This is a genomic window from Enterobacter cancerogenus (assembly GCF_019047785.1).
Classification (GTDB): domain Bacteria; phylum Pseudomonadota; class Gammaproteobacteria; order Enterobacterales; family Enterobacteriaceae; genus Enterobacter; species Enterobacter cancerogenus.
The window spans coordinates 3,430,475-3,488,145 of the sequence record NZ_CP077290.1 but is presented as its reverse complement, the minus strand read 5'-3'; the positions used below and the strand labels follow the sequence as shown (position 1 = coordinate 3,488,145).

Below are 57,671 nucleotides of genomic sequence, written 5' to 3'. Positions count from 1 at the left end.
AGCCCGTGGGGCAGCGATATGTCGGTGCTGCGTGAACTGGTGCGCAGTTTCATCGGTTTTGAATATGCCTGGGATGTGCAACTGGTGCTGGCTGCCGATCAGGTGCCGCAGGCCCGGCTTGATGGCTCCCACCAGCTGGGTTACGCCTGCTGGCTGGAACGTCATTCTTGTGATGACCCGGTTTTCGGCATGAGCTTCGAACCGGAAATGTATCACCGCTAGTTAACGCTTCTACCCACAGCCAAAAAGATACATGCGATGAATCAAACATACCATCTGACCTGTTCCGATTATTACCAGCCCCTGATGTCACCCATCGCGGGCAGCGACGCCTGCGGCGAGACGCTTGATTACGATCCCGCGTTCATCCTGTTGCAGTCCCGGCTCCAGCCCAAGCTGGACGTGGAATACGGCAACTTTTTTGAAGCGGCGGAGCCGATTAACTGGGCCGAAACCGAGCGCGAATGTCAGACCTTGCTGCAAAAAAGCAAAGATGTCCGGCTGATTATTATTCTGATGCGCTGTCGGCTACGTAAAGTCGGCCTCGCCGCCCTGGCGGAAGGGCTGGAAGCGCTGCACGCCTTACTGTGCGCCTGGCCGGACGACCTGCATCCGCAGCTACTTGATGAAGGGGAGTTCGCGCCGATGCTACGCGCTAACGCCTTCGCCGAGCTGGAGGATGCCAACGGCCTGCTCGCTGACCTCCGTAATCAGCCGCTGCCGAAAGCCTCCGGCCTGCAAATCACCATCAAAGAGTTTGAAAAAGCGCATCAGGTTCCCCGTGAAGAGGGTGCGCTGTCGGATACGGCCATGGCCGCCATTATTCATGAATGGCAGCTTAACGCCCGTGACAGCCTCTTCCCGCTTACCCAGGCGTACGGTTTCCTGATGGAGATAAAAAGCATGCTTGCCGACACGCTCGGGCACGATGCGCCTGAATTTGCCGTACTCGGTAATCTGCTGGTCTTTTTCGCTAACGATTTCAGCGGGGTAACACCTGCCCCGGCTGTTTCGCCCCCCATCGTGGAGGATGAAACGCCGCAGGTACAGGAGATCGCGGAGCGTCCCGTCGGCGTGGCGCCCGCGGCGGTAGACCTTCCCCTCGCCGCGCCGCCTGCCGTCGCGGAGGCGCGCCGGGGTATCGACAGCCGCGCCGATGCGCTGCACCGCTTACAGGAAGTCCGCAGCTGGTTTGCGATGACCGAACCCAGTAGCCCGCTTGTTCAGGTGTTGAAGTACGCAGAAGAGAGCATCGGCAAAAGCTTTGCCGACCTCTTAAAAATGTATCCCCCTGAGATAGTCGCCATGCTGAATCACGAGAAGGAATAAACGATGTTAAGGATCGCCATTACGCTTTGTGCTCTTGCTTTGACGCCCGCCGCTTCCGCCGTTTGTACGCTGGCGCGCGGCGCACCGACTGCGGTTTCCATTCCTTCGCAAGTCATTCGGATTAACGCGAATGCGCCTGCGGACACCTCTACCCCTATCGCCCAGTTCGACAGCAATCTGGCAGGCCAGGATATTGGCTATGACAACTGCAATGTCGGTACCGAGTACGGGAAGCGGGTGCTCAACCTGACGGGACAGGACTCATCAACCCGCATCTATCCGACCAATATACCGGGCATTGGCATTAAGCTGCTGTGGAGTAACGGCAGCGCATTCGGCAACTTCCCGTCAACCAGTCAGTTGACCTTTCCCGGGGGCGCGCAGGTCGGCACGTTTGATTACGTAGCCGCCTCGTTTTACCGCATCCAGTTTTTTAAAACCGCGAACAATTTGCGCCTGAGCGATCCGAACGGCGATACCGTTCTGCCCGCCGGAGATATTGCCTATAACTACCTGATGACGGCCAATCCGGCTTCGTATGTCATGAAGCTCGCCATTGGCGATATCAAAGTTATCAGTACCCCCACCTGCGATGTCGACAGCGCAAAAACGATTGATTTCAACGAAGTGACCCCGTCTTTGCTCAGCGCCGGCGTGACCCGCAAGCTGGATTTCAACATTACCTGCAAAAGCGACTACGGCACCTATTCCGCTATCGCCTCAATGATGACCGACACCCCCTCCTCGGACGGCTCGTACATCCGCGTTAAGGACGCGGGCGGCAACCTGGATCGGCTGGGCATAAAAATCACCGATGGCGCAGGCAAGGCGATGAAGCTGGACGGCAGTACGTCAGAACAAAAAACCAGTATTACCAGCCAGGGCCCCGCCGAATTCGCCTGGAACGCCACGCTGTTCGCCAGCAGTAAAACCGCCCCCGCAGGCGGGACCTTTAACGCCCAGGCGGAAGTCATTTTTGATATTCAGTAATCAGCTTTTAAATGGATTGGGAAAAATGGACACCCCAGCGACAATTTTTATCAGCATCGCCAGCTATCGCGACCCGGAACTCATTCCAACGCTACAGGATATGCTGCGCCATGCCGCTCACCCGGAGAATCTGCATCTCTCTGTTTGCTGGCAGGACGACGAAAACCTGTCGCTGTTTGAACAACAGGGCATGACCCCGGAAGGCCGCCGCATCGTTGCGGGTCAGGAGGTATTTGCCTTCCGTTACCGTCAGGCCAGGATTGATATTATCAGCGTGCATTATTTTGCCAGCCAGGGTGCCTGCTGGGCGCGTAGCATGGCGGAAACGCTGTTTGAACAGGAAGCCTATTTCCTGCAAATCGATTCCCACTGCCGCTTTATTCCCGGCTGGGATGACGAAATGATCGCCATGCTGCGCCAGGTAGAGCAGAAAAGCGCGCGCCCCATTCTCTCCTCCTATCCGCCGCCCTATAGCCCCGGCGAAGATGAAGAGGCCAGCAAAAAGCGCTATGTCAGCCGCCTGATATTTCGCGAGTTTAATCCGCAGGGTATTCCTATGCTTAGCTCCACCCCTTTTACGGCAACCGAACCGGTGCGGGGGAGCTATCTCGCAGGGGGATTTATCTTCACCCGTGGTGATTTCGTCAGCACCGTGCCTAACGATCCGCAGATATTTTTCGCTGGCGAAGAGATCGCTATGGCGGTGCGCGCCTTCACCCACGGTTATGATATTTATCATCCGCATAAGCCGCTGCTCTGGCATTACTATCAGCGTAAAGAGCACAACAAAGTCTGGGGCGATCACTCAAACGAGGCCAAAGCGCAGGGCGCGGTGGATAAAGCCTGGTGGGAAAGAGACAACGTCTCGAAAAAACGCGTCCGGACTGTGCTGGGGCTGGAGTCAGAAGACGCCGCAAGCCTGGCGCCTTACACCACAGGATCGGCACGTTCTCTGCGCGCGTTTGAATATCAGACCGGGATCTGCCTGCAAAGGGGCACCGTGCTGCCGGAAGTCATGAGCGCGGAGAAGATCAACTTTTTCCCGACACCGCCCGATGATCACGCGCAGTGGCTTGCCCGCCAGTACGTCTGGTACAAAAAAAACCTCACGCTGGAGCCCGCCGTCTGGCGCGCTGACGACAAAGAGGCGGAAACCCTGCACCTTGGCGTTTATAACCCGCAAAACATGCTGCTCTATAAACGCACGCTCGACGCCCGGGAACTGCAGGCGCTGCATACCGCCTCCCCGGATGACAACCTCACACTCTCGCTCGAATTTAAAACCGCCAACGCCGCGCAGCCTTCTGTCGTGCGGATATGTCCGTGGTCAATAACCTCTGGCTGGGGCACCGTTACGGAGAAAACATGGTGAAAAGTGAACATTTTTTCTGCCGCCTGATCGGCATTGATACCCTGATATCCTTCGACGGCATCATTCCTTCAGCGGCGGATTTTCAGCTCAGGCTGATTTCACTCATTGAGCAGTTCAATAAAGCGTTGCAGGAAGAGAACCAGGCTGCCGAAGAGAGCGAGGCGCTGTGCCAGTTGTTATGCGGCTATTTCGACAAACGTCTGATGATAAATCAGAAAGATAACGCGCTCGCCTGGGAGCGTTACTCGTTGATGCATTACTTCTATGGCTACACCCAAAGCCAGGCCGATGACGATATGACGTCGCTGCTCGCTGCCCTGCTTCGTTCCGACAGCAACCTGATGTTCCGCTATGCCCGAAAGCTGCTTACCCTGGTGGAACAGGTCGAAGGGCAAACCGACGCGTTGACATCGCTGCGCGCCACCTGCGCGCCCCGCACCTGGCTGATGCGCGCGGAAGCGGCCCCAGAGCCGGAAACAGGCTACGCAGATACGCCAGCGGCTTCTCCCCGGCTGATGGTGCTGATTACCGGCCCCTTCGCCCGAAAATGGTTTCACCATGCCAATCTGTCGACCAGCGACAACGGACACATTGTCTGGATGGTCGCTGAACATTCAACCACGCTCGCCAGTCGGCTCGCGCATGCGCAAGAGACGCACCCGCCCATGGCGACAGTGGCGCTGTTTCCCGTGCTCGTCGATGGCGTGGAAAACAGCGCCCTGCTGACAGAGCAGCTGATGTCCTGGCAGTACGTCTTTACCTCGATACGGCTTAACAGTCGGTTGCCCTGTATCCCGGCGTTTTATACCCGTCTGAGTCAGCAACGCCATTCGCACGACCCTGACCGGGCGATCTGGACCAGCTCACTGACGCCACCGCCGCACGGTGAGTTGACCCTGGAGTCGTGTTTCCACGACCTGGTGGAGAAGCTTAACGCCCGCGATGACGGCCAGGATCTTTACGCCATACAGCGTTATACGCTCGGCAGAACCTTTATCGCCTGGCTTGCGGAAAGCCGGCTGATGAACGTTATGCAGACCTTGTTTAAAAATACCCCGCTCGATCTGGCTGGCGTTATGCTGGCTGATTATGGTCAGGGGTTTACCCGTCACGGCGCCTGGTCGCAATGGCTGGAGGAACGATACGGCATCCTGCCTGCACTTTCCGCCACCATCGCCATGCCGCCCTTACCGCCGTTGCCTTTGCCGCCGCTACCGGAACCCAAGACCGTCTGGCCTGCGCCTGCGCCTCTCGTTGCGCCCGCGCGGCGCCGTCGCGCTTTGCTGCCCGTCATTATCGTGCTGCTGTTACTGTTCGCCTGTCTGGCTGGCGGCATTTACTACTATGCCCGGCATAACATCGGCGAAATACGCGAGCAGATAAGGCAATTTTCTCCGTTCCCGGAAAACCTTGCCGCAGACAACGACGCCTCGCTCTTCTCCCTGGCAGACACCGTGCCGCTGTTTGCAAACGGCAGTAGCACTCTCATGCCCGACAGCGAAAAAAACCTGCTTGCTGTCGTGCCGGCAATTCGCCGCTCGCCAGAAAAAATGTTCCTGATTGTTGGCCATTCCGACAGTACCGGCTCTGCCGCGACCAACCTTGCGCTCTCCGCCGAACGTGCGCAGGTCATAAAAGAGTGGCTGGTCGCGCACACAGGACTGCCTGCCGAACAGTTCATTACCGAAGGCGCTGGCGACACCCGACCGGTCGCCAATAACGACACCAAAGACGGACGGGCGCAAAACCGCCGCGTTGAGATTATTCCCTTATCCCGACAAACCATTAAGGATGAAAAGGACTTACATGAATAAAACACCCATGACTTATCCTATTAATGAAGGCACTTTCATGACGCTCACGCCGCAGGAAGATCAGTCCATTAATATTCTGCGGTATATGGATGAGGACAATAACCAGTACAACATACTGATAAATCGCACCACGCTGGAAAAAGATCAAACGGTGGACGATTTCTGTGAGAAGCAGTGGGAAAAAATGAAGCTTTATGTGCCTGGATTTGAGGTGGAAGGCAAAAACCTGCGCCATGAAATTGGCCCAGCCAAACTGCAGGTGCTGCAAACGGCCAATAAATTCCTGGAGGATGGCGCCTGGGTCCGGCAGGTCTCGTCTATTGTGACGCTGCCCCATCATCCGAAACACAATCCCGAGTCGCGCAAACTGCTGGTCTTTACGCTGGCTGCTTATAACGACTTTACCGAAGCACAGCGTAAGCATTACGTCCGTATTATCAACAGCTTTATTCCAGCGGAAACCGCAATGAACGTGGAGTAACCCGCACTCCCCTCTGCCTCCGCCCGGGGCGCAGAGGGGAACGCTGTACCGCAACAGTATGGAACACATGTGCAGGAATCATCGATTTCGGGTCCCCCTCTTTAAAGAACCCTCACCCACCGCCATCCCAGCAGTATCGTCCCCAGAATAATCGTTATCCCCGCAGCCACATGCAGCAGAAAATCCAGGGGACGAACTTCAACAGGATGGCAGAGCGACAGCAGCGTTAACGCCATGCAGGCCACGCCAGCCCCCGCCGCCGCCAGCGTGCGCAGCGGATACAGCGCCCCTGTACGCCGCAAATAGCCAATAACAATGACCACCATGGGCGCGCTGACCGCCATCATGTAGACGTAGCAGTTCACCTCATCAGCATGGTGCGCCTGCGCGGGCGCGAGCCGCAAACTCATCATTACCCCGCCCAGCCACAGCGCGGCCAGCGGAATAAACCATTTCCAGTTCAGCGGGGAACGACCAGGGATGCTGAGCAAAAACGCGTTACGAATGGCGAGCGTCCCCATCACAAACGCCACCGCCAGCTGAAAAGCCGCAATCAGCGCGCCCGGATGGCTCCAGTCCGTGCCGTCTCGCGGAAACGCCAGGCTGCTCAACCAGCCGCACGGCAGCGCCATCAGCAGCCAGCCGACAACGCGCCAGGAGTTCGCCAGCGTGCGGCGTATCGGCCCGGCATCCTGACTCAGCTGTTTTATGAAAACATCATGATCGACCATGTTTCGCTCCCATACGGCGAAGGTTGGTAAGGGCTCTGTGTAATAACGATTTCACTGCCGCAATGCTCAAATTGTTCTGTGTCGCCGCTTCGGCAAGGCTCATCTCCTGAAGATGGACATGCTCGACAATCTGCCGCTGGCGCAGCGGGAGTTGGTCGAGTATCCGCGCCAGGCGTTCCTCTTTATCTGTGTACTCGGGCAGATCCTCACCCGGACTTTCCTGTGCATCCTCTTCGCGCGTTTCACGCTGCCAGTGGCGACCCCGCTTGCGTAACGCGTCAACGGCGCGCGCCTGCGTTATCGCCATCAGCCACGGCAGAAAGGGGTAGGCAGGATCGTAGGTATGGCGCACCCGATGTACGGTCAGGAGGACATCCTGGATAACATCGTCGACCAGCACATCATCGAAAATGTGCTTGCGAACGCGCGTGCGGATGACGGGCACAATCGCCCGCAACAGCTGGGTATACGCGTGACGATCGCCCGCCTGCGCGCGGGCCATCAGGGCGGGCCATGCGTCTCGCGGTGCAAAGCCGTTATCCATATTGCGCCATCATTATGACCTCACGCTTTTTTCCCAGCGGCCTGATCCAGGGCCTTAACCACAATCGACGGTGTCAGGACCTGGGGAAGCACCTCAGGCGCGCTGCCGTCTGCGGGATAAACCACATACAGCGGCAGACCGCCCTGGCCGAACGCGCTCATTGCATCGTCAATATCCGCATTAAACTTCGTTGAGTCCGCCACCATATAAACGGTGCCGGTGCGTGAAAGCGCCTGTTTAACCGCCTCCGTCGACAGCGACGTGCGATCGTTAACCTGGCAGGTGATGCACCACGATGCCGTAAAATTGACAAAGATCGCTTTGCCCTGCCCGCGCAGTTGCGCCACCGTCTGCGGCGACCACTTCACCGGCTCGGTGTGAGTAACGCTTTGCACGTCGGGCTGCGAAGGCTGCGTATGGATTACGCCGGGCAGCGGGCCGATCGCGGAGATGAACAACACCACCGTCACCGCCAGCAGCGCTTTATACGACTGGCCGATATAGCGTCTGCGCTGGGCCATGCCGTACAGCCACGCTGCAAAACTCACCACCACCGCACTGGCGAGCATGGCGGCCAGGGCGGTGGTTCCTGCCTGCTGCGTCAGCACCCAGACCAGCCAGGCGAAGGCGCCCAGCATCGGGAATGCCAGCCCGCGCTTGAGCAGATCCATCCACGCGCCGGGCCGCGGCAGGCGTCTGGCAATCGACGGGAACAGTGAAATCAAGGTAAAGGGGGCGGCAAAGCCTATCGCCAGCGCCAGAAAAATAGCCAGCGATACCGCCGGAGGTTGTACCAGGGCATAGCCTACCGCGCCTGCCATAAACGGCGCAGAACACGGGGTGGCGACCACGATAGCCAGCGCACCGGTTAGCGCCGAACGCGTAAACGCCCCGCGGCCCACGGAAATTTCCCCCGCGCGCTGCAGCGATAGTCCCACCTCAAACACGCCCAGCAGGTTCAGGGCAGCCCCCAAAATCACCAGCGATAATACGGCGATAACCAGCGGAGACTGAAGCTGAAATCCCCAGCCAACGGCGATGCCGCCGGCGCGCAGTGCCAGTAATACCCCCGCCAGCGCCAGCATAGTGAGTACGACCCCAAGCAAAAATCCCAGCCCCTCGGTGCGGGCGCTTTTGATGTCGCCCTGATGGCGCAACATGCCCAGCGCCTTCAGCGAAATCACGGGGAATACGCAGGGCATAAAATTGAGGATAATGCCGCCCAACAGGGCGGCCAGAATGGCAGTCAACATAGCGGACCCCGTTATTCAGGTTACGAGTGCGACTTCGCGTATTTCTTCACGGCATCCATCGTTTTTTGAATGTGCTCGTCTGGGCTGCGGTCGGTATAGCTCAGCAGAATTTTGCCGTCCGGAGCGATAACAAACGAGGTGCGGTCAGAAACCGTTTTGCCGTTCATCTGCATCAGGGTCTGGTACTCAGCCGCCACTTTCGCGCCGGGGTCAGCCGCGACGGCAAATTTATCCCGACACTCCAGCTTCGAGAACTCATCCACCTGGTCAACGTTACCGGCGGTGACACCCACCACGGTCGCCCCCAGTTTTTTGAAGTCATCGGTGGCTTCGGCAAAGGCGTGCGCTTCAAGCGTACAGCCCTTGGTGAAGGCCGCCGGGAAGAAGTAGAGCACCACCGGGCCTTTCTTCAGCGCCTGCTGAAGGGAGAAGGTCAAGGGTTTACCGCCCAGCGCACCCTGAAGGCTGAAGTCCGGCGCGTTGGCACCTGCCTCAAGGGCGGCATGGGCGTTTACTGCGAAGAGGGAAAGGCTCAGTACAGCAGCGGCAGACAAGGTTTTCAAACGATTCATGGTCGACTCCATCAGGGAAAAAGGGGGCTTTATGAATAATAGTTCGCACGCTAACCCCTGAAGGTTTCGCTCAATGATAAAAAAAGTCCGCAGGGGTCGCCTGCGGACTTTTTATGGCCTTCGGGGAGGATTATTTATCCTTCTCGACCATCAGCGGTTCAATATCGCTCTCTTTTTTCACCACCAGCGTTTCATCCCCGCGCAGGCAGGTTCCGCCGTAGTTTCCCCCCACGGTAAAGGTGCACACCTGAATATATTTTCCGTCTACTTTTGGCAGGCACCACAGCTGCTGGTAAATGTTTTTACGGTCAACAAACTTGCCGCTGGATTTATCCAGCAGTTCGTCCTGCGCGCTAATCAGATCGATATTGCTGCCGCAGCGCCCGGCGATTGGCTTCACGGCGTAGCCGGTCGTTTTCAGCAGGTCGTTAACCTCAAAATCGGTATCCAGCAGGTAGCGGTGGTTCGGGAACAGCTGCCACAGCACCGGCAAAATCGCCTTGTTGCCGGGGATCACCGTCCAGAGCGGTTCGAAGACCAGCACTTCCGGGCGCAGCAGCACGTCGATCAGACGCACTTCCCCTGCAGGGTGCCCGGTCCGAATCGGTACAGCGGCATACTCGGTTTCACTCACCTCGCGGATCTGCTCGATCGCCGTTTCCCACGCCCAGGTTTTCCAGACGCAGTTGACGGGGCGGCCTTCATCGTCAATCAGTTGTCCGGCGGGATCCCAGCTCAGCGCGCCAAGGCCGTGGAGGATTTTGGTATCAAACCCCGCCTGCATCAGCGAACGCTGAATAAAGAGCGCGTGATAGTCTTCCTCGACGTCGTTGTCCTGCATGATGTGCACAAACGGACGCGCATGGCTGTGCTTCCACGCGCCGGTCAGTTCTTCCAGCAGCCCTTCAGCCGGGTTGTGGCCGGTTCCGCGATAGCCGTTTTTCACCCACTCCTCGAGGATTAATCCCCCTTCCGTGTGGCAGGAGGCGGAGTCCGCGTTGTACTCGTACACCTTGATACCGCGCTCATCCATGCAGAAATCCATACGGCCAGTGATCATATGGTGACGTCGCCACTGCCAGGAGAGGCGCAGGCGCGGCCAGAGGATTTTAGGGATGTCGAAAAGCGCCAGTAAATTATCGTCTTTCAGCACTTTGTCGGTCGCGTGGAGGTACATCAGGTGCAGTTCGTTGGTGGCTTTGATCAGCTCCTGCTCGGCGCTTTCGGTAATGGTGAAATAGTGGCAGGGATCGTTGTTGATGACGTGACCGTTAGCGCGAACATACGCCTGCTGCAGAGCGTCGTTTTCGTTGAGCCATTTGCCGTCGAACTGACGCTGATTTTTGAGCCGCGCACCGCGGATTTTCAGCAGCTCGCCGTCGATTTCCGGCTGCGGGATACTGTGCTCCGTATCGCTGGTCTGGATCATCCAGCCCAAAATTTCCGTGTCGGTGAAGGTATCGTGCAGCGTGTAGCAGCCGTTCTCGACGGTCATGCGCAGCTCGCGCGTCCACTGCTGCCCCAGCGGGAGCGGAGCGTGAATGACGTTCTGCTCCGCAATGCGGACCTTATCGCCGCAGAGCTGAGTGATGACGGCAACGTGCCCGGTTTCATGGAACTCGCCGCCCTTTTGCCAGATCAGCAGCGCCCCGGCGCGCGGCGCACGCTGCGATCCGTTGGCAAAGGCCTGCAGCGGCAAAATGTTGTCGTTCACCACCTCACGCAGGAAGCGCAGGGAGAAGATCTCCCACGCCATGCCGACGTCAGTAAAGACAACACCGTAATTGAGAAAAAGAAAACGACGCGCAAACTCAACACACTGCCACTTGTGGCCCATGTATTCGTTGCCGATATAGCTTCGGAATTCCGCGTCTTCCGGGTAGCAGCGCGGGTCGAGGCTGTCGTAATTGGATGAGTATATCGCCACACCACCTGGCGCATAGCCTAATAACGTCCCGAAGGGTGCATCACTGCTTAACGTTCCTTTACGCATGTATCCAACCTAAAGCTGGCAGGCGGCAATTTTAGTAAGGTTGTCGTCGTCTGCACGTTGAGATTAACCTGACAGAGATGGATTTATCATACACCTGCGATCGCAGAAATATAGCGCCACGTTGGATAACGCCTCTCATCGTTAAACCGTTTTGTCATCTCCTGCTACACTGCCTCAACACATCACTCAAAAGGCAGGCCAACATGTCAGACAACAACACCTATCAGCCACCGAAAGTGTGGGAATGGAAGCAGAATGCCAACGGCGGCGCGTTCGCCAACATCAACCGTCCGGTGTCGGGCGCGACGCATGAGAAGGAACTGCCGGTCGGCTCGCACCCGCTGCAGCTCTACTCCCTGGGCACGCCTAACGGCCAGAAGGTTACCATCATGCTCGAAGAGCTGCTGGCGCTGGGCGTGACGGCGGCAGAGTACGACGCGTGGCTTATCCGCATCGGCGAAGGCGATCAGTTCTCCAGCGGTTTTGTTGAGGTGAACCCGAACTCGAAGATCCCGGCGCTGCGTGACCACTCCACCACCCCGCCGACGCGCGTGTTTGAATCTGGCAGCATCCTGCTTTATCTGGCGGAAAAATTTGGTCACTTCCTGCCAAAAGATCCGGCGGGCCGTACCGAAACCCTGAACTGGCTGTTCTGGCTACAGGGCGCGGCCCCGTTCCTCGGCGGCGGTTTTGGCCACTTCTACAACTATGCGCCGGTAAAAATTGAGTACGCGATTGACCGCTTCACCATGGAAGCCAAGCGTCTGTTTGACGTGCTGGATAAACAGCTGGCGCGCGGGCGTTACGTGGCGGGAGAAGAGTATACCATCGCCGATATGGCGATCTGGCCGTGGTTTGGCTGCGTGGCGCAGGGCAGCGTCTATAACGCCGCCGAGTTCCTCGATGCCGGGAAATACACCAACGTCCAGCGTTGGGCAAAAGACGTGGGTAACCGTCCGGCGGTCAAACGCGGGCGTATCGTCAACCGTACCAACGGTGAACTGAACGAGCAGCTGCACGAACGCCATGCGGCGAGCGACTTCGATACCCAGACCGAAGATAAACGTCAGGGCTAAAATGTGCGCCCGGTGGCGCTACGCGACCGGGCTGAAGACGGTTTTGGGCAGGCTGGTTCACCAAATCCAGCCTGCCTGAGTCGTCCTTTTGCCCCATCAGACTGTAAAAAATCCGCCAGACGCTGGGCGCGCGGCGTGATAACCGCACAGGCATAATCCGCGCGCGGGTTATAGGGCGCAGGGATATCCATCACCGTCAGCCCGGCAATCTGCCGAAGCGCGGCGGCATAGCTCGCGTAGCCGATAAACACCTCCGCCTGCCCGCTGAAAATAATCCACTGCGCGGCCAGCATCTCTGCCGGAATCGGTGAAGAATCGCGCCCGCCCACCAGGGCTATCGCCCGCGTCCTCAACGCCTCGCCCGCCTCTCCCATCCGGCTAAACAGCACCTGGGTGTAATCGCCGGACGGATCGGCTCCTGCCGTGGAAGTGGCAACCCGTAAGTCGCCGCGCATCAGCACCGACCGCCAGTCGTCCTGTGCGCGCAGCACATCGCTGCGCACCGTCAGGCAGAGCCTGTTGCTGGCGAACGGCGTCACGGACGCTGCCCGCCCGGCGCGCTGCAGCGCCAGAGGATGCTCGAGACTGGCGGAGGCAAACAGGTCGCACCGCTCACCGGCTTCGATACGTTCCCGTAGCAGCCCGGCGGGGCCAAACTGCGTGTCGACATGTTCCGGGAATTGCGCCATCAACGGCTGCCAGACGCTACGCAGGCTGCCCGCCGCCAGCACGTGCATCAGTCGATCCCCTGGTAGTGAGTGCGGTAGAAGCGCTGATACCAGTCGTCTGCCACCTTGCGCATGTCTACATCCGTAAACTTCTGCGGGTAGAGCTTTTTCGCCATCCACAGTTCGCCAATGCCCATTGCTTCCGGCATTGGGTAACCCCAGGCTTTGGCGTAGTCGGGCATCAGATAGACGCGGTGGTGTTTGACCGCATCAATCACCTGCCACTGCGGGCTTGTCATGATCTCATTGACGACGGACGGGTAGCGGTCCTGCACGAAGATCACCTGCGGGTTCCAGGCGATGACCTGCTCCATCGCCACGGTTTTGAAGCCCTGAATGGTCGATGCGGCAACGTTAACCGCGCCCGCGTGCGCCATCATCAGCCCGGTGTATTTCCCCGAGCCGTAGGTGGTGAGTTCCGGGTTAGCCATATAAGCGCGGACGCGTTTTTCGGCGGGGATAGCCTTCAGGCGGTCGCTCACCTTTTTGCGGCCCTGGTCGGTCGCCTCAATTAACGCCTTCGCTTCCGGCTGCTTATTGACGATCTCGCCAATCAGCGCGATCCCTTCGCGCAGCCCCTGATCGTAGGCTTTTTCCTCGTCGGCCATGGTCGGGTTCAGTTTGGCTTTTTCACCGGCTGCGTCGTGGCGCAGGGAGATCGCCACGACCGGGATGCCGAGGCTGGCGATTTTGTCGATCATCTCCTGCGGCGCATAGTTCGTGACAAACACCACCTGCGGTCTGAGCGCTACCAGTTTTTCCGAATCGACGTGCGTGAGATCGCCCAGCGTCGCTTTCTGGTTCAGCTCTGGCGCGAGACGCGCATAGCCCTCGCCCAGCTGCTGCTTCCAGTTCGCCATCACGCCGACGATTTTGTCAGTGGCATGCATTTGCACCAGCAGGTTAAGGGTTTGATGCTGAAGCACAACCACCCGATCGACGTCGTCGGGAATCGTCACCGTGCGGCCAATCTGGTCGGTTATCTGGCGAGACGCCTGAGAAGAAAGCGGAAGTAAAATCAGGGCGCAAAACGCCACTGCCTGCCAAAAGCGCTGTTTCATAATTTCCTCACATATCGTTATGCAATTGATTATATAACGATTGGATAAGGAAGTCGTGGTGTGCTTTGGGGGTAGCGCCGTCGGTACGGTGAAGCGACTATGGCCCTGATAAGGGGACGCTCGCCGATCCGTGCCGCAAATCCTCCTCTTTTTTCAACATCATATTTACAAGCCCGGATAATCTGGCAAGAATCGATTTATCTTCCCAGGAACAGACGCATGAAACAGGACAGACAGCAGAATATTATTGCCTTGCTGAGCCGCTGCGACTGGCTGACGACCGAGGCGCTGGCAGAACAGCTTGCCGTCAGCAAAGAGACGATCCGCCGCGATTTGAACGGGCTTCAGCAGCAGGGGCGGATCCTGCGCCAGCACGGACGGGCGCGGCTGCTCCATCCGGCCAGTCGCGACGGCGGCGAGCCGTTTGGCGCGCGCCTGAAAAGCCATTACGCCGACAAAGCCGATATTGCACGCCACGCGCTGGCGTGGATCGGCGAAGGGATGACCCTCGCCCTTGATGCCAGTTCGACCTGCTTTCACCTGGCGCGCCAGCTCCCCGACTGGGATCTCACCGTATTTACCAACAGCCTGCCGATCTGCCACGAAATCGCCAGGCGCGAGCGGATCACGCTGATCTGTTCCGGCGGCACGCTGGAGCGTAAGTACCGCTGTTACGTTAACCCTGCCCTGGCGACGCAGCTTAAAACCCTGGAAATTGATCTGTTTATCTTCTCCTGCGAGGGCGTCGACGAGGAGGGTAACCTGTGGGATCCAACCGAGCATAACGCCGCGTTTAAGGCCCACCTGCTCCGTCGCGCCAGTCAATCGCTGCTGCTGATTGATAAGAGCAAATTCCAGCGCTCAAGTGAGGTGAAAATCGGCCAGCTTTCGCAGGTGACCGAGGTGATCACCGACGCTCACCCTTCGAGACGGTAGCCCGCCATAAAGTAGCGCAACGCCACGCTTGAGTGCGTGTCTCTGAAGAAGTCCATCACCATGTCGCGATCCAGCCCGTAGCGACGCGTTAAAATTCCTGCCTCCCACGCGCTCAGCTGGCGATCCCCGGTCTTCTCAAACATTCGATGCGAAAAGCCCAGCACGAAGCCGCGCTTATAGTCAGAGCAGAAGTGTGCCACGTTCTTTGCCGTATCGGCCTGTGCCGCGCGCATGCCCGCCATCAGCCCTTTTCCAAAATGGTTATCCATCGCTACGCCCTCATCGTTGTATATAAAATTATATAGCGATATTTTAAGCGATAGCCAGTGAAAATGAAGGCCGCACGTGGCGGCCTTGAGGTGATTACGCTGAGAGGCGGAATTTCTGGACGGAGCGCTGCAGATCTTCCGTCTGGCGCTCCAGGGCGGAGGCCGCGGCGGAGACCTGCTCCACCAGCGAGGCGTTCTGCTGGGTCACGCCGTCCATCTGGGTAATGGCGATACCAACCTGCGAGATGCCCTTGCTCTGCTCTTCCGAGGCAGAGGCAATCTGCTTCATGATGGTGGTCACTTCGGTGATATCGCGTAGGATCGCTTCCATGGTGGTGCCGGTGTCATTAACCAGCTGCGCCCCCTGCGCCACGCGGGCAACCGAATCGGCAATCAGCCCTTCGATCTCTTTGGCCGCATTGGCGCTGCGGCTTGCCAGATTGCGCACCTCACCGGCGACGACGGCGAAACCGCGCCCCTGTTCACCCGCACGCGCCGCTTCCACCGCCGCATTGAGCGCCAGGATGTTGGTCTGGAACGCGATGCTGTTAATGACGGTAGTGATTTCCGCAATTTTCTTCGAGCTGCCTGAAATACCGCTCATGGTCGTCACCACCTCTTCCACCAGCGAGCCGCCCCGGCTGGCGGTGGTTGACGCCACATCCGCCAGCGCGCTGGCCTGACGCGCGCTTTCGGCGTTCAGTTTTACCGTCGCGGTGAGCTGCTCCATGCTGGCGGCGGTCTCCTCCAGCGCAGCGGCCTGCTCCTCGGTGCGTGAGGAAAGGTCGTTGTTGCCACTGGAGATCTCGGTTGCGCCGCGCCAGATATTTTCACTGCCGGAGCGGATGTTGCTGACCGCTTCACGCAGGCTGTCCTGCATTGCACTGAGCAGCGGCACCAGCTGCCCGACGCAGTTGCGGCCAATGGGTTCAATCGGCTGGCTGAGATCGCCCTGGGCAATCTGGCGGAACTGATGACGAATGCGATCCAGCGGTTTCACCAGCAGTGCCACCAGGTAGCGGTCGGTAAACAGCAGGATCAGCAGACCGATAATCGTGGCAACGACGATCACCGTGCGGGTCATGCTGGTCAGCCCATCCACCACCACGCGCGTGGTATCGAGCCTGTCGCCTGCGGCCTGGTTAAAGCGTTCGGCTGCGGCACCAAAGGCGCGGCTCAGCGGCGGGGTGACGTTGTTCGCCTGCTGGCGATAGCCCTCCAGCGAACCTTGCTGCGCCTGCTGCATCTGCGGCGTTACGCCCTGATCGAGCAACGCCTGCCAGGTGCCGATCACCTGGGCGGAGATCTGCTCATCCATTGGGCCTGGCGAAATGGCCTTCATCTGTTCCAGTTTTTTGGCCATGTTATCCAGCGCCTGCTTCGCTGAGGCTAAATCAGGCGTGCCGCCTGCGGCTTTGGCCTCCATTGCGCGGCCAAGACGGGTGACAAAGCGAAAGTACTGATCGTTACCCTGGCTCAGCACCGTCATCTGCTGCACCAGCTGGCGGTCAACATCGTTACCCTCGGAGACGCGGGAGAGTGACCAGGTGCTGTACAGGCCGACCCCCGCCCACATTAAACAAAAGATCCCGAGTATCGTCAGCATAACGAAGCGGATCGTGAAATTACGAAGCATCTGCATTGAGTTTTCCTTGCCGTGAGGGGAGATTCGCCCAGAGGCGAGACTTAATCTCGTTATCGGCAGGAAATGGCGAAGGTATACTGTTTCGCGACTCTTTTTCTCACATTTTTTATTTTCCCTTTCCCAGTCAGAAAACGATAATCGCGGAGCGGCAATACCCCCTCAAAATATATGTTTTTACATTTCAGCAGATGATGAAATGTAAACTTGCCGCACATTCAATTTTTTCTCCCCACAGGATACGCTTTTTTGTTCATCTGAATTTTCAATCAATCACGCCAGCATTGATCGTTATCGATAAAATTAGCCTGCTAACCATCCAAACATATTGATACCGCAAATACATTCGCATTTGTTTATTTGCTTAATTTATTTAAATTAACTTAATTTTGCTTTAAGTTTTATTACATCCAAAATGGCCAGGATGTTTCTTACTTTTACTTTTTTCATTTAAAAAGGAGATCTGTTCAATCAATCCCATTCAGAGAAAAACAAATGCGAAATTCTATGAAACGTACGCTGATCTCCCAGTGTATTTTACTGGCCTTAACCTCTTTTGGCGTCAGTGCAAAAACAACGCCAGTGTATCCAGACGTTCCGGCAAAATCATGCGAGAGCGGAAATAACAGCCAGACGTGCGGGTTAACAAAATATACCGACGGTAATTACTATCAGGATCCCGGTGCGACCAATGCCGTTATGGCTGACGCCACCTCTACCAATATTTATATGGACGGCCACCGCAAGAGCGGCGATACCCAGTCGTTAACCGTATCGGGTACGAATATGTCCGGCCATTATATTCAGGGCAGTAACGGCGGAACGGTCAATATTACCCTCAACAACGGCGCAACCGTCGATATGATTGAGGCAGGCAATATTGGCGCCACCACAAATACCACCGTTAACGTCGACCATTCGACGCTGAACGGTGAGAGCAGCACGGGTAAGTACGATAATCATAATAAGGATTATATGATGGGGTCCGCGATTTTCCTCGATCCCATGGATAAAGGCTATCACACCGTCAATATTACCAACGGCAGTGCGCTGCACGGGAGTATTGTGAGCGCGGGTGAAGGCGCACAGGCTATTTCCATGAGCAACAGCGCCATGGATAAAGGGGGTATTTATGCCGGCAGCCTTACATCAGATACCACTGTTTCTCTGACCAGTGCGACCGTCGATGCTTCGCAAAGTCTGATTGCAAAAAATATCGACTCGCTGGCCGAGGCGCTGTTTAAAAAAACTGGCATCAAAATTAATAACCCTGACGAATTCAACGATCTTGCCGTGGCGCTGTACGGCACCACCAACACTACGCTTGCGATGAATAACAGCACCGTAACCGGCGACGTGGCGATACTGAATGACAAAGGCACCACGACGGTAACGATGACCAATAAAAGCGTGGTGAACGGTGACGTAACGGTAGACGGCAGTACCGCCACTACGCTGCTGGTCGATAACAGTACGGTTAACGGCGACGTGGATACCAGCCACAACAGCGGCAATGCCACCGTAACCCTGCAAAATAACGCGACCGTAAACGGCGATGTCAAAACCGGCTCGGGCGATGACACGCTGGTATTAACCAACAATTCTCACGTCAACGGCAACGTGGACGGCGGAGCCGGCAGCGATACGCTCTCGATGGACGCAGGCAGCTCCATCACCGGCCAGATCAGCCAGTTTGAAACGGTGAATACCACCAGCGATAACAGCATCACCATCGATAAGATCAACGATGCCACCACCTGGAGCCTGCAGGATGGCTCAACCCTCGTGGCGAGCACCACCGGCAGCAACGCCCGGGTGAGCATGAGCACCGACAGCTTCGTCAACTTCGGTACCATTACCGGTGCAAATAACGCCATCATGGTCACCAGCATTACGCCAACGGCGCAAAACAAGAGCAACGTCATTCTCGGCACGTTCAGCACCGCCAGCAGCACCGCGCCGCAGAACTATGCAGCCGCGACCTTCACCAACGGCGAGAACAGCGTTGAGAACCGCAGCGGTGCGTACAACTATGACAACAGCCTCGACATTGTGCCAGCTGATGCGGCCCCGCAAACGATGCTGGCCGCTGATAACAGCTATAACTGGAACGTGGTGTTCAACAGCGCGCAAGGCTCGCTGGCAAGCGACGTTCAGGGGCTGATTGCCGGGCTGGACGCTGCCGAGCAGGCCGGTCACCAGGTTGCGGACGACATCAGCAACCACATGAACCAGGTGCACCTGGCGAATCTGCTGGGTCTGCAGCAGGACGGCGCGCAGGTCTGGGGCGACTTCCTCTATCAGAACGGAAACTTCAGCAACGACGTCGACTATAAAAGCATTACCCAGGGCGCGCAGGGCGGTGTCGACTGGACGGCGCACATGGACAACGGCGACAGCGTGACCGGCGGTATTGCCCTGGCCTGGACCCGCAGCCGCGTGCAGGACACCAGCGACGGGGTCGATAGCTTTAAGGACAGCGTTTACGGCAACTACTACAGCGTCTATGGCGGCTGGCAGCAGGCGCTGAACGGTAAATCCTGGGGCATGTTCGCCGACGGCAGCTTCAGCTATGGCGACATGCGCTATACCCTCTCAGCCAATAACGTGACGGGCAATACCAGCGGGATGACCGAGGCGCTGAACGGCTCCACCGACGGCAACCTGTACATTGCCCAGGCGCGTACCGGTGTGAACGTCCTGCTGCCAGGCGAAACCCTGCTGCAGCCGTACGCGACGCTTGGCTGGGAGCAGACCAAAGCCAACGGCTTCTCCGACAGCGAAGTAACCTTTGCCGACAGCCAGGTCTCTTCCTGGAACGGCGGCGCGGGGGTGCGTTTGACCACCACCCTGACCGATCTGAACAAGAACGTGCAGGTGATGCCGTGGGTTGACGCGCGCTTCCAGAAAGAGTTTAGCGACGATACCGACATCAAGGCCGCGGATTACCACAACACCTCCGGGCACAACAACGCGATGGGTATCTTTGGGGCAGGCATCAACGCCACCATCGCGCATAACTTCTCGCTGAATACCGGCGTGTATGTGGGAACGGGTGACGTGGATAACGATGCCAGCGTTCAGGCGGGGATGAGCTACAGCTTCTGATCCCCTTCACTTCCCGGCAGCGCGACGCTGCCGGGGCAAGCCTGTTTTGCAAGCCGGGCGTGCCCGGCTTGTTTGCGTTCAGCGCAAATACTTCTCGAACCATCCCAGCGTGCGCGTCCAGGCCAACTCTGCCGCAGCCTCGTCGTAACGGGGTGTGGAATCATTGTGAAAACCGTGGTTTACGCCGGGGTAGATATAAGCCTCGTAAACCGTGTTACTGGCTTTCAGCGCCGCCTCATAAGCGGGCCAGCCTTCGTTAATGTTCTTATCCAGTTCGGCGTAATGCAACAGCAGCGGCGCTTTGATTTTAGGGACATCCGCCGCCGCAGGCTGGCGACCGTAGAACGGCACCGCGCAGTTCAGCTCGGGATAGGCCACCGCCGCCGCGTTCGACACGCCGCCGCCATAGCAAAAACCCGTGATGCCGACCTTGCCGGTCGCCTCTGGGTGCGTTCGCATAAACTCGACGGCGGCAAAGAAGTCGTTCATCAGCTTTGTCGGGTCGACCTTCTGCTGGAGCACTTTGCCCTCTTCATCATTGCCCGGATAGCCGCCGACCGAGCTTAAGCCGTCCGGTGCCAGCGCGATGTACCCGGCTTTGGCGACGCGTCTCGCCACATCTTCGATATAGGGGTTCAGGCCGCGATTCTCATGCACTACCACTACCGCGGGCACGTTGCCGCTGGCTTTAGCCGGTTTGACCAGATAGCCGCGCACCTCGCCGTGCCCATTGGGCGACGGATAGTGAATGTATTCAGGAAGAATATCGGGGTCGGTGAATTTAACCTGCTCGGCCAGCGCATAGTTGGGCTTTAGCATGTTAAACAGCGCCAGCGCCGTTACGCCGCCCACCGTATAGCGTGCTGCAAGATTCAGAAACTCGCGTTTGGAGATTTTACCGTGTGCGTAATAGTCGTAGTAATCGAGCAATTCCTGCGGAAAATCTTTGGCGGTCAGGCGCGTCATCGCATCTCTCCGGGATTTGTGATTTGATAAGCATAGAATGAAAACGTTGTTTCGAAAATTCATCGACAAGAAAGGAGACATCATGTCCTGGCATCCCTACCCTGGCCGCTACGAAAATATGCAGTACCGCTTCTGCGGGCAAAGCGGCCTGCGCCTGCCCGCGCTGTCGCTCGGCCTGTGGCACAGCTTTGGCCACGTTCAGGCGCTGGAGTCCCAGCGCGCGCTGCTGCGTAAAGCGTTCGATCTCGGCATTACCCATTTTGACCTCGCCAACAACTATGGCCCACCGCCGGGCAGCGCCGAAGAGAACTTTGGTCGGCTGCTGCGCGACGATTTTGCCGGGTATCGCGACGAGCTGATTATTTCCACCAAGGCGGGCTACGACATGTGGCCGGGGCCTTACGGCTCGGGCGGTTCGCGTAAGTATCTCCTCGCCAGCCTCGACCAGAGCCTGAAGCGCATGGGCGTGGAATATGTCGATATTTTCTACTCCCACCGCGTCGATGAAAACACGCCCATGGAGGAGACGGCTGCGGCCCTGGCGCACGCCGTGCAGAGCGGCAAAGCGCTGTATGTGGGGATCTCCTCTTACTCGACGGAGCGAACCCGGATCATGGCCGGGCTGTTGAGCGAGTGGAAGATCCCGCTGCTGATCCATCAGCCGTCCTATAACCTGCTGAACCGCTGGGTCGATAAAACCGGGCTGCTGGATGCGCTGGACGCTAACGGCACCGGCTGTATCGCCTTTACGCCGCTGGCGCAGGGGTTGTTAACCGGAAAATACCTGAACGGCATTCCGGACGGATCGCGCATGCAGCGTGAAGGCAAGAAAGTGCGCGGACTGACGGAAAACATGCTGACCGAGGCCAACCTGAACAGCCTGCGCCTGCTTAACGAAATGGCGCACGCCCGCGGGCAGACGATGGCGCAGATGGCGCTGAGCTGGCTGCTGAAAGACGAGCGCGTCACGTCGGTGCTGATCGGTGCGAGTCGCCCTGAGCAGCTTGAGGAGAACGTTCAGGCGCTGGAAAACCTGCGCTTTACGGACGATGAACTGGCGCGAATTGACCAGCACGTTGCGGATGGTGAGTTGAATCTGTGGCAGGCGTCGTCAGATAAGTAAAGTGAACGGAAATACCCCCACAGCCGTATATTCCCCTCACCCTAACCCTCTCCCCTAAGGGGCGAGGGTTAGGTTCGATGCGCGCATAAATTTGTGCATGAGGGAAATTACTTCTTACTGATCTTATCCAGATACCCCATCACGAACGCCGACAGGACAAACGTCAGGTGGATAATGACATACCACATCAGCTTGTTGTCCGGTACGTTCTTCGCATCCATAAACACGCGTAAAAGATGGATGGAGGAGATCGCCACAATGGAGGCGGCCACTTTGTTTTTCAGCGAGGTGGCGTCCATTTTGCCGAGCCAGCTCAGCTTTTCTTTGCGCGCGTCGATGTCCAGCTGAGAGACAAAGTTCTCATAGCCGGAGAACATCACCATCACCAGCAGCCCGCCGACCAGTGTCATGTCCACCAGCGACAGCAGCACCAGAATCAAATCCGCTTCCGCAATGGAGAAGATGTTGGGCAAGACGTGAATAATTTCCTGGAAGAACTTGATCGTCAGAGCGATAAGCGCCAGGGAGAGGCCAAAGTAGACCGGCGCCAGGATCCAGCGAGAGGCGTACATTGCGTTTTCAAAAAAGCGTTCCATAGAGTCCTGTCTGCAAACGAAACCAGCGCTCAGTATATCTCAGGAGCGCTTACTGTTTGCAACAGCTAACCAACAAAGCACTTACACTTCCTGCGGGTTTACGTCCGGGCGCGCATATTCCGGCCACACCAGCGCCACCAGCTCCGGGTAGGCTTCAAGGCTGAACTCGCGAAAACACTGGCGCAGATTTAATACGTCCAAATCCGAATACGAGACCTTCTCGCCATTCAGACAACGTTTTTTGATATTGTCATAATATTTGTACACCGCCGAATTCAGGTCGCTGCAGCGGCGCTGTGCTTCAAACAACCCGGGCGTATCATTAATTTCAGCCATTTTCATGCGCTTAATAGTCGCATGCAAAAAGTCGATATATTCATGATTGACCCGCCAGTACCAAACCGGTGTTATCGCGTTCATCAATACCGAGAAATGATCTTCCCCTTCCTCTTTTGTCATCGGCTCTGGCTGTGGCGGGACGCTGGCATCCTTCGATACTTTGGTTTTATTGAACTCTTGCATCAATAAAAGAACGCCGGCGGTCAGTAATAGCAATGTAATGACCGTAAAGAAAATACTGTTCATGGGTAGGCTCCATTTTTTTTGATTTTAAAATTGCCTCATGTTATTGTCAACGAATCTCACCCTAATACTAACCCCACCCTGTTGAAATTAAAGGACGTTACAATGCTGCCCGACAATCTCGTCCCGGCTAAGTACCACATCACGCCTGTGGAGCAGCCTGCGAAGGAAGCAGAAAAAGAGACGAATTTCACTCAGGGAAAAAGAAAGCTCTCCGATTATGAGTCCGAAATATTAATTGGTGTCTCACAGTCCGGTAAATCCCGTAATATGTTGCTGGAAGAACACGACCGCCATATTAAGGATCGCTTGTTTCGCGCCGTAAAAATTGAAGCCTTTGTACACCTGCTGGACGATCTGCAAGCCGAGGGCGAAATAGATGCCCAGACCTTAAGTCAAATAATGGCTGAAAAAACCAAAGAAATAAACGAAGCGGGAAATGAAATTTGGCTTAATTTAATTACCCGCGAAAAAAACACCCCCATTTTTTATGACCTCGGGGAAGATTAACGTGAAAGCAGTTAGCGATAATAACGTTTATTTGACTTTAGAAGATAAAAAAAGCGACGAGTTTATCTTAAAGCAGAATCTCGCTGCGTTACGAAACATCAAAAACGCCGAGATGACGCGTATTACCCAGGATCTGGTCTCTATCCCGGCGACGCTGGTGCGCCTGAAATGGCAGAACCGCCGTGAAATTTATGCTTTACAGGTGAAAGAGGAGATTTACGGCGCGGTGATGAATGCCATCATTGAAAAGCAGCCGGAGCTGAAAGAGAAGCTCCTCGGACGCCTTGAAGCCCACTACCAGTACCTGCTGGCGCGCGAAACCGCAACCCTGCGCCTGACCCGCAAACTCGCCGAAGGCGACTACCGCACCTCCAGCATCACCTGCGTCGCGCTTGATGAAGAGGCGCACGCCAGTATTACAGATAATCCTTAATTATCCCTGCTTTTCGATAAAATCTCCTACGCTTAATGGGTAAGTTCACTCAAAAGGAGATCCCTTATGGCACATCACCAGACGAAAATGCAGGACCCCACCACGCAGTATCACACCGGTGAATACCCTAAGCAGAAGCAGCCTGCCCCTGGCGTGCAGTCAAAGATGACGCCTGTGCCGGACTGTGGCGAAGAGAGCTATAAAGGCAGTGGACGACTCCAGGATCGTAAGGCGCTGGTGACAGGGGGCGATTCCGGTATCGGACGCGCTGCCGCCATCGCTTACGCGCGTGAAGGCGCAGACGTAGCGATTAACTACCTCCCGGCGGAGGAAGAGGACGCGCAGCAGGTCAAACAGCTGATTGAAGAGGCGGGACGTAAAGCGGTGCTGATCCCGGGCGACCTGAGCGATGAGCAGTTTGCCCGCTCGCTGGTGCATACCGCGCACGGGGCGCTGGGTGGTCTGGATATCCTGGCGCTGGTTGCCGGTAAGCAGACGGCGGTAGAGAAAATTGCCGATCTCACGACCGAGCAGTTTAAAGAGACCTACGCGGTCAACGTCCTGGCGCTGTTTTACATCACCCAGGAAGCCATCCCGCTGCTTCCGGCCGGGTCCAGCATCATCACCACGTCCTCGATTCAGGCCTACCAGCCAAGTCCACATCTGCTGGATTATGCCTCAACCAAGGCCGCGATCCTGAACTACAGCCGCGGGCTGGCGAAGCAGATCGCCGAAAAAGGGATTCGCGTGAACGTGGTCGCACCGGGTCCAATCTGGACCGCGCTGCAGATTTCCGGCGGCCAGCCGCAGGAGAAAATCCCGCAGTTTGGTCAGCAGACGCCGATGAAGCGTGCGGGGCAACCTGCGGAGCTGGCACCGGTGTATGTCTATCTGGCAAGCCAGGAATCCAGCTACGTCACGGCAGAAGTGCACGGCGTGTGCGGGGGAGAACACCTCGGTTAAAAACCGTTGTGGGGAATAAACAAAGGGGGCCGCGATGGCCCCCTTTTTACATTCACAGTGTGTTACCGACTGGCGTTAACGGTGAAATCACTTCGCCGCCGTTTTCTCTTCACCCACCAGACCAATCTTCAGGTAACCCGCCTGATGCAGCGTGTCCATTACCTTCATCATGGTTTCGTAATCAACGGTTTTATCCGCGCGGAAGAACACGGTGGTGTCTTTCTTGCCGCCGGTGAGCTGGTCCAGCGCCGGAATGACTGACGAATCCGTTACCGGGTCGTTGCCCAGGAACATGGATTTATCGGCCTTAACCGACAGGTAGATTGGCTTTTCCGGACGCGGCTGCGGCTGGCTGGACGAGGCCGGCAGGTTCACCTTCACGTCAACCGTCGCCAGCGGCGCAGCCACCATGAAGATAATCAGCAGCACCAGCATCACGTCGATAAACGGCGTGACGTTGATTTCATGCATTTCGCCGTTATCGTCCAGATTTTCGTTAAGACGCATTGCCATAGTATCAACCTAAGCGCAGTTTGGACGCCGCATGTACCGGTTTAACGGCGCTGGCGTTGAGGTCCAGGTCACGGCTTTGCAGCAGCAGAACCTGCGCCGCAACGTCACCCAGCGTGGCTTTATAGCTGCCAATCATACGCGCGAAGATGTTGTAGATAACGACCGCAGGAATTGCTGCCACCAGGCCGATAGCCGTCGCCAGCAGCGCTTCTGCGATACCCGGCGCAACAACCGCCAGGTTGGTAGTCTGCGTTTGGGCAATACCGATAAAGCTGTTCATGATGCCCCAGACGGTACCGAACAGGCCGACAAACGGAGAGATCGCACCGATTGTCGCCAGATAACCGTTACCGCGGCCCATATGACGGCCCACAGCAGCAACACGACGTTCCAGACGGAAGCCGGTACGCTCTTTGATGCCTTCGTTATCTTCACTGCCTGCGGAGAGTTCCAGCTCGTTCTGCGCTTCATTCACTAAAAGGGAGGTCAGGCTTTTCGCGTGGAAGGATGAGGTCAGGTCGGATGCCTGATCCAGAGAGCGGGCTTCAGCCAACTGCTGCTGTTCGCGCTTAAGACGACGCTTCTGCGAAATAAGCTCAACGCTCTTGCTGAAGAAAATAGCCCAGGTGACAACGGACGCCAGGATCAGGCCGATCATCACAATCTTAACCACGATGTCGGCATGATGATACATGCCCCAAACGGAGAGATCCGTCTGCATCAAATTATTACCCACTCTGTATCTCCAGGACGCAAATCACAAATTCTGAGCATAATAATATCAAAACAACGTCGAATTGATAGTAGTTCTCATTAGTATTTACATAGTGCCGTAAATTTCACTCACTTTCCTTGCGCTTACGCAGGAAAAATTTTCAGAGCCGCAATTTTAGAAAATTTTCGCCTTATTCCACCATCGCAGAAGTGCACTTTTTTACTTTCATGGTAGTCTGGACGTCCAGACGTATAAAAACAGGGCTATCCAGGATGACGAAGAAGCAGCTTGATACCACGCTGGTGCAGGCCGGACGCAGCAAAAAATACACCCAGGGCGCGGTCAACAGCGTGATCCAACGGGCCTCCTCTCTAGTGTTTGATACCGTTGAGGACAAAAAGATCGCCACGCGTAACCGCGCCACTGGCGGGCTGTTCTACGGGCGTCGGGGCACCCTTACCCATTTTTCGTTGCAGGAAGCGATGTGCGAGCTGGAAGGCGGGGCGGGCTGCGCGCTGTTCCCCTGTGGCGCAGCGGCCGTTGCCAACACTATTCTGGCGTTCGTGGAACAGGGTGACCATATCCTGATGACCAACACGGCGTACGAACCGAGCCAGGATTTCTGCACCAAAATCCTCAGCAGGCTCGGCGTCACCACCGGCTGGTTCGACCCGCTAGCGGGCGAAGGCATTGCCGACCTTATTCAGCCGAACACGCGCATTGTGTTCCTGGAATCACCGGGGTCGATCACCATGGAAGTACATGACGTCCCGGCCATCGTTAAGGCGGTGCGCAGCAAAGCGCCTGAGGCAATCATCATTATCGACAACACCTGGGCGGCGGGCGTGCTGTTTAACGCGCTGGAATTCGGTATCGATATCTCCATTCAGGCCGCGACCAAATACCTGATTGGCCACTCTGACGGCATGATTGGCACCGCGGTATCTAACGCCCGCTGCTGGGATCAACTGCGTGAGAATGCCTACCTGATGGGCCAGATGGTGGATGCTGATACGGCCTACATGACCAGCCGCGGCCTGCGCACGCTGGGCGTGCGCCTGCGTCAACACCATGAAAGCAGCCTCAGGGTGGCCGAGTGGCTGGCGCAGCATCCGCAGGTTGAGCGGGTTAACCATCCGGCGCTTCCCGGCAGTAAAGGCCATGAGTTCTGGAAACGTGACTTTACGGGCAGCAGCGGGCTGTTCTCATTCGTGCTTAAAAAACGGCTGAACAATGACGAGCTGGCAAGCTATCTGGATCATTTTACCCTGTTCAGCATGGCCTACTCCTGGGGCGGGTTTGAATCGCTGATCCTGCCTAACCAGCCGGAGCAGATCGCGGCGCTACGCCCGGGCGGAGAAGTGGACTTCAGCGGCACCCTGATCCGACTGCATATTGGTTTAGAAAATGTTGACGATTTAATTGCCGATTTAGCAGCAGGGTTTGCGCGCATCGTGTAGAGTGCAGGCTGAAAGTGTACTCCCTGGACATTTTTATTCACGGCGCAACCGGAAAAGTCTGCATGAGTTGCGCCTGCGATCAATCCCAACGGGCCAATTAGGGAGTACAATAGCGTTATATCTGCTGTTCCACAGGAAAGTCCATGGCTGTTATTCAAGATATTATCGCTGCGCTCTGGCAACACGATTTTGCCGCGCTGGCGGACCCGCACGTTGTGGGAATTGTCTATTTCGTGATGTTTGCGACCCTGTTTCTGGAAAATGGATTACTGCCAGCCTCGTTTCTGCCCGGTGACAGCCTGCTACTGCTTGCAGGGGCGTTAATCGGCAAGGGCGTGATGGACTTCGCACCCACGATGATAATCCTCACTTCCGCCGCCAGCCTTGGCTGCTGGTTGAGCTATTTGCAGGGCCGCTGGCTCGGGAATACCCGCGTCGTGAAGGGCTGGCTGGCGCAGTTGCCGCACAAATATCATCAGCGTGCGACCTGCATGTTTGATCGTCATGGCCTGCTGGCGCTGCTGGCCGGGCGCTTCCTCGCTTTTGTTCGCACCCTGCTGCCAACAATGGCCGGCATTTCCGGGCTGTCGAACCGCCGCTTCCAGTTTTTCAACTGGCTGAGCGCCCTGCTGTGGGTTGGCGTGGTGACATCCCTGGGCTATGCGCTGAATATGATCCCGTTTGTAAAACGTCATGAAGATCAGGTGATGACCTTCCTGATGGTGCTGCCGATTGTCCTGCTGGTTGCCGGGCTGGTAGGGACGATTGCGGTGGTGATTAAGAAGAAATATTGCAGCGCGTGATCCCCTCACCCTGACCCTCTCCCCACAGGGGAGAGGGGGAAAACCTAAGCGCCCTGCATTGTTCTGATGCGCGTCGCATCTTCCCCCGGCGTCACGCCGAAATAGCGCTTAAATTCCCGACTAAACTGCGATGCACTTTCATACCCAACGCGCATAGCCGCCGCGCTGGCCTTCATGCCGTCGTGGATCATCAGCATGCGCGCCTTGTGCAGCCGGTAGGTTTTAAGATACTGCAGCGGCGAGGTGCTGGTGACCGACTTAAAATTATGGTGGAACGCCGACACGCTCATGTTCGCCTCTGCCGCCAGCTGGTCCACGCTGAGGTTTTCCGTATACTGGCTTTCAATGCGTTTCAACACGCGGCTGATCAGGCTGAAGTGCGTCTGACGGCTCACCAGCGCCAGTAGCGCCCCGCCCCCCGGCCCTAACAGAACGTGGTAGAGGATCTCGCGGATAATCTGCTTGCCGAGGATACGGGCATCCAGCGGTCTTTCCATGACGTCCAGCAGGCGTTCAACGGCGCAGAGGATTTCATCCGACAGCGTCGCGGAGTTGATGCCGCTGGCCGCCATCGACGGCTGGAACAGCTCATCTTCCCCAATGTCCATCAGCAGCTCCTGCAGTTGCAGAATATCAACATTCACGCGGATCCCCGCCAGCGGAACCGCCTCCGTCGCGAACGTTTCACATTCAAAGGGTAAAGGCACCGTCAGGAGCAGATATTCATTGGTGTCGTAACGAAACACGCGCTCATTGATATAGCCAATTTTATGGCCGGAAAAGAGAAAAACGATGCCCGGCTGGTACATCACCGGCGTGCGCGTACCCGGCTGCGTCCCGTAGAGCAGGCGGATATCCGGCAGCAGCGCACTCAGGGAATTTTGCTTATCTATCAACTGTTTGATTTGCGAAGTAAGCTGTAAACAGATGTCATCGCGGTTCATTTTTTCTTACTCCAGAGGCGGTTTCCGACCCATGCAGTGTGCGCAATTTCATTCACTTTCTCCAGTACTCTGTAGAAATGGGCAAGACATCGGCAGAAATGTGCATTGAGAGGATAGCGCCAGATAGCCACAATGTGCAGCATCAGGTCGCCATTTGCGCCACCGCGGTTTTTCACCCACCAGAGGGAAAGAGCAATGAATAACTTTAATCTACATACCCCCACCCGCATCCTGTTTGGTAAAGGTGCCATCGCCGAACTGCGCGAGCAGATCCCCGCTGACGCCCGCGTGCTGATCACCTACGGTGGCGGCAGCGTGAAAAAAACCGGCGTGCTGGATCAGGTTTACAGCGCGCTGGACGGTCTGGACGTGCGTGAGTTCGGCGGCATCGAGCCAAACCCGTCTTACGAAACGCTGATGAACGCGGTGAAAATCGCGAAAGATGAGAAGATCACCTTCCTGCTGGCCGTGGGCGGCGGTTCTGTTCTGGACGGCACCAAATTCATCGCCGCAGCGGCCCACTACGCGGACGGCATCGATCCGTGGCATATTCTGGAAACCCGCGGCAGCGACGTGAAAAGCGCGATCCCAATGGGCTCCGTGCTGACCCTGCCCGCCACCGGTTCGGAATCGAACAAAGGTGCGGTGATCTCCCGTAAAACCACGGGTGATAAGCAGGCCTTTATGAACGAACACGTTCAGCCGGTATTTGCCATTCTGGACCCGGTTTACACCTACACCCTGCCTGCACGTCAGGTCGCCAACGGCGTGGTGGATGCGTTTGTTCACACCGTTGAGCAGTACGTTACCTATCCGGTGGATGCCAAAATTCAGGACCGCTTCGCAGAAGGCATTCTGCTGACCCTGGTTGAAGATGGCCCGAAAGCGCTGCAGGAGCCGGAAAACTACGACGTGCGCGCCAACGTGATGTGGGCGGCAACTCAGGCGCTGAATGGCCTGATCGGTGCCGGCGTGCCGCAGGACTGGGCAACCCATATGCTCGGCCACGAGCTGACGGCGATGCACGGTCTGGATCACGCACAAACCCTGGCGGTGGTTCTGCCTGCGCTGTGGAATGAAAAACGTGACACCAAACGCGCCAAACTGCTGCAGTACGCCGAGCGCGTGTGGAACATCACCGAAGGTTCTGACGATGCGCGTATCGATGCCGCTATCGAAGCGACCCGCAACTTCTTTGAAAGCCTGGGCGTGCCAACGCGTCTTTCCGGCTATGGCCTGGACGGCAGCTCCATCCCTGCCCTGCTGGCAAAACTCGAGGCGCACGGCATGACGCAACTGGGCGAGCACGGCGACATCACCCTGGACGTAAGCCGTCGTATTTACGAAGCGGCACGCTAAGCGTTTTTGTTGTCCCACCTTTCGTTTTTTGACATTTCGTCCAGACTTAATGCACACCAACATCGTCGGAGGCTCCCTTCGACGATGAGCAAATGGAGGAGGAAAAATGGCAAACCAAACCGTGATCAAGCTTCAGGACGGCAACGTAATGCCCCAGTTGGGGCTCGGCGTATGGAAAGCCGGTAACGACGAGGTCGTGTCCGCCATTCATAAAGCACTGGAAGTCGGCTACCGGTCGATTGATACCGCTGCCGCGTACAAAAATGAGGACGGCGTGGGCAAGGCGCTCGCCAGCGCAGGCATGCCCCGCGACGACCTTTTCATCACTACCAAGCTGTGGAACGACGACCAAAAACGCCCGCGCGAAGCCCTGCAGGAGAGCCTGGACAAGCTGCAGCTCGATTTTGTCGATCTGTATCTGATGCACTGGCCGGTTCCGGCTATCGATCATTACGTGGATGCCTGGAAAGGCATGATTGAGCTCCAGCAGGCTGGGCTGGTGAAAAGCATTGGGGTGTGTAACTTCCAGGTGCACCACCTGCAGCGTCTGATTGACGAGACGGGCGTCGCGCCGGTCATCAACCAGATTGAGCTGCACCCGCTGATGCAGCAACGTCAGCTGCATTCCTGGAACGCCACGCACAAGATCCAGACCGAATCCTGGAGCCCGCTGGCACAGGGCGGTGAAGGCGTATTCGATCAGAAGATCATTCGTACGCTGGCGGATAAATATGGCAAAACCCCGGCGCAGATTGTGATTCGCTGGCATCTGGACTGCGGCCTAGTGGTGATCCCGAAATCGGTCACGCCTTCGCGCATCGCTGAGAACTTCGACGTCTGGGATTTCCGCCTGGATAAAGATGAGCTGGGTGAGATTGCGAAGCTGGATCAGGGCAAGCGTTTGGGGCCGGATCCGGATCAGTTTGGGGGGTAATTTTCCCTCACCCTAACCCTCTCCCACAGGGAGAGGGTACATTTTACACCCTCTCCCTGTGGGAGAGGGCCGGGGTGAGGGCATCACCGTTATCCGATCTTACGTTTTCCCGTTTTTTTCGCCCCCGTTGCCCCACCGTTCGAACGCTGATGCACAATCGGCGTATGTTTCGTGAGGGCCGGGCGCGTATGGCGATTCTGGCGGCGTGCTTCCCGCATTTCATCGAGCGTTGGCGCAGGGACCAGGCAGTCGCGGCGTGAGCCAATCAGGTGTTTTTTACCCATCTCTTCCAGCGCCTGGCGGATCAGCGGCCAGTTAGCCGGATCGTGGTAACGCAGCAGCGCTTTATGCAGACGACGCTGTTTATCCCCTTTCGGCACCACCACGTCTTCACTCTTGTAGCCAATCTTACTCAGCGGGTTCTTGCCGGTGTAATACATGGTCGTCGAGTTGGCGAGCGGCGACGGATAGAAGTTCTGCACCTGATCGAGTCGGAAGCGACGCTGTTTCAGCCACAGCGCCAGGTTGACCATATCTTCATCGCGCGTGCCGGGGTGCGCGGAAATGAAGTACGGGATCAGATACTGCTCTTTGCCCGCCTGCTTCGAGTAGGTATCAAACAGCTCTTTAAAACGATCGTAGCTGCCCATGCCCGGCTTCATCATCTTGGACAGCGGGCCTTCTTCGGTGTGCTCCGGGGCAATCTTCAGATAACCGCCGACATGGTGCGTCGCCAGCTCTTTGATGTAGCGCGGATCTTCCACCGCAATGTCGTAACGCACCCCGGAGGCGATCAGGATCTTCTTGATGCCTTTCAGATCACGCGCACGGCGATATAGATTGATCGTCGGCTCGTGGTTGGTGTCCATATGCTCGCAAATGCTCGGATAGACACAGGATAAACGGCGGCAGGTCTGCTCCGCGCGCGGCGATTTACAGCGCAGCATGTACATGTTGGCGGTCGGGCCGCCGAGATCGGATATCACCCCGGTAAAACCCGGCACCGTGTCGCGAATGGCTTCGATCTCGTTGACGATGGAATCTTCAGAGCGACTCTGAATAATGCGGCCCTCGTGCTCGGTAATGGAGCAGAAGGAGCAACCGCCAAAGCAGCCGCGCATGATGTTGATCGAGAAGCGGATCATCTCATACGCCGGAATACGGCTGCTGCCGTACGCCGGATGCGGTACGCGCTTGTACGGCAGCGCAAAGACGCTGTCCATCTCTTCGGTGGAAAGCGGGATCGCCGGTGGGTTGATCCAGATATAACGCTCGCCGTGCTTCTGCATCAGCGCGCGGGCGCAGCCGGGGTTGGTTTCATGGTGCAAAATACGCGACGCATGGGCGTAGAGCACTTTATCGGCTTTGACTTTTTCAAAGGACGGCAGCAGGACGTAGGTTTTTTCCCACGGCTTCGGGCGCGGCGGCTGAACCACCACGGCTTTCGCTTCGGCTTTTTTCGGGGCGACCGGTTTGTTATCCGCACACGGCAGGTCGTCGCCGTACGGGTGCGGGATAGGGTCGATTTTGCCTGGCATATCAATGATGCGGGAATCCACCCCGCTCCAGCCCGGCAGCGCCTCTTTCACCATAATCGCGGTATTGCGCACGTCGCGGATGTTGCCTACCGGCTCGCCCTGCGCAAGACGGTGTGCCACTTCCACCAGCGGACGCTCGCCGTTGCCGAAGATCAGCATGTCGGCTTTGGAATCGACCAGTACCGAGCGACGCACGGTATCGGACCAGTAGTCATAGTGCGCGGTGCGGCGCAGGCTGGCTTCGATACCGCCCAGGATCACCGGGACATCTTTCCAGGCTTCTTTGCAGCGTTGGGTATAGACCAGCGTGGCGCGATCCGGGCGTTTCCCCGCCACGTTATCCGGGGTGTAAGCATCGTCATGGCGCAGCTTGCGATCGGCGGTGTAGCGGTTGATCATCGAGTCCATGTTACCCGCGGTCACGCCGAAGAACAGGTTCGGTTTCCCCAGACGCATAAAGTCGTCTTTGCTGTTCCAGTCAGGCTGGGAGATGATCCCGACGCGAAAGCCCTGCGCTTCCAGCATACGTCCGCAGATCGCCATGCCGAAGCTGGGGTGGTCAACGTAGGCATCGCCCGTCACCAGAATGATATCGCAGCTATCCCAGCCCAGCAGATCCATCTCTTCGCGGGACATTGGCAGGAACGGCGCTGGCCCAAAGCAGGCAGCCCAGTACTGCGGCCAGGAGAAGAGGTCACGATCCGGCTGGATCAGGGAAATTGCGCTCATAATGCTTCCGAAGAAAAAATAGACAAAAGGAGCGGGATTATACGCTGGTTTACCGGGGGAAATGAAGGGGTATTGTGCGGGCCGTTGCCCTCACCCCCCTCTCCCACAGGGAGAGGGAGAAAAGCAATTTACGGTGCCGGATTCACCAGCAGCTGCCCCACGGATCCCCTGTCCATCATCTCCAGCGTCTGGCTGTGATAGAGGAACGGGAAGTGCGGCCACGAAGGTTGACCGTAGTAGACCAGCAGCTCTACCTGCCCGTCCACCCAGACGGTATCTTTCCAGCCGCGATCTTCCGGGAACGGCATCGCGCCGTTGACGTTGCGGATCAGGAAGCTCACGCCCTCAATATGGAACGACTGGGGCATATCTGACCGCACCGTCCAGCGCTCCCAGGTGCCCTGCTGAGCGGTAATATCGATGCGGTTTACGTCCCACAGCGCGCCATTAATGCCCGGATCGTCGCCCAGGCTGATGTCGCGGCTGCGGACCGCGGGCCCGGTCATGATCTCCTGCGGCAGCAGGCGCATCGGCAGGCTGTCGGTCACCAGCGGCAGCAGGCCGGTTGGACGCAGGGTCAGCACCAGGGTAGAAACCAGAATGCTCGACGGTTCAAAGAATCCGCGGATACGGTCGACAATGCTGGCCGCTTCGCCGCAGGTTAAAGAGACTTCATCGCCGTTGGTCATGTCGACCAGAATTTCACGGCGTTCGCCCGGTGCCAGCGCCAGCTGCTTAACGGAAACCGGCGCGGGCAGGAAGCCCTGATCGCCTGAAATCACGTGCAGGACGCGGCCATCGCTCATCTGCAGCAGATAGCGTCGGGAGTTGGAGGCGTTAAGCAGACGCAGGCGCACCCAGCCGCGAGACACTTCGACATACGGACTTTGCGCACCGTTAACCAGCAGCGTGTCGCCGACAAAACCGCCGCTACCCGGCTCGCTGTATTCCGGCGTGCCAAAGTTATCCAGACGTTTGTCCTGAATAATGACCGGGAAATCATCCACGCCGTAGTGGTTCGGGATCGGCAGTGATTTGCTGATCTCATCTTCAATCAGCCACATGCCCGCGAGGCCATTATAGACCTGCTGCGCAGTGCGGTTTGGGGTGTTGGCGTGATACCACAGGGTCGCCGCGCTCTGGCGGATCGGCAATACCGGCGCCCAGTCGGCGTTTGGCGACATCATGCGCGCCGCGCCGCCAACCAGCGGGCCAGGCACCTGCAGGCCGCTGACGGTCATCGCGACATTCTCAGGCGTGCGGTTACTGTAAATCAGCTTAACGTCATCGCCGTTCCACACGCGGATGGTTGGCCCGAGGTAGCGCCCGTTAATACCCCAGATGGAGGCGCGCGTCCCCTGGGTAAAGGACCAGTGGCTGCGCTGTAACGTCAGGAAAAGCGGCTGCCCGCGACGGGATTCGATCAACGGCGGAATGGGCAACGGCTGCTGCTGCCCCGCGGCGCTGGCTGTCAGCGGCATCGCACCCGCACAAAGGGCGATCCCCGAAGCCTGAATAAATTGACGCCGACTGAGTGACATATAAGCTCCATCTGAAACGACTAACAACGCGGGAATTCGTTTTCCCTTTAACGCCGGTTAAATTTTACCGGCGGCTTCTCTCTCTGCGACTTCTTTGTCGAGCTGCGCGATATGCTGAGCCATCAGCTCGCGGCAGTGTGTCGCCAGTTCGCGCACCTGATCTTTACCGTAGTGACTGGTGTCCACCGGCGGCAGCATTTCCACTATCACCAGCCCATTATTCAGGCGGTTAAGATTAATTTTATTAGAAGTGTTGGAAACGCACACGGGAATAATTGGAACCCCTGCCGCAATTGCAGCATGAAACGCACCGGTTTTAAACGGCAGCAGGCCACGGCCACGGCTGCGCGTCCCTTCCGGGAACATCCAGATTGAGATTTTGCGTTTTTTAAAGTGGTTCACCACTTCGGCAATGGTGCCGTGGGCTTTTGCCCGATTATTACGGTCGATCAGCAGGTTACCGGTGAGCCAGTAAAGCTGGCCGAAAAACGGGATCCACAGCAGGCTTTTTTTCCCTACCGTCACGGTCGGCGGTAATACGATGTTAGCAGCCGTGACCATATCGTAATTGTTCTGATGGTTAGCGATATAGATGGCATTACCGAAGTTCTCTGCCCCTTCCGGCAGACGTTTTTCGACCTTCAGGCCAAACAGCGGGGCAAGACGTCCGAACATGTGACCAAAAGTGGCGACATGCTTCGGATTACGCGGGCTGAACAGGCACCAGATACAGCCGAAAACACAGACCAGAATGCAGTAAATAACGGTAAGAATTAAACGAACAATGTATAGCATAGCGACCTCTGAAGCCCTGACAGCTGACAATTATACTTCACCTGTGGCCAGGTAAGGACTTTATTACGAGCGCGTATTGTTAATCGCAACGCATGAATTAACAACGTTTTTACGGGAAATTTTAGTGAATTTACCCCCTCCGGAACAGAGGGGGGTGAGAACTAAACTAGGCTTCGCTGTCGCCCACGACGGGACGATTCGGAGAATCAATCTCAATGCGGTCGATACGCTGCAGGCCACGCATCAGCGAGCCGCGGCGGCCGCGCTCGCCTACCACTTTTTGCAACTCTTCCGGGCGAAGCTTAATTTTACGTTTGCCAACGTGGATCGTCAGCGTACTTTGCGGCGGTAAAATAAACAGGTGCGCCAGGCCATCTTCGCCTTTTGCCGCTTCCGCCGACGGGATGTTAATGATTTTGTTGCCCTTACCTTTTGACAGCGCCGGCAGATCGCTCACTGGGAACATCAGCATACGTCCGGCGGCCGTGATGGCCAGCAGCATATCGCTGTCGTTCTCAATGACCAGCGGCGGCATAACGTGCGCGTTATCCGGCAGGCTGATCAACGCTTTACCCGCACGGTTGCGCGACACCAGATCGTTAAAGGTACAGATGAAGCCGTAGCCCGCGTCTGAGGCCATCAGCAGTTTCTGGTCGTCGGACTCCATCAGCATATGGTCAACCGTGGCACCCGGCGGCAGCGTCAGCTTGCCGGTGAGCGGCTCGCCCTGCCCGCGCGCAGACGGCAGCGTGATAGGATCGATGGCATAGCTGCGGCCCGTGGAGTCGATAAATGCCACTGGCTGGTTGCTCTTGCCTTTTACCGCCGCCTTGAAGCTGTCGCCCGCCTTGTAGCTCAGGCCCGGCGCGTCGATATCGTGACCTTTCGCGCTGCGCACCCAGCCGCTTTGCGACAGCACGATGGTGACCGGCTCGGAAGGCTGCATGTCGTGCTCGTTCATCGCTCTGGCTTCTTCGCGCTCGTGCAGCGGAGAACGGCGGTCGTCGCCAAACGCGTCGGCATCAGCCTGCAGCTCTTTCTTCAGCAGGGTATTCATTTTGCGCTCGGAGGCGAGGATCGCCTGCAGCTTATCGCGCTCTTTTTCCAGCTCGTCCTGCTCGCCGCGGATCTTCATCTCTTCCAGTTTGGCGAGATGGCGCAGCTTCAGCTCAAGGATCGCTTCGGCCTGGGTTTCGCTGATACCGAAACGCGACATCAGCGCTGGCTTCGGCTCGTCCTCGGTACGAATGATTTCAATCACTTCGTCGATATTGAGGAACGCCACCAGCAAACCTTCGAGGATATGCAGGCGCTTGAGCACTTTTTCCAGACGGTGATTCAGACGACGACGCACCGTATCGCGGCGGAACGTCAGCCACTCGGTGAGGATCTCCAGCAGGTTTTTCACCGCCGGACGGCCGTCGAGGCCAATCATGTTCAGGTTGATGCGGTAGCTTTTTTCCAGATCGGTGGTGGCGAACAGGTGGTTCATCACCTGATCCATGTCCACGCGGTTGGAGCGCGGGACGATCACCAGACGGGTCGGGTTCTCGTGATCCGACTCATCGCGCAGGTCGTCCACCATCGGCAGCTTTTTATTGCGCATCTGGGAGGCGATCTGCTCCAGCACCTTCGCGCCAGAGACCTGGTGCGGCAGCGCGGTGATCACCACGGCACCATCTTCTTTATTCCAGACGGCGCGCATACGCACGGAGCCACGGCCGTTCTGGTAGATTTTGCGAATTTCCGCGCGCGAGGTAATGATTTCAGCCTCGGTCGGGTAGTCCGGCCCCTGCACGATATCCAGCAGCTCGTCCAGCGAGGTTTTCGGCTGTTCAATCAGGGTGATGGCGGCGTTTGCCACTTCACGCAGGTTGTGCGGCGGGATGTCCGTCGCCATACCGACAGCAATACCAGTGGTGCCGTTGAGCAGGATGTTCGGCAGGCGCGCAGGCAGCATTTTCGGCTCCTGTAACGTCCCGTCGAAGTTAGGCACCCAGTCAACCGTGCCCTGACCCAGCTCGCCCAGCAGCAATTCGGCATATTTGGACAGGCGGGATTCGGTGTAACGCATGGCCGCGAAGGATTTCGGATCGTCCGGCGCACCCCAGTTCCCTTGCCCGTCGACCAGCGGGTAACGGTAAGAGAACGGCTGCGCCATCAGTACCATCGCTTCATAACAGGCGCTGTCGCCGTGCGGATGGTATTTACCCAGTACGTCACCGACGGTACGGGCGGATTTTTTGAACTTGGCGCTGGCGCTCAGCCCCAGCTCGGACATCGCATAGACGATGCGGCGCTGGACGGGCTTCAGGCCATCCCCGATAAACGGCAACGCCCTGTCCATGATGACGTACATGGAGTAGTTCAGGTAGGCGTTTTCCGTGAATTCATGTAGCGCGAGGCGCTCTGCCATATCGCTCATTACGTGTGATTCCTCAACTCAGAAACCGATGGGTTTCAGGCAATATTGCCGCAGATACTACCTCATCTGGCGAGTTGAGTCACAAAGAAAAAGGGCCGGTTAAGCGGCCCTTTTCGGGTTATTTGTTCAGTTTAATAACCTGCTTCACGTCGATTTCAAATTCGTTCCAGTCTTTGTCGACTTTACCCTGAAGCTCGACTTTATCCTGCGGGGTCACGGTCACGCCGTTCCAGCGCTTGTGGTCGATCTCCACCACCACCGTGCCGCTCTCGTCGCGGAAGGTGTAGCGGTCATCGGACAGGCGCTCGGTAATGTTCCCGCGCAGCTTAACCCAGGCGTCGTCCTTCAGATCTTTCACTTTTGCCGCCGTGGTCAGGTTGGCGTTGTTATCCACAAAACCGCCCTGCTGGGTTTGCGTCTGGCTGGCGGTGGCCGATGGGCCGTTAAAGCCACCCTGTGCAGCAAAGACAGGTGCGGTGGTCATCATCATGATGGCAGCAATTGCAGCGTATTTTTTCATCTTTATCTCTCCCTTTAATGTTGTTTCGCAATCCATTAAACAGGGTAATCCTTAACAACTTCTTAAGGGAAAAATTTATTTATTTTTACTGTACAGCGCCCGGGCGCAACGGGTTTACTGGCTGCATCATGGAGGGAACATGCGCATTTTACTGGTAGAAGACGACAAGTTAATCGGCGACGGCATTAAGACGGGCTTAAGCAAACTGGGCTTTAGCGTGGACTGGTTTACCGACGGGAAAACCGGCCAGGCGGCGCTCTACAGCGCCCCGTACGACGCCGTGGTGCTGGATCTCACCCTGCCGGAAATCGACGGTCTGGAGATGCTACGCGCGTGGCGCGAAAGCGGCCGCAGCGAGCCGGTGCTGATCCTGACGGCGCGGGATGCGCTTAACCAGCGCGTCGAAGGGCTGCGTCTGGGGGCGGATGATTATCTGTGTAAGCCGTTCGCCCTGATCGAAGTGGCGGCCCGCCTTGAAGCGCTGGTGCGCCGCAGCCACGGCCAGACGCGCAGCGAACTGCGCCACGGTAAGGTCATGCTCGATCCGGTCAGCCTGGTGGCGACGCTTGACGGCGACACGCTGGTGCTTAAACCGAAAGAGTTTGCGCTCCTTGAGCTGTTAATGCGCAACGCGGGCCGGGTTCTGCCGCGCAAACACATTGAAGAAAAACTGTATAACTGGGATGACGACGTCTCCAGCAACGCGGTGGAAGTGCATGTTCATCACCTGCGCCGCAAGCTTGGGAGCGAGTTTATCCGCACCGTGCACGGCATCGGTTATACCCTGGGTGACGCATGAAACTGAGTCTGAAGCTACGCCTGACGCTACTGTTCCTGCTGCTCTCGCTGGCCGCCTGGTTCGCCGCCAGCCTTGTCGCCTGGCAGCAAACCACCCACAAGCTCGATAAGCTGTTTGATACCCAGCAGATGCTGTTTGCCAAACGGCTGCTGACGATGGATCTGGATGAAGTCCGCGCCCCCGAACGGATGCGCGACATCCCCAAAAAAGTGAAGCACGGTCGTCTGGACGACGACGCGCTGGCGTTCGCCATCTTTAGCGCCGACGGCGATATGATCCTCAACGACGGCGAAAACGGACGCGATATTCCGTATCACTACCGCCGCGACGGATTTGACGATGGCCGCCTGAAAGATGATAACGACGCGTGGCGCTTTGTGTGGCTAACCTCGCCGGACGGTAAATACCGGGTGGTGGTCGGGCAGGAAGCCGAGTACCGCCAGGAGATGGCGCTGGACGTAGTCAGCTCGCAGCTCACGCCGTGGCTGGTGGCGCTCCCGGTGATGCTGCTTCTGCTGATTGTCATGCTGAGCCGTGAGCTTAAGCCGCTGAAAAAGCTGGCGCAGACCCTGCGATCGCGCTCGCCGGATGCCACCGATACGCTGTCGACGCAGGGTGTCCCTGCGGAAGTCCGCCCGCTGCTCGACTCGCTGAATCATCTCTTCACGCGCACCCAGGAGATGATGTCCCGGGAGCGCCGCTTCACGTCGGATGCCGCCCACGAACTACGTAGCCCGCTGGCCGCGCTGAAGGTGCAAACGGATGTGGCGCAGCTGTACCTCGACGATCCGCAGGCGCAGGCCAAAGCCCTGGCGCAGATGCATGCCGGCATTGATCGGGCATCCCGGCTGGTGGATCAGCTTCTTACGCTGTCGCGTCTGGATTCGCTGGATAACCTCGACAATATCGAACCCCTTGCGCTGGCCGATTTACTCCAGTCCGCCGTGATGGACATCTATCATCCGGCTCAACAGGCGGGGATTGATATTCGGCTGAACATCAATGCGCCGCAGGCAACGCGTACCGGCCAGCAACTCCTGCTCAGCCTCCTGGTGCGCAACCTGCTGGATAACGCTATCCGCTACAGCCCGCGCGGCAGCGTGGTGGACGTGACCCTTAACGCCCGCAGCTTCAGCGTGCGCGACAACGGCTCGGGTATTGCCCCCGACGCCTTAGCCCGCGTCGGCGAGCGCTTCTATCGCCCGCCGGGACAGGATGAGACCGGCAGCGGCCTGGGGCTATCGATTGTTAAACGTATCGCCACCCTGCACGGAATGCGCGTATCGCTGGCCAATGGTGCCGAGAGTGGTCTTGACGTCACCGTAAGCTGGTAGGGATTATTGCCTGAGCAGCAAAAGACTTTGCACATTTTGCCTATTTTACCGCCCCGTTCTCGCGCGTAGACTGTCCGGCATACTCTCATCGTCGAGGACAAATAATGAGCAATATTCTGATTATCAACGGCGCGAAAGAATTCGCGCACTCTAAAGGCCAGTTGAATGACACCCTGACCGAGGTCGCGGACGGTTTCCTGCGCGACGCCGGGCATGATGTCAGGGTGGTGCGCGCGGACGGCGATTACGATGTTAAAGCAGAAGTGCAGAACTTCCTGTGGGCCGATACCATCATCTGGCAGATGCCGGGCTGGTGGATGGGTGCACCGTGGACCGTGAAAAAATACATGGACGACGTGTTCACCGAAGGCCACGGCTCCCTGTATGCCAGCGACGGTCGTACCCGCTCTGATGCGTCTAAAAAGTACGGATCAGGCGGCCTGATCCAGGGGAAAAAATACATGCTCTCCCTGACCTGGAACGCACCAATTGAGGCCTTTACCGAGAAAGATCAGTTCTTTGAAGGCGTGGGCGTAGACGGCGAATATTTGCCATTCCACAAGGCCAATCAGTTCCTGGGCATGACCCCATTGCCGACCTTTATCGTCAATGACGTGATTAAAATGCCTGATGTCCCACGCTATATCGCAGAATATCGCAAGCATCTCGCGGAGATTTTTGGTTAACTGGAAGCCTGACATCAGGAGAAACGATATGCTTACCGTAATTGCAGAAATTCGTACGCGTCCAGGCCAACATCACCGTCAGGCGGTGCTGGATGAGTTTGCAAAAATTATCCCAACCGTGCTGAAAGAAGAAGGCTGCCACGGCTATGCGCCGATGATTGATGCCGCCACCGACGCCAGCTTCCAGGCCACCGCGCCGGACTCCATCATCATGGTTGAGCAGTGGGAAACCGTGGCGCACCTTGAAGCACACCTGCAGACCGCGCACATGAAAACGTGGAGCGACGCGGTGAAAGGGAACGTGCTCGACACCCATATCCGTATTCTGGAGCAGGGCGTCTGATCCTTCCTTCCCTCTCCTTTCGGAGAGGGAAATTTCTGTGACCTGCTATGCTTATTCTGACTTCATGTTTAACAGGAGGATGGAATGGGTCTTTTTAATTTCGTAAAAGAAGCAGGCGAAAAACTGTGGGACAACCTGACCGACCACAAAGGTCAGGGCGACAAAATCGCCGAACACCTCAAGAAACTGAATATTCCCGGCTCGGATAAGGTCCAGGTTAACGTCACCGATGGCAAAGCCAGCGTGACCGGCGATGGGCTGACGCAGGAGCAGAAAGAAAAAATCCAGGTTGCCGTCGGGAACATCGCGGGCGTGAGCGAAGTGGAAAACAACATCACCGCGACCGATGCCAAAGACGAAGCCACCTACTACACGGTTAAATCCGGCGATACCCTGAGCGCCATCTCCAAAACCGTGTACGGCGATGCCAACCAGTACAACAAGATTTTCGAAGCTAACCGCCCGATGCTCTCCAGCCCGGATAAAATCTATCCCGGACAGACGCTGCGTATTCCTAAAGCCTGATAGCAACGGAACGCGAACGGATGAAGATAGCCTGCCTTGGCTGGGGTTCGTTAATCTGGAAGTACGGCCCGCTGCCCGTCGCCGGTGAGTGGCAACCTGACGGGCCGTCTCTGCCCGTCGAGTTTTGCCGGGTCAGCGACGGCGGTGAGCTGGCGACCGCCCTCTGCATGAATGCCCCTGCGGTACCGGTGCTATGGGCCTGGCTCAGCGTGAATTCGCTAAGCCAGGCCTGTGACGCGCTGCGCAAGCGGGAGGCCATTCCGCAGTCGCGCTGCGACGGTATCGGCTCCCTGCTGATTGCCGGACGCAGTACCGGTGTCCTCTCGACGTGGGCAGCGGAAAAGGGCATCGATGCCCTCATCTGGACCGGGCTGCCGCCCCGCAGCGCGAGCCTGGAAGGCCGCGTCCTCACCGTTGACGAGGCAATTGCCTATCTGGACAGCCTTAGCGGTGAGACGCGCACCCATGCGCAGGACTACTTCCGTCGCGTACCGGCGCAAATCAGTACGCCCTATCGCAGGGCGATTTCCGACGTGCTGGGGTGGTGATCCGCCCCGGCATTTTTACCAGTACAGCTTCCAGCTCTGAGTGAACCGCACCAGCGCTTCCACGTAGAAGTAATCCCCCCAGCTTGCACACTCATCCACCCCTTTGTTGCTCGCCAGATGGTAAACCGAGTGCTTCAGCAGCCCGTTGCCCTTCTCTTCTTTGCCCATCAGATAGTGTTTCGTTAGCGAGGACATGATCCCTTTTGCCCACTCCAGATAGCGTTCCCGGTCCGGGTCCGTAACCGGCAGATGTTTCACCAGCTCCAGCAGGCCGCACACCGCAATCGCCGCCGATGATGAATCGCGCAGCGCGTCGGTGCCCACCAGCGCCAGATCCCAGTGGCAGACGTTGTCTTCCGGCAGGCGGTTAAGGAAGTAGTTTGCCAGCCGTTTTGACAGGCCGATCATCGTCTCATCGCCGGTATAGATGTAGCTCAACAGGAAGCCGTAAATGCCCCAGGCCTGCCCGCGCGACCAGCAGGAGTCGTCGGCGTAGCCCTGCTGGGTGTTGCCGTAGCGCGGTGCGCCCGTCACGACATCCATATAGTAGGTGTGGAACGTCGAGGCATCGTCGCGAATAAGATAGGTCGCCGCCTGCATGACGTGGGCTTTTGCCGCCTCCGCGAAGCGCGGATCGCCGGTTTGTTCGCTCGCCCAGTAGAGCAGCGGCAGGTTCATGTTGCAGTCGATGATCATGCGCCCGGCCTGCTCGGGATCGGTCAGATCGCCCCACGCCTGGACGATCTTCGCCCGCGCGTGAAAACGCTCCAGCAGCGCTTGTGCCGCCAGCAGGGAGAAGCCGCGCGCTTCACGGTTGCCGGTCAGCCGCCAGGCCGCTACGCAGGAGAGCGTATAGAGGAAGCCCAGATCGTGGGTATTGGTGTCGCTACGCCCGGCGATGCGCAGGCCAAACGAGCGCACGTGCTTTTCCGCCAGCGCGCGGAATTTTTCTTCGCCGCTCATCTCCCACGCCAGCCACAGCTGCCCGGTCCAGAAGCTGGTGGTCCACTCCACGTTATCCGTCAGCGGATAAAAACCGTCCTGACAGGTTTCCGCCGGGAACTGCTCACCGAACTCGGTTACGTGACGGCTAATCAACTCGAGGACGTGGCTGCGCGCCGAACTCAGCTCATCGCTAAACGCGCGTGGATCGACGGGCGTGGCGATGGCGTTCAGGCGTTCCTCTTTGATACGACTTAACATATTTCGGTTCCTTCTTTGACGGCATAATTAACGTGAAGTGGGCTCGGCTACGTTCAGCGTACGGCTCCCACGCCACTTGCTCTGGCAGGCGGAGAGGGTAAACGCAGAGATCAGGGTAAAGGTCAGCGCCGTGGCGCCCATGATGATATAGGTCTGCTCGAAGCCGATGCGGTCATACATATAGCCGGCAGGCGATGACACCACCACGTTGCCGACGTACAGCATCGCCTGATAGCCCAGCAAATACATGGTGGCATTTACGCGTTTGTCGAAATGCTCGGCGATATATTTAAATACGGAGACCAGCAGCAGGCAGATTTCCAGCCCGTACAGCGGCTTAAGCACGGAAATTAACAGGTGTGAATCGCACATCCCGGAAATAATCAGACGCGCCCCGACCACCAGCCCGACAATTAACAGCCCGCGTTTAGCGCCGATAAAATTAACGAACAGCGGGATCACCATATACATCACGAATTCCATTCCCGACTGCACGGTCCCCAGATAGCCAAAGACGGCGTTACCCTGTTGAATATCGTCGAAGAAGGTCACGAAATAGCGCGAGAATTGCTGCTCGGCAATAAACATCATCCACGCCACACCCGCCACGTACAGGCAGAAGGCCCAGAATTTACGATTCCGCAGCAGGGCGTACACGTCCGACGGCGCGATTTTTTCTTTGGTCAGCACCTCACCTGCGTGAACGGAGTTAGTGTTCACTTTCAGGCTCAGCAGGACAATCAGCATCACCACCGACGCCACGCTGCCCATAATAAAGTTATAGGCCGGAGAGAGGTTAAACAGCAGACCGGAGAAGGAGGACGCCACCGCCCAGCCGAGCGAGCCCCACATGCGAATTTGTCCAAACTCCATGCCGTTTAAACGGCTGAAGCGGTCGGAATAGGATTCGCACGCCGCCACGCCCGCATACCAGGCAAAGCTCAAATAGAGCGCGCCAATAATTATCCCCAGCATGGTGTTGGACATTAATAGCGGCTGATAAACGTAGATAAAGAACGGTGCCATCAGGGCAGACATTGCCACCACAAAATAGAGCAGGTATTTGCTCATGCCGATCTTATCGAGAATATAGCCGTAGATCGGCTTCAGAATAACCGAGAAAATACCGTTCACCGCAAAGACGGTGCCAATGACCGACCCGCTAAGATTGGCTTTTTGCCCGAGCCAGATCGCCAGCAGGCCAATACTGGCGGACCAGGTAAAGAAATAAAGAAAAATAAAACTGCTGATTTTGTAATATTCGGTTCTGTTTGTTGTAGATGGTCTTTTCATAGCATCCTCGCCAACGAGTAGGGGCCAGAGTTTTATAAGGTGAACGACAGCTGGCGTTCACTTCCGGGGTCGCGAATAACGACCTGGTCAGGGGTCATGGTCAGCTGCGGCGTCGCCGCAATCCGGTGTTGCTCGCTGGCGAAGACGGCGCAACAGAGCCAGCTTTCCCCTTGCGGGAGTTCCGTTTTGAGCAGGGGGATGGAGGCGCACTCCGCAAACATCACGCTGCTGTTAGGCGGCGTGACGAGGCTGTCCGGCTGGCGCGTAAGCGCAGGAGAGAGATCGACAATCACGCTGCTGCCGTTGCTGGCCGCCAGATAACAGCCGCGATCGCGGATCTGAGGGTCGGTTTTCATCACCGCAAATCCGCCCTCCGCCGTTTGCAGTTTCCGCGCGCTGTGAATGCGGTGCAGACGCAGATGCCATTCGCCGAACGGGATTTGCCAGGTGTCGATATGCACGTCGCACCACGGAGACCAGCGCGAGTAGAGGTAATTTTCATCGACGCGCACCGCATCACACGCCCGGCGACCGCGAAAGTAATCGTCCCCGTCGGCCAGCAGCAGCATGGAGTCGCACGCCGCGTGTTTCAGGCCAAAGCGTCCGCGCTCAAGGGTGAAGCCGAAGCGGCTGGAGTAGGCGAATTTGGTGTATTTGGCCTCGGTGTTGACGTAATTGTTCAGCTCAAGCTGACCGGCGGTGAGCATGGTGACGTGCTGCGACTCGTCCGCGTGCATCAGGATCTGCGCCGCATGCGGGAGCACGCGTTTTTCGGCCAGCGCGGGAAGCGGCGTTTCCCCGGCCTGCCAGAACGGATGCGTCTCCGGCAGGGCCAGGATCAGAAAGGTTTTCAGCGCCCAGTACGGCGACCCCGGCGAGTTGTAGTCCTCACACATCGCCAGGTTGGGATAAGCAAAACCGAGCGTCAGAATGCCGTCGCGATCGGCAATGGGCCGCTGCTGCCACCAGCGTAAATGGCGCAGCACAATGCCCTTCACAATGCCCGGTGTGAATACTTCAAGCCCGGAAAAGGCCACCGCGCTCCAGAAAGCGACCATCGCGAAGCGGTAGGTCAGACTGCGGCCAAACGGCACCGACGCGCCGTCGGCGGCGGACCAGTAGATAAAGTCTTCGGCGAACAGGCGCGACCGCTCGCGCAGGATCTGCCCCCTCTCCTCATCACCGCTGAGCGTGGCGTAAATCAGGCCGTAGAAGTGGAATGCCATTGAGATGTAATAATCTTTTGGCCGACCGGGGCCGTCGGAATACCAGCCGTCGCCTAAATAGTAAGCCTCCATCAGCGCAAAACGGCGATCGATAGCCTGCTGGTCGTACGGCAACCCGGCGCGCCTGAAGCCGAGCTGCACCATGATGGCGAAGTAGTTCCAGTTACTGTCCGGCATTTGCGCATCGGTGATTTGGTTGAGCCACGCGTGCAGGTTCATGACCTCGCGCTCGCTGAAGCGGTCGGTGAGTTTTTCCCCGAGCAGCGCAAGCCCCAGTCCGTAGGCCGCCATCTCCACCAGACGCTGATCGTAGGGAGCGGTTTCTCCCCAGTAACCAGCGCTGAGCGGATCGGTGCCGAGCCGGATCGCCTCAATGTACTTGTCGCTGAACGGGGCGGCATCGCCGGAGGCCATCAGCGGAAACAGCCCCCACAGCGCGCGCGACAGCCCTTCCATCTGCGCAATATCCGTCGCGTAATGCGCACAGGTCTCGCCGAGTGAGAAACGCGACTGCCCCGCCGGAAACTGTGCATCCAGCGCGCCGAGCATGGCATTGAGAGACGCCACCACGTCCTGGCGTGAAGACAACGGATTTGATGTTTTCTGATTTGCCGCCCACATACTTTCGCCCTCGTAATCAACTGCGGCAAAGCATAGTGAATCCGCGAGCTGGAGAAATGTTAGCCAGGTCACAGGTGCGAACGATAACTAAACCCGCAGTTGAGAAAATTTAAAAAGGTGGTTTATAACGATAGCCAGACGAGGAAAAGTTGAGTTTTATTGCACTATGCGCGACACGCCGACAGCCGATTATCTGGAGTTGATTACCCTGAACGATGCGGTGGGATCGTTCAGCCGTCTGTTTGCCAATACCGTGCGTTACCATCACTGGCATCAGTGCCTGGAGATCCTCTACGTCGAAGAAGGGTTTGGCGTGGTGATCGTCGATAACCGCCACTACACCATGCGTCCCGGACGGCTGTTTTTCTTCCCTCCCTTCACCCTGCACAAGGTGAGAGTGGATGAGCAGGCGCAGGCCCTGTATCGACGCACCATCATCCATCTCGACCAGCATGCGGTCCTGAAGGTGTTGCGTGATTTTCCCCATGCCCGGCAGCGGCTGCAAAGGCTCTCCTTTCGCGGCGCAGAGGCGTGGGTAGCGGACCTGGCGCATTGCCATGGTCATCTCGTGCATCTGTTTAACTGTTACCGGCCACCGATGAACAGCGAGAACATTGCCTCGCTGCTCATCAGCCTGTTCGCGATGCTGCCGGACGATAACGACGGCGCACCGGGCAACAGCCAGGGGATCGCCAGCCAGGCGATGTTCTGGCTGGATGAACATTATCAGGAGAAATTTCGCCTCGACGCGCTGGCGCACGAACTGGGGAAATCGCGCAGCTATGTGTCGCGAAAATTCCATGCCGAAACCGGCGAGAAAATTCATGACTACCTGAATACGCTCCGGCTGCGAAAGGCCTGCGAGTGCTTATTGCACAGCGATGCGAGCGTGCGCGAGATAGCGACACGGGTCGGGTTTTCTGACGTCACCTGGTTTATCAGCGCGTTTAAAAAAGGGATTGGCGAGACGCCGTTGCAGTACAGGAAGAACCATGCGAACCGATGAGCGGCTTTATTGCCGGGTGGCGGCTGCGCCTTACCTGGCCTGCAATTTCATTAGGCAATATCTTAATTATCCCGGCAGCTCGCGAAAGAGGGCTTTTAATTTAATTCTTTATTCGGAATAAACCGCGCTGAAATAGTAAAAGTTGCCTTAATCCTAAATCCAAAATCTTAAATCCAGCCTTTTACTATATCGTTCTTATCCGCTGTTGATTACTATATTGCCCCTCAGGTCGACGGAGTCAGTGAGGCCACCAAAAGGACAAGGGTAGTATGATTTCGATTTTGCTTGTAGACGATCATCCAGCAATCTGCTTTGCATTAAAAGTACTTCTGGAAAAGCACGGAGATATGACCGTCAGTACCTCTACGGGTGAGAACCTGCTGTCCCAACTGCATCAGCAGCGCCCGGACTTATTAATCCTGGATCTCGAACTTAAGCACGCCGATGGCCTCGACCTGTTACCCCGAATTAAACAACACCTCCCGGAACTTAACATTCTGGTCTTTACCAGCCAGTCAGCAGGTATATATGCGCTGAGAACGCTCCACGCCGGGGCGCAGGGGTTTATCAATAAAAATATGCCGCTGGAAAACGTTGAGCCACTGTGCCGGCTCATTATGGCGGGTTACCAATGTTTTCCCGAAGGGACGCTGTTCAAAGCCGCCAGCGTCAATGAAAAAAACGATGCGTCTGAATCACTATCAAGTCGCTTCTCGGATCGCGAAATTGCCGTTCTCAATTATCTGAAACAGGGCAAGAGTAACAAAGAGATTGCCGATCTCCTGATGCTCAGCAATAAAACCATTAGCACCTATAAAACCCGGATGCTGCAAAAATGTGGCTGCGACGATCTCAACCAGCTTATCTCGCTTGTCTTCAGAGAGTCTGATAATGAGAATACTTAGCGGACTGCTGCTGTTACTCGTCGCTTTTATGGCACAAGGTGCGACAGCGCAGGAACCCCTTAAGCTTCTCTCCCGAAGCATGGAGACGATTGCCGACCCGGGACTCAGTGCAAGCCAATGGCGCTGGCTGCGTGAACACCGCAAAATCCGCCTGGCCGTCTGGTTGCCGATGTCGCCGCCCTATGACATTACCACCGGCCTGAACGATTACGGTGGCATCAATGCCGATTTCCTCGGCCTGGCGGCCGACAATCTTGGCGTCGAAATAGACGTTATTCGCTACCCAAACTATGACGCTGCGCTGGAGGCGTTACGCGCAGGGGAAGCAGATTTCATCGCGCAGGCCAGCGATAACCAGCAAAATCAGGGGCTGATACTGAGCCATCCCTACAGCCCAAATGCTGCCGTTGAAGTGGTCAATAACGAAGCCACACAGGATGATGCGGTCAGAAAGATTGCCATCGCGCCGGGCTACGATCCTCAACGCGTCCTGCAGCGTTACCCGAACGCGGAGATCGTCCCCTTCTACTCACCGCGCCACGCGCTGGAAGCACTCGCGTTTCGAAAAATCGACCTTTTCTTTTGCGATGGCGTTACCGCCCGCTATCTGGTGAACCAGTCCAACATCAGCAACTTACTCATACGCCCCCTCGACACCCCCTTTCCCGTGTCAGGATTTTCCTTTGCGGCAATGCCAAAGATGCACATGTGGGTAAGGGTGCTGAATAACTTTCTGGCCGCGTTGCCGGAAAGTGCAAGCGTAGAGATACACCGTCGGTGGAATGGCGGCATCCCGCTTTCACTGAGCGAGCAGAAACCGGTCTTTACCTCGCTGGAAAATAAATGGATTGATGAGCACAAACGCATATGGGTGGCCGTGGCCGAGGATAACCCACCGATCGCCTTTTTTGATGACGGTGGTCAGATGCGTGGCATCATCGCCGATGTCCTGACCGCATTGCAGCTGCGCACCGGGTTTACCTTTGTCATCCAGCGTTTTCCTACTCAAAGGGCGGCCCTGGCGTCGGTGAAAGCGGGAAAATCGGATTTGGTTGCAGGCGTGACGCAGGGGGACATCTGGCGCACTGATTTACTGACCACCCGTACCTGGCTCTATAACTCCTGGGTGATGGTCGGGCAAGCGCATTCTGTTCCGGGCGCGGTGAGTCCTGGCGTGCTCAGCCTGGATGGGCAGTCGCCAGAAGAGTGGTTACGTAAGCAGAGCGGGGACCAAACGGAAAAAGTCGACACCTGGAGACAGGGGCTCAACCGCATCGTTCACAGCCACGACAAGATGATGGCCATGCCGCTGATCGTCGCCAATACGCTTCTGGCGAATAAAGAGTATGCCGCGCTCCGTATTCTGGGAAGTATCGACATCGACCCGATGCGATTCTCATTCGGGGCGTCCCGTCAGTCCTGGCCTTTAATTACCATTCTCAATAAAGCGCTCATTAATATTCCGCCGGAGGACCTCCATGCCCTGACCCGTGGCGGAAATGCCGGTAACAGCTTCACGTCGACCGGGCCAAAACAGGTAGCGCTGAGCACGGTATTGACCGTCGGACTGGCTATCATGGTTCTCCTCTGCCTCGCCGCCGCCTGGGGTTATCGCCGCCATCGGCGCGCTCAGCAGCGAATGCTGAAGATCATGTCGGCCCAGCGACACTCCAGAAATCGTGCCCATCGCGCCAGCCGTGCGAAGAGCGTGTTTCTGACCACCATGAGCCACGAGATACGCACGCCGATCGGCGCAATCATGGGGATGCTGGAACTCGTCATGAAACGCCCTGGCGATACCCAGCAAAACCGCCAGTCGGTGCAGGTGGCGTGGGATGCAGCCCAGGCCCTGCTGCAGTTGATTGGCAACATACTTGATGTGTCGCGTATTGAATCTGGCCGCCTGGTGCTTCGCCCCGAGCGGGCCTCGCTGCGCAAGCTGATCGAGGAGCCCGCGATGTTGTTCGAAGGCATGGCGGCGCAAAAAGGGCTGGCCTTCGTGCTGGAACGTGATGCCGAACTGCAGGAGGACGTGCTGGTCGATCGCAGCCGTTTCAGGCAGATTTTGGTTAATATCGTCGGAAACGCGATCAAATTCACCGAACGCGGGCAGATAACGCTGAGCGTGCAGCTCGAGGGACGTGACGAGGGCTATCTGCTGTTGCGTATCACGGTCGTCGATACCGGCGAAGGTATCGACGAGGCCACCCGGCAGCGGTTATTCCAGCCCTTCGCTCAGGGAAACACCCGTAACGTCGCACAGGGGAGCGGGCTGGGCCTGTATATCTGCCGCACGTTAACAATGATGATGGGCGGGAGTTTAGCGATCCACAGCGAGCCTGGACATGGAACGACGGTCACGGTCTCCCTTAAGCTGCCGGTAATGGCAGAACGCCAGGATGCTCCTGATATACAGCCCGCGTCGCCACTTTCCCGCCCCTCTCTGCGCGTTTTGATTGTCGATGATAATCCCGTGGGCAGAATGGTATTAAGCCAGCAGCTGAGCTGGCTCGGCCACCGCGCGATCGGCGCAGACAGCTCAGCCTCTGCGCTGGAAACGCTAAAGCAGGCGCAACCTGATGCGGTGATCACCGATTGCAATATGCCCGGCATGAGCGGGTTCGAACTGGCGCAGTTCATCCGTGCGCACTACCCCGACATTGCGGTCTTTGGCGCGACCGCAGACGCACGGGAAGTTGTCCGTGAGATGGCAAGAGAAGCAGGCATGCGCGACTGTCTGTTCAAGCCGGTCACGCTCACTATGCTGGCAGAACTGCTGGCTCCCCTGAAGGGATCTGTCCCGGTCGCCGAGGAGCCGCAAGACGCATTGGCGTGTAACCTGCCGCCCGAGCTGCTGGAAGGGGATAATCTGCCCCTGTTTCTTTCGCTCCAGATGTCGGTCATTGATGAATCCCTTGCCCACTTGCGCGCCTGGCTCGCCGCGCCAGAAACCTCACTGCGTGAGACGCTGCACAAACTGCGCGGCGGACTGGCGTTACTGGGCGTGCCCGCATTGATAGCCCGCTGTGAAGCACAGGAAGCCACCCCGGACCACGACGGGATCCACCAGCTGTTAGCTGAACTTGCGCAGCTACGCGCCGCGTTACAGCGTTGGCACGATTCAGGACGACAACCTTAATCCACGTCCTACATGCGTTGAGGACGCGTCTGCATCGTTTTGGCTATCCGCGTTGCAGTACTCTTTTGTTCACAGGAGATTGCCGGAGCATCTGCTCAGGCAATACATCAACAAAGGAGAAAGACCATGAAGAAATTAGTTTCCGTTCTGTCTGTCGTTGCCGCTGTGGGTATGTTCGCTACAGCATCAGCACACGCCGCTGAAAGCTGTGCAGCTAAAAGCGCAGCGCTGGAAAAAGAGATCAAAATTGCCCAGCAGTATGGCAATACCTACAAAGTGAATGGCCTGAAAAAAGCCCTGGCAGAAGTTAAAGCCCACTGTACTAACGCAAGCGTTCTGGCTGATGCCCAGAAAGACGTGCGCAAGCTGGAGAAAAAACTGGCTGAAAAACGTGGCGACATCGCTGAAGTTCAGGCCGATCTGGCAGAAGCTAAAGCGAAGGGCAATGCCAAGAAGATCGCCAAGTACCAGAAAAAACTGGCCGAAAAGCAGGCGGATCTGCGTGAAATCCAGCAGGAGCTGAACCAGGCTCGCGCTGAGCTGGCAGCCCTCAATAAATAAGCCATCGCGAGCTTAATCGTGGGCAGCAAACGCTGCCCACGAGATTGACGCAAAATGCAGATCCACCATGCAATCCGAGTGTTGGTGCTGTTACTGACAGCAAACGCTGCGTCTGCAAATGAAAAGACATGGGTGATTCTTAACAACGACTATAAAGGCTCAATCTTTCTTGATTTTCAATCCGATAAACCCTGCCTGACGCGTCCTCTGCTTGAAGAGTGGGGCGTAAAATCCACCGTACTTGATAAGCTTCACTGGGATACCAGGGCGTGTCTGAGCGCCGACTCGGCGAACGCCTTCGATCTCCAGTTCTGGTATCGTCCGGATGCCAACCTGCTCACGCTTTTATTTCCCCAGGAGGCGTTTAATCCGCAACAAAACGGGGTCAGTACCAGCCGCTGGGATGATGGAATCAATGCCCTGTTTGTTAACTACCGGCTGGACGTCAATAACCAACGCGCGCAGTACCGTTGGGATACGCCGGGCACCGATGCAACGCTCGCGCTGGAAAACGGCCTTAACGTCGGGCCATGGCGCATGCGCTACCAGAATACATTCTGGCGAGAGGCAGACCGCCAGCACGGCTCTTACAGTAATTCAGCTTCTGTCTGGCGCAGCATCACGTCTATGCGATCCCGGCTTAATCTTGGCGACGGTTACACCTCATCGAACCTGTTCGACAGTATGTCCTATCGGGGGGTGTCCCTTGCCAGCGATGAGGCGATGTTCCCGGATAGCTGGCGGCCCTATTCACCGCTGATTAACGGCTATGCGCGCAGCGAAGCGGAAGTTACCCTTCGTCAGAACGGCGAGCGCGTCTATCGCATCCACGTCCCACCGGGGCCGTTTGTTATCCGTGATTTTTACCCGCCAGATTCGCAGGGCAATCTTGAGCTGACGATTCAGGAGAGCGACGGGAGCGAGCGTACCCGGTTCATTCCGTACTCGATCATGCCCAATCTGGTGCAGTATAAAATGTTCAGCTACGAGCTGGTCGCCGGGCGTTATAAGCCCTTTCACGGCGTGGAACTGGAGAAAGATCGTTTCTGGCAGAGCACGCTCTCCTGGGGCGTCGCCCCGCGCGCCACCGTATTTGGCGGCGTACAGCAGGGCGAGAATTACGTCAGCCATGTTGTGGGATTGGGCGGCAATATGGGCAAATGGGGAGCGTTGTCTGCCGATGTGCGTAACGCCCATTACAGCCAGCAGGGTAAAGCGCTCAGCGGCAGCGTCGGGCGAATGCGTTATGCAAAAACATTTTTTCAAACCGAAACCAGCCTTAACGCCCAACTTCAGTGGTACCCGCGCGGTAGCCAGTATCGTTCGCTTGAGGAGCGGTTAAACCGCGCCTCGGTGCTGGCCTGGGGTCTGGATGATGACACCACCCAGCGTACCCTTGAAAGCCAGGTTGAGCTGACGCAAAACTTCGACGAAAACTCAAGTCTCAGCCTCTCCTGGCGCTGGCTGAAATCACGCACTCGCGCAGCGGGTAGCAACAGCCTCACCCTGAGCCTGGACGCCAGCTGGCAGGACGTCGATTTGTCGCTGTATGGCAGCTATGACCGCTACGGCGACTCTGCCCCGGAATCGACGCTGGGGATTAACATCAGCATCCCCTTCAGCACTGGAAGCCATTTTACCAATGTGGCACTGGTTTCCGACCTCGCCAGCCGAAATAAGAATACCCATGGACTCAACATTAATGGCTCGGCACTGGACGATTATAGCCTGCGTTATGACGTGACGGCGGAGCATAGCGAACACGGGAACGATGCTCTGAAAAGCAGTATCGGCTATCAGTACAACAGCGGCGAACTGAACGTCAGTATGACCCGCAGCGGCACGCAACGTGATTATCATGGCGACGTCAGCGGCAGCGTGCTGGTATATCAGGAGGGTGTTGTCCTGGGCCAGACGCTGGGAAGTACTGCGGCATTGGTTCAGGTGCCTGGTTCGGCGAAGATTGGGTTTTATAACCAGTTCGGTTCAACCACCAACACAAATGGCGATCTGCTGGTGAGTTACCTCACGCCCTGGCGCGTAAACCGCATCACGGTGGACAGCTTCAGCCTGCCAGAAGGAACCGATATGGATGTGAATGAGCTGGAGACCGTGCCCACCGATGGCGCGATTGTGAATCTGCGCTTTTTGAAACCGGAAAAAACAGAGGTTCGCTGACGGGATAACGGCGCAACGCCCAGGTAGCCGGAGATCCCTCAGCCTCGTGGAGGCTGAGGGTCAGTGCATCAGGCTTCAATGTCCGCCATATCGCCTTTCTCCTGCAGCCAGTTACGTCGATCTTCTGAACGTTTCTTGGCCAGCAGCATATCCATCATGGCGTTGGTTTGCTGTTCGTCTTCGTCGCTGATCGTCAGCTGCACCAGACGGCGGGTGTTTGGATCCAGGGTGGTTTCACGCAACTGCATCGGGTTCATCTCGCCCAGCCCTTTAAAGCGCTGTACGTTCGGTTTGCCCTTCTTGCGTTTTAGCTGATCCAGCACGCCCTCTTTCTCTTCTTCCGTCAGCGCGTAGTAAACCTCTTTGCCGAGGTCGATACGGTACAGCGGCGGCAGCGCAACGTGGACGTGGCCGTTTTTCACCAGCGTACGGAAGTGCTTCACGAACAGCGCGCACAGCAGCGTGGCGATGTGCAGCCCGTCGGAGTCCGCATCCGCAAGGATACAGATCTTGCCGTAACGCAGCTGGCTCAGATCCTCGCTGTCCGGATCGATGCCGATCGCGACAGAGATATCGTGGACCTCCTGCGAGGCCAGCACTTCGTCAGAGGAGACCTCCCAGGTATTCAGGATCTTACCCTTAAGCGGCATGATCGCCTGATATTCGCGATCGCGCGCCTGCTTGGCGGATCCGCCCGCCGAGTCCCCTTCGACCAGGAACAGCTCGGTGCGATTAAGATCCTGCGCGGTACAGTCCGCCAGCTTGCCCGGCAGCGCGGGGCCGCTGGTCAGCTTTTTACGCACAACCTTTTTCGCCGCACGCAAACGACGCTGCGCGCTGGAGATCGCCAGTTCGGCCAGCATTTCTGCCGCCTGCACGTTCTGGTTCAGCCACAGCGTAAAGGCATCTTTGACCACGCCGGAAACGAAGGCCGCGCACTGACGCGACGAGAGGCGCTCTTTGGTCTGGCCGGCAAACTGCGGATCCTGCATCTTCACGGAGAGTACGTAGGCGCAGCGATCCCAGATATCTTCCGCCGAGAGCTTCACGCCGCGCGGCAGAATGTTGCGGTATTCACAGAACTCGCGCATCGCATCGAGCAGACCCTGACGCAGGCCGTTGACGTGCGTCCCGCCAAGCATAGTCGGGATCAGGTTGACGTAGCTTTCAGTCAGCAGCTCGCCGCCTTCCGGCAGCCACAGCAGCGCCCAGTCGACCGCTTCGGTATCGCCTGAGAAATTACCCACAAAAGGTTTCTCTGGCAGCGTCGGCAGGCCGTTTACCGCTTCGCACAGGTAGTCGTTCAGACCGTCGGCGTAACACCAGGTTTGTTCGGTATTATTGACGTTATCTTTAAAGGTGATTTCCACGCCCGGGCACAGCACCGCTTTGGCTTTCAGCAGGTGCGTCAGGCGAGACACCGAGAAACGTGGGCTGTCGAAGAAGCTCCCGTCAGGCCAGAAGTGGACGCTGGTGCCGGTGTTGCGTTTACCGCAGGTGCCGACAACCTGTAAGTCCTGTACTTTTTCGCCGTTTTCAAAGGCGATGTTGTACACCTGGCCATCGCGGCGAACGTTCACTTCAACGCGTTTAGACAGGGCGTTAACCACGGAGATCCCCACGCCGTGCAGGCCGCCGGAGAACTGGTAGTTTTTGTTGGAGAATTTACCGCCCGCATGCAGACGGCAGAGGATCAGCTCAACGGCCGGGACCCCCTCTTCCGGGTGGATATCCACCGGCATGCCGCGCCCGTCATCGATGACTTCCAGCGACTGATCGGCGTGCAGGATAACATCGACGCGTTTGGCATGGCCTGCCAGCGCTTCGTCCACACTGTTATCAATAACTTCCTGGCCCAGGTGGTTTGGGCGCGTCGTATCGGTGTACATCCCCGGGCGGCGGCGAACCGGCTCAAGCCCGGTGAGTACCTCAATGGCATCAGCGTTATAGGTTTGC

The 57,671-nt window shown here is 57.1% G+C and carries 52 protein-coding genes (2 of these 52 running past the window's edge); 28 read left to right on the top strand and 24 right to left on the bottom strand.

Annotation, left to right across the window (positions count from 1 at the left end; translation table 11 throughout):
- The 6 genes in view from tssG to I6L58_RS16475 are tightly spaced (at most 36 nt apart) and all read left to right on the top strand, a layout consistent with a single transcriptional unit that may run on beyond the window.
- Nucleotides 1-222, top strand: partial view of a type VI secretion system baseplate subunit TssG gene (tssG, locus tag I6L58_RS16500; RefSeq protein ID WP_088208544.1) — the 3' portion only. It extends 771 nt beyond the left edge of the window; the window shows 222 of its 993 coding nt (coding positions 772-993); its start codon lies off the left edge, out of view; its stop codon occupies nt 220-222.
- Nucleotides 223-258: 36 nt separating this feature from the next.
- Complete coding sequence (locus I6L58_RS16495) at nt 259-1,329, top strand: type VI secretion system protein TssA (protein ID WP_088208543.1); 1,071 nt, start codon at nt 259-261, stop codon at nt 1,327-1,329.
- Nucleotides 1,330-1,332: 3 nt separating this feature from the next.
- Nucleotides 1,333-2,319, top strand: a complete 987-nt coding sequence (locus I6L58_RS16490; protein ID WP_006178510.1) for a fimbrial protein — start codon at nt 1,333-1,335, stop codon at nt 2,317-2,319.
- A gap of 25 nt (nt 2,320-2,344) precedes the next feature.
- Nucleotides 2,345-3,691, top strand: coding sequence for a GlcNAc-transferase family protein (locus I6L58_RS16485; RefSeq protein ID WP_006178511.1), 1,347 nt, complete (start codon nt 2,345-2,347; stop codon nt 3,689-3,691).
- Nucleotides 3,685-5,505: an OmpA family protein gene (locus tag I6L58_RS16480; RefSeq protein WP_088208542.1), complete on the top strand. Its 1,821-nt coding sequence runs from the start codon at nt 3,685-3,687 to the stop codon at nt 5,503-5,505. Before I6L58_RS16485 ends, I6L58_RS16480 begins: the two co-directional genes overlap by 7 nt.
- Nucleotides 5,498-5,986: a DcrB-related protein gene (locus I6L58_RS16475; RefSeq protein WP_006178513.1), complete on the top strand. Its 489-nt coding sequence runs from the start codon at nt 5,498-5,500 to the stop codon at nt 5,984-5,986. The genes I6L58_RS16480 and I6L58_RS16475 overlap by 8 nt, the downstream gene beginning before the upstream one ends.
- 101 nt (nt 5,987-6,087) lie before the next feature.
- On the opposite strand, the gene I6L58_RS16470 is transcribed toward I6L58_RS16475, so the two are convergent.
- From I6L58_RS16470 to gss, 5 genes are all read right to left on the bottom strand, one after another.
- Nucleotides 6,088-6,717 carry an NrsF family protein gene (locus tag I6L58_RS16470; RefSeq protein ID WP_088208541.1) on the bottom strand — a complete coding sequence of 210 codons (630 nt, stop codon included), beginning with the start codon at nt 6,715-6,717 and terminating at the stop codon, nt 6,088-6,090.
- Nucleotides 6,704-7,261, bottom strand: coding sequence for an RNA polymerase sigma factor (locus tag I6L58_RS16465; RefSeq protein WP_058610777.1), 558 nt, complete (start codon nt 7,259-7,261; stop codon nt 6,704-6,706). The genes I6L58_RS16470 and I6L58_RS16465 overlap by 14 nt, the downstream gene beginning before the upstream one ends.
- A 20-nt stretch (nt 7,262-7,281) precedes the next feature.
- Nucleotides 7,282-8,514: a protein-disulfide reductase DsbD family protein gene (locus I6L58_RS16460; RefSeq protein ID WP_088208540.1), complete on the bottom strand. Its 1,233-nt coding sequence runs from the start codon at nt 8,512-8,514 to the stop codon at nt 7,282-7,284.
- A 20-nt stretch (nt 8,515-8,534) separates the two neighbouring features.
- Nucleotides 8,535-9,086 (bottom strand): peroxiredoxin, encoded by a 552-nt coding sequence (locus I6L58_RS16455; protein WP_254082127.1) that lies wholly within the window; start codon nt 9,084-9,086, stop codon nt 8,535-8,537.
- Nucleotides 9,087-9,216: 130 nt separating this feature from the next.
- Nucleotides 9,217-11,079 carry a bifunctional glutathionylspermidine amidase/synthase gene (gss, locus tag I6L58_RS16450; RefSeq protein ID WP_088208538.1) on the bottom strand — a complete coding sequence of 621 codons (1,863 nt, stop codon included), beginning with the start codon at nt 11,077-11,079 and terminating at the stop codon, nt 9,217-9,219.
- A gap of 203 nt (nt 11,080-11,282) precedes the next feature.
- Here gss and yghU point away from each other — a divergent pair, with 203 nt between their 5' ends.
- Nucleotides 11,283-12,155, top strand: coding sequence for a glutathione-dependent disulfide-bond oxidoreductase (yghU, locus tag I6L58_RS16445; RefSeq protein ID WP_088208537.1), 873 nt, complete (start codon nt 11,283-11,285; stop codon nt 12,153-12,155).
- Here yghU and I6L58_RS16440 read toward each other — a convergent pair.
- Together I6L58_RS16440 and I6L58_RS16435 are read right to left on the bottom strand one after the other, a co-directional pair.
- Nucleotides 12,152-12,892: a molybdate ABC transporter substrate-binding protein gene (locus tag I6L58_RS16440; RefSeq protein WP_088208536.1), complete on the bottom strand. Its 741-nt coding sequence runs from the start codon at nt 12,890-12,892 to the stop codon at nt 12,152-12,154. The genes yghU and I6L58_RS16440 overlap by 4 nt on opposite strands.
- The gene (locus tag I6L58_RS16435; RefSeq protein ID WP_088208535.1) at nt 12,892-13,944 is read right to left on the bottom strand and encodes an ABC transporter substrate-binding protein; all 1,053 of its coding nucleotides are present in this window, start codon (nt 13,942-13,944) and stop codon (nt 12,892-12,894) included. The genes I6L58_RS16440 and I6L58_RS16435 overlap by 1 nt, the downstream gene beginning before the upstream one ends.
- 219 nt (nt 13,945-14,163) lie before the next feature.
- On the opposite strand from I6L58_RS16435, the gene fucR reads away from it, so the two are divergent.
- On the top strand, nt 14,164-14,880 hold the full coding sequence (gene fucR, locus I6L58_RS16430) for an L-fucose operon activator (protein ID WP_006178522.1): 717 nt from the start codon (nt 14,164-14,166) through the stop codon (nt 14,878-14,880).
- Here the strand turns inward: fucR and I6L58_RS16425 are convergent.
- Both I6L58_RS16425 and I6L58_RS16420 read right to left on the bottom strand, forming a co-directional pair.
- Nucleotides 14,862-15,149 carry a DUF2623 family protein gene (locus I6L58_RS16425; RefSeq protein WP_006178523.1) on the bottom strand — a complete coding sequence of 96 codons (288 nt, stop codon included), beginning with the start codon at nt 15,147-15,149 and terminating at the stop codon, nt 14,862-14,864. The genes fucR and I6L58_RS16425 overlap by 19 nt on opposite strands.
- Nucleotides 15,150-15,243: 94 nt before the next feature.
- A complete protein-coding gene (locus I6L58_RS16420) occupies nt 15,244-16,791 on the bottom strand; it encodes a methyl-accepting chemotaxis protein (protein WP_088208534.1) in 1,548 nt (515 codons plus the stop codon).
- A 507-nt stretch (nt 16,792-17,298) separates the two neighbouring features.
- Here I6L58_RS16420 and I6L58_RS16415 point away from each other — a divergent pair.
- Nucleotides 17,299-19,899, top strand: a complete 2,601-nt coding sequence (locus tag I6L58_RS16415) for an autotransporter domain-containing protein (RefSeq protein ID WP_254082126.1) — start codon at nt 17,299-17,301, stop codon at nt 19,897-19,899.
- Nucleotides 19,900-19,977: 78 nt separating this feature from the next.
- On the opposite strand, the gene yghX is transcribed toward I6L58_RS16415, so the two are convergent.
- Entirely contained in the window at nt 19,978-20,865 is an 888-nt protein-coding gene (gene yghX, locus I6L58_RS16410) for a YghX family hydrolase (protein ID WP_088208532.1), read from the bottom strand.
- Between the two features lie 82 nt (nt 20,866-20,947).
- Between yghX and I6L58_RS16405 the strand changes: the two genes are divergently transcribed.
- Nucleotides 20,948-21,988 carry an aldo/keto reductase gene (locus I6L58_RS16405; RefSeq protein ID WP_088208531.1) on the top strand — a complete coding sequence of 347 codons (1,041 nt, stop codon included), beginning with the start codon at nt 20,948-20,950 and terminating at the stop codon, nt 21,986-21,988.
- A gap of 107 nt (nt 21,989-22,095) precedes the next feature.
- On the opposite strand, the gene I6L58_RS16400 is transcribed toward I6L58_RS16405, so the two are convergent.
- Both I6L58_RS16400 and I6L58_RS16395 read right to left on the bottom strand, forming a co-directional pair.
- The gene (locus I6L58_RS16400) at nt 22,096-22,584 is read right to left on the bottom strand and encodes a TIGR00645 family protein (RefSeq protein ID WP_006178530.1); all 489 of its coding nucleotides are present in this window, start codon (nt 22,582-22,584) and stop codon (nt 22,096-22,098) included.
- Nucleotides 22,585-22,665: 81 nt separating this feature from the next.
- Nucleotides 22,666-23,169, bottom strand: a complete 504-nt coding sequence (locus tag I6L58_RS16395; protein WP_006178531.1) for an ESA_00282 family adhesion-associated protein — start codon at nt 23,167-23,169, stop codon at nt 22,666-22,668.
- Nucleotides 23,170-23,271: 102 nt separating this feature from the next.
- Here I6L58_RS16395 and I6L58_RS16390 point away from each other — a divergent pair, with 102 nt between their 5' ends.
- The 3 genes from I6L58_RS16390 (at nt 23,272) to I6L58_RS16380 (ending at nt 25,072) form a co-directional block, all read left to right on the top strand.
- Entirely contained in the window at nt 23,272-23,676 is a 405-nt protein-coding gene (locus tag I6L58_RS16390; protein WP_006178532.1) for a hypothetical protein, read from the top strand.
- On the top strand, nt 23,657-24,109 hold the full coding sequence (locus I6L58_RS16385; RefSeq protein WP_088208530.1) for a cytoplasmic protein: 453 nt from the start codon (nt 23,657-23,659) through the stop codon (nt 24,107-24,109). Before I6L58_RS16390 ends, I6L58_RS16385 begins: the two co-directional genes overlap by 20 nt.
- 87 nt (nt 24,110-24,196) lie before the next feature.
- Complete coding sequence (locus tag I6L58_RS16380; protein ID WP_176399434.1) at nt 24,197-25,072, top strand: SDR family oxidoreductase; 876 nt, start codon at nt 24,197-24,199, stop codon at nt 25,070-25,072.
- Nucleotides 25,073-25,159: 87 nt separating this feature from the next.
- On the opposite strand, the gene exbD is transcribed toward I6L58_RS16380, so the two are convergent.
- A complete protein-coding gene (exbD, locus tag I6L58_RS16375) occupies nt 25,160-25,585 on the bottom strand; it encodes a TonB system transport protein ExbD (protein WP_058610767.1) in 426 nt (141 codons plus the stop codon).
- Between the two features lie 4 nt (nt 25,586-25,589).
- Nucleotides 25,590-26,321 carry a tol-pal system-associated acyl-CoA thioesterase gene (exbB, locus tag I6L58_RS16370; protein WP_088208528.1) on the bottom strand — a complete coding sequence of 244 codons (732 nt, stop codon included), beginning with the start codon at nt 26,319-26,321 and terminating at the stop codon, nt 25,590-25,592.
- A gap of 251 nt (nt 26,322-26,572) precedes the next feature.
- Between exbB and metC the strand changes: the two genes are divergently transcribed.
- Together metC and yghB are read left to right on the top strand one after the other, a co-directional pair.
- On the top strand, nt 26,573-27,760 hold the full coding sequence (gene metC / locus I6L58_RS16365; protein ID WP_088208527.1) for a cystathionine beta-lyase: 1,188 nt from the start codon (nt 26,573-26,575) through the stop codon (nt 27,758-27,760).
- Nucleotides 27,761-27,903: 143 nt separating this feature from the next.
- Nucleotides 27,904-28,563, top strand: a complete 660-nt coding sequence (gene yghB / locus I6L58_RS16360) for a DedA family general envelope maintenance protein YghB (RefSeq protein ID WP_006178538.1) — start codon at nt 27,904-27,906, stop codon at nt 28,561-28,563.
- Nucleotides 28,564-28,607: 44 nt separating this feature from the next.
- On the opposite strand, the gene I6L58_RS16355 is transcribed toward yghB, so the two are convergent.
- Complete coding sequence (locus I6L58_RS16355) at nt 28,608-29,507, bottom strand: AraC family transcriptional regulator (protein ID WP_088208526.1); 900 nt, start codon at nt 29,505-29,507, stop codon at nt 28,608-28,610.
- 195 nt (nt 29,508-29,702) lie between these two features.
- Between I6L58_RS16355 and yqhD the strand changes: the two genes are divergently transcribed.
- Together yqhD and dkgA are read left to right on the top strand one after the other, a co-directional pair.
- On the top strand, nt 29,703-30,866 hold the full coding sequence (gene yqhD, locus I6L58_RS16350; RefSeq protein WP_006178541.1) for an alcohol dehydrogenase: 1,164 nt from the start codon (nt 29,703-29,705) through the stop codon (nt 30,864-30,866).
- A gap of 106 nt (nt 30,867-30,972) precedes the next feature.
- Complete coding sequence (gene dkgA / locus I6L58_RS16345; protein ID WP_006178542.1) at nt 30,973-31,800, top strand: 2,5-didehydrogluconate reductase DkgA; 828 nt, start codon at nt 30,973-30,975, stop codon at nt 31,798-31,800.
- Between the two features lie 89 nt (nt 31,801-31,889).
- On the opposite strand, the gene I6L58_RS16340 is transcribed toward dkgA, so the two are convergent.
- From I6L58_RS16340 to I6L58_RS16320, 5 genes are all read right to left on the bottom strand, one after another.
- On the bottom strand, nt 31,890-34,067 hold the full coding sequence (locus I6L58_RS16340) for a YgiQ family radical SAM protein (protein ID WP_088208525.1): 2,178 nt from the start codon (nt 34,065-34,067) through the stop codon (nt 31,890-31,892).
- Nucleotides 34,068-34,195: 128 nt separating this feature from the next.
- On the bottom strand, nt 34,196-35,608 hold the full coding sequence (ftsP, locus tag I6L58_RS16335; RefSeq protein ID WP_088208524.1) for a cell division protein FtsP: 1,413 nt from the start codon (nt 35,606-35,608) through the stop codon (nt 34,196-34,198).
- Between the two features lie 57 nt (nt 35,609-35,665).
- Nucleotides 35,666-36,403 carry a 1-acylglycerol-3-phosphate O-acyltransferase gene (gene plsC / locus I6L58_RS16330; protein ID WP_058610762.1) on the bottom strand — a complete coding sequence of 246 codons (738 nt, stop codon included), beginning with the start codon at nt 36,401-36,403 and terminating at the stop codon, nt 35,666-35,668.
- Between the two features lie 166 nt (nt 36,404-36,569).
- A complete protein-coding gene (parC, locus tag I6L58_RS16325; RefSeq protein ID WP_006178546.1) occupies nt 36,570-38,828 on the bottom strand; it encodes a DNA topoisomerase IV subunit A in 2,259 nt (752 codons plus the stop codon).
- A gap of 118 nt (nt 38,829-38,946) precedes the next feature.
- On the bottom strand, nt 38,947-39,348 hold the full coding sequence (locus I6L58_RS16320; protein ID WP_058610761.1) for a YgiW/YdeI family stress tolerance OB fold protein: 402 nt from the start codon (nt 39,346-39,348) through the stop codon (nt 38,947-38,949).
- 139 nt (nt 39,349-39,487) lie between these two features.
- On the opposite strand from I6L58_RS16320, the gene qseB reads away from it, so the two are divergent.
- The 6 genes from qseB (at nt 39,488) to I6L58_RS16290 (ending at nt 43,583) form a co-directional block, all read left to right on the top strand.
- The gene (gene qseB, locus I6L58_RS16315; protein WP_006178549.1) at nt 39,488-40,147 is read left to right on the top strand and encodes a quorum sensing response regulator transcription factor QseB; all 660 of its coding nucleotides are present in this window, start codon (nt 39,488-39,490) and stop codon (nt 40,145-40,147) included.
- On the top strand, nt 40,144-41,481 hold the full coding sequence (gene qseC / locus I6L58_RS16310; RefSeq protein ID WP_088208523.1) for a quorum sensing histidine kinase QseC: 1,338 nt from the start codon (nt 40,144-40,146) through the stop codon (nt 41,479-41,481). Before qseB ends, qseC begins: the two co-directional genes overlap by 4 nt.
- A gap of 104 nt (nt 41,482-41,585) precedes the next feature.
- Entirely contained in the window at nt 41,586-42,167 is a 582-nt protein-coding gene (locus I6L58_RS16305) for an NAD(P)H-dependent oxidoreductase (RefSeq protein ID WP_088208522.1), read from the top strand.
- 28 nt (nt 42,168-42,195) lie between these two features.
- On the top strand, nt 42,196-42,510 hold the full coding sequence (locus tag I6L58_RS16300; RefSeq protein WP_006178552.1) for a putative quinol monooxygenase: 315 nt from the start codon (nt 42,196-42,198) through the stop codon (nt 42,508-42,510).
- Between the two features lie 84 nt (nt 42,511-42,594).
- Nucleotides 42,595-43,035 (top strand): peptidoglycan-binding protein LysM, encoded by a 441-nt coding sequence (gene lysM / locus I6L58_RS16295; RefSeq protein ID WP_006178553.1) that lies wholly within the window; start codon nt 42,595-42,597, stop codon nt 43,033-43,035.
- 20 nt (nt 43,036-43,055) lie between these two features.
- Nucleotides 43,056-43,583, top strand: a complete 528-nt coding sequence (locus I6L58_RS16290; protein WP_088208521.1) for a hypothetical protein — start codon at nt 43,056-43,058, stop codon at nt 43,581-43,583.
- Nucleotides 43,584-43,598: 15 nt separating this feature from the next.
- Here I6L58_RS16290 and I6L58_RS16285 read toward each other — a convergent pair whose 3' ends face one another.
- From I6L58_RS16285 to I6L58_RS16275, 3 genes are read right to left on the bottom strand one after another with little or no spacing between them, the layout of a single operon-like run.
- Nucleotides 43,599-44,786 (bottom strand): glycoside hydrolase family 88 protein, encoded by a 1,188-nt coding sequence (locus I6L58_RS16285; protein WP_058610755.1) that lies wholly within the window; start codon nt 44,784-44,786, stop codon nt 43,599-43,601.
- A 27-nt stretch (nt 44,787-44,813) separates the two neighbouring features.
- Nucleotides 44,814-46,079 (bottom strand): oligosaccharide MFS transporter, encoded by a 1,266-nt coding sequence (locus tag I6L58_RS16280; RefSeq protein ID WP_088208520.1) that lies wholly within the window; start codon nt 46,077-46,079, stop codon nt 44,814-44,816.
- Between the two features lie 32 nt (nt 46,080-46,111).
- A complete protein-coding gene (locus I6L58_RS16275) occupies nt 46,112-47,926 on the bottom strand; it encodes a DUF2264 domain-containing protein (protein WP_088208519.1) in 1,815 nt (604 codons plus the stop codon).
- Nucleotides 47,927-48,092: 166 nt separating this feature from the next.
- Between I6L58_RS16275 and I6L58_RS16270 the strand changes: the two genes are divergently transcribed.
- From I6L58_RS16270 to I6L58_RS16250, 5 genes are all read left to right on the top strand, one after another.
- The gene (locus tag I6L58_RS16270) at nt 48,093-48,932 is read left to right on the top strand and encodes a helix-turn-helix transcriptional regulator (RefSeq protein WP_042322006.1); all 840 of its coding nucleotides are present in this window, start codon (nt 48,093-48,095) and stop codon (nt 48,930-48,932) included.
- A gap of 269 nt (nt 48,933-49,201) precedes the next feature.
- Nucleotides 49,202-49,837, top strand: coding sequence for a response regulator transcription factor (locus I6L58_RS16265; protein WP_088208518.1), 636 nt, complete (start codon nt 49,202-49,204; stop codon nt 49,835-49,837).
- Nucleotides 49,824-52,976 carry an ATP-binding protein gene (locus I6L58_RS16260; protein WP_088208517.1) on the top strand — a complete coding sequence of 1,051 codons (3,153 nt, stop codon included), beginning with the start codon at nt 49,824-49,826 and terminating at the stop codon, nt 52,974-52,976. Before I6L58_RS16265 ends, I6L58_RS16260 begins: the two co-directional genes overlap by 14 nt.
- Nucleotides 52,977-53,102: 126 nt before the next feature.
- On the top strand, nt 53,103-53,537 hold the full coding sequence (locus tag I6L58_RS16255) for a DUF1090 domain-containing protein (protein ID WP_006178562.1): 435 nt from the start codon (nt 53,103-53,105) through the stop codon (nt 53,535-53,537).
- A gap of 132 nt (nt 53,538-53,669) precedes the next feature.
- Nucleotides 53,670-55,715 (top strand): fimbria/pilus outer membrane usher protein, encoded by a 2,046-nt coding sequence (locus tag I6L58_RS16250; RefSeq protein WP_254082124.1) that lies wholly within the window; start codon nt 53,670-53,672, stop codon nt 55,713-55,715.
- Nucleotides 55,716-55,783: 68 nt separating this feature from the next.
- Here the strand turns inward: I6L58_RS16250 and parE are convergent, their stop codons facing one another.
- A protein-coding gene (parE, locus tag I6L58_RS16245; RefSeq protein ID WP_006178564.1) for a DNA topoisomerase IV subunit B crosses the window boundary here: on the bottom strand, nt 55,784-57,671 show its 3' portion. 5 nt of this gene lie beyond the right edge of the window; 1,888 of the gene's 1,893 nt are visible here — the last part of the coding sequence; its start codon lies beyond the right edge, outside the window; it ends in the stop codon at nt 55,784-55,786.

Coding starts and splice junctions, on each gene's coding strand:
- I6L58_RS16380 (WP_176399434.1), top strand. CDS start 24,197: ATGCAGGACCCCACCACGCAGTATCACACCGGTGAATACCCTAAGCAG.
- yghX (WP_088208532.1), bottom strand. CDS start 20,865: ATGACGCGCCTGACCGCCAAAGATTTTCCGCAGGAATTGCTCGATTAC.
- I6L58_RS16415 (WP_254082126.1), top strand. CDS start 17,299: ATGAAACGTACGCTGATCTCCCAGTGTATTTTACTGGCCTTAACCTCT.
- I6L58_RS16390 (WP_006178532.1), top strand. CDS start 23,272: ATGCTGCCCGACAATCTCGTCCCGGCTAAGTACCACATCACGCCTGTG.
- I6L58_RS16485 (WP_006178511.1), top strand. CDS start 2,345: ATGGACACCCCAGCGACAATTTTTATCAGCATCGCCAGCTATCGCGAC.
- I6L58_RS16290 (WP_088208521.1), top strand. CDS start 43,056: ATGAAGATAGCCTGCCTTGGCTGGGGTTCGTTAATCTGGAAGTACGGC.
- I6L58_RS16405 (WP_088208531.1), top strand. CDS start 20,948: ATGTCCTGGCATCCCTACCCTGGCCGCTACGAAAATATGCAGTACCGC.
- parC (WP_006178546.1), bottom strand. CDS start 38,828: ATGAGCGATATGGCAGAGCGCCTCGCGCTACATGAATTCACGGAAAAC.
- I6L58_RS16340 (WP_088208525.1), bottom strand. CDS start 34,067: ATGAGCGCAATTTCCCTGATCCAGCCGGATCGTGACCTCTTCTCCTGG.
- I6L58_RS16300 (WP_006178552.1), top strand. CDS start 42,196: ATGCTTACCGTAATTGCAGAAATTCGTACGCGTCCAGGCCAACATCAC.
- I6L58_RS16435 (WP_088208535.1), bottom strand. CDS start 13,944: ATGAAACAGCGCTTTTGGCAGGCAGTGGCGTTTTGCGCCCTGATTTTA.
- I6L58_RS16285 (WP_058610755.1), bottom strand. CDS start 44,786: ATGTTAAGTCGTATCAAAGAGGAACGCCTGAACGCCATCGCCACGCCC.
- metC (WP_088208527.1), top strand. CDS start 26,573: ATGACGAAGAAGCAGCTTGATACCACGCTGGTGCAGGCCGGACGCAGC.
- yghU (WP_088208537.1), top strand. CDS start 11,283: ATGTCAGACAACAACACCTATCAGCCACCGAAAGTGTGGGAATGGAAG.
- lysM (WP_006178553.1), top strand. CDS start 42,595: ATGGGTCTTTTTAATTTCGTAAAAGAAGCAGGCGAAAAACTGTGGGAC.
- I6L58_RS16385 (WP_088208530.1), top strand. CDS start 23,657: ATGACCTCGGGGAAGATTAACGTGAAAGCAGTTAGCGATAATAACGTT.
- yqhD (WP_006178541.1), top strand. CDS start 29,703: ATGAATAACTTTAATCTACATACCCCCACCCGCATCCTGTTTGGTAAA.
- I6L58_RS16320 (WP_058610761.1), bottom strand. CDS start 39,348: ATGAAAAAATACGCTGCAATTGCTGCCATCATGATGATGACCACCGCA.
- I6L58_RS16490 (WP_006178510.1), top strand. CDS start 1,333: ATGTTAAGGATCGCCATTACGCTTTGTGCTCTTGCTTTGACGCCCGCC.
- I6L58_RS16260 (WP_088208517.1), top strand. CDS start 49,824: ATGAGAATACTTAGCGGACTGCTGCTGTTACTCGTCGCTTTTATGGCA.
- qseB (WP_006178549.1), top strand. CDS start 39,488: ATGCGCATTTTACTGGTAGAAGACGACAAGTTAATCGGCGACGGCATT.
- plsC (WP_058610762.1), bottom strand. CDS start 36,403: ATGCTATACATTGTTCGTTTAATTCTTACCGTTATTTACTGCATTCTG.
- I6L58_RS16440 (WP_088208536.1), bottom strand. CDS start 12,892: ATGCACGTGCTGGCGGCGGGCAGCCTGCGTAGCGTCTGGCAGCCGTTG.
- I6L58_RS16305 (WP_088208522.1), top strand. CDS start 41,586: ATGAGCAATATTCTGATTATCAACGGCGCGAAAGAATTCGCGCACTCT.
- I6L58_RS16495 (WP_088208543.1), top strand. CDS start 259: ATGAATCAAACATACCATCTGACCTGTTCCGATTATTACCAGCCCCTG.
- I6L58_RS16470 (WP_088208541.1), bottom strand. CDS start 6,717: ATGGTCGATCATGATGTTTTCATAAAACAGCTGAGTCAGGATGCCGGG.
- gss (WP_088208538.1), bottom strand. CDS start 11,079: ATGCGTAAAGGAACGTTAAGCAGTGATGCACCCTTCGGGACGTTATTA.
- yghB (WP_006178538.1), top strand. CDS start 27,904: ATGGCTGTTATTCAAGATATTATCGCTGCGCTCTGGCAACACGATTTT.
- fucR (WP_006178522.1), top strand. CDS start 14,164: ATGAAACAGGACAGACAGCAGAATATTATTGCCTTGCTGAGCCGCTGC.
- I6L58_RS16480 (WP_088208542.1), top strand. CDS start 3,685: ATGGTGAAAAGTGAACATTTTTTCTGCCGCCTGATCGGCATTGATACC.
- exbD (WP_058610767.1), bottom strand. CDS start 25,585: ATGGCAATGCGTCTTAACGAAAATCTGGACGATAACGGCGAAATGCAT.
- I6L58_RS16265 (WP_088208518.1), top strand. CDS start 49,202: ATGATTTCGATTTTGCTTGTAGACGATCATCCAGCAATCTGCTTTGCA.
- I6L58_RS16460 (WP_088208540.1), bottom strand. CDS start 8,514: ATGTTGACTGCCATTCTGGCCGCCCTGTTGGGCGGCATTATCCTCAAT.
- I6L58_RS16420 (WP_088208534.1), bottom strand. CDS start 16,791: ATGCAGATGCTTCGTAATTTCACGATCCGCTTCGTTATGCTGACGATA.
- dkgA (WP_006178542.1), top strand. CDS start 30,973: ATGGCAAACCAAACCGTGATCAAGCTTCAGGACGGCAACGTAATGCCC.
- I6L58_RS16355 (WP_088208526.1), bottom strand. CDS start 29,507: ATGAACCGCGATGACATCTGTTTACAGCTTACTTCGCAAATCAAACAG.
- I6L58_RS16475 (WP_006178513.1), top strand. CDS start 5,498: ATGAATAAAACACCCATGACTTATCCTATTAATGAAGGCACTTTCATG.
- I6L58_RS16425 (WP_006178523.1), bottom strand. CDS start 15,149: ATGGATAACCATTTTGGAAAAGGGCTGATGGCGGGCATGCGCGCGGCA.
- I6L58_RS16255 (WP_006178562.1), top strand. CDS start 53,103: ATGAAGAAATTAGTTTCCGTTCTGTCTGTCGTTGCCGCTGTGGGTATG.
- I6L58_RS16270 (WP_042322006.1), top strand. CDS start 48,093: ATGCGCGACACGCCGACAGCCGATTATCTGGAGTTGATTACCCTGAAC.
- I6L58_RS16400 (WP_006178530.1), bottom strand. CDS start 22,584: ATGGAACGCTTTTTTGAAAACGCAATGTACGCCTCTCGCTGGATCCTG.
- I6L58_RS16275 (WP_088208519.1), bottom strand. CDS start 47,926: ATGTGGGCGGCAAATCAGAAAACATCAAATCCGTTGTCTTCACGCCAG.
- I6L58_RS16455 (WP_254082127.1), bottom strand. CDS start 9,086: ATGAATCGTTTGAAAACCTTGTCTGCCGCTGCTGTACTGAGCCTTTCC.
- qseC (WP_088208523.1), top strand. CDS start 40,144: ATGAAACTGAGTCTGAAGCTACGCCTGACGCTACTGTTCCTGCTGCTC.
- I6L58_RS16395 (WP_006178531.1), bottom strand. CDS start 23,169: ATGAACAGTATTTTCTTTACGGTCATTACATTGCTATTACTGACCGCC.
- ftsP (WP_088208524.1), bottom strand. CDS start 35,608: ATGTCACTCAGTCGGCGTCAATTTATTCAGGCTTCGGGGATCGCCCTT.
- I6L58_RS16280 (WP_088208520.1), bottom strand. CDS start 46,079: ATGAAAAGACCATCTACAACAAACAGAACCGAATATTACAAAATCAGC.
- I6L58_RS16465 (WP_058610777.1), bottom strand. CDS start 7,261: ATGGATAACGGCTTTGCACCGCGAGACGCATGGCCCGCCCTGATGGCC.